Here is a 57,671-nt window from a genome sequence, read left to right as displayed (position 1 = left end):
AACCGGCGAGCCGAACACCACGTCCTGATGGCCGCAACAGCTGGCCAGCTGCAGCGCCCAAATGCCCTGCATCACGGTATTGAGCGTCAACCCGCGTTCGCGGCACAGGGTCAGCAAGCGCCTTTCCTCGGCCGGCGGCAGCGTCATTTCCAACTCCTGCACGCGATCGTCCTGCGCTTCACCGAACAGCAACGTCGGGCGCACATCCTGCAGCGTCTCACGCCAGAGGCGGCGCGAAGCTTCAGCATCCCGCGCGGTCAGGCGGCGCACGATATCGGCGTAGTTCGAACGCAGCGGCGGCAATGCCTGCTCGCCTTCACGCAATGCCAGCATCAGATCGTTGAGCACCACCGGCGTCGACCAGCCGTCGACGATCAGGTGGTGCGCGTTAAGGAACAGCGTGTAGCGTTCGCTATCGCCGTGTTTGATCCCCAGCGCATGCAGCATCGCGCCCGGCTGATTAAACAGATCGCGCTGCAGCTCTTTCTGCTCCAGCTCATTCAGCGCCTGCATTTCTTGCTCTTCGGACAGCGGCGGCAGCCTGTGGCTGTCCAGCGGCCAATGGCTTTCCTGCGGTATCAGCTGCAGCGGTTCGCCCTCGCGGTTGAATCGGGCGGCCAGCTGCGGATGGCGGCGGATCACCGCATTCAGCGCCTGCTGGAGTTGATGTTCGTCCAGTTCGCCGCAGAGGCTCAGGCGCGTCAGCGAGTTATAGCTGCCGCCCTGCTGCGCCGTCTGCGCATGGAACAGCAGGCCGTGCTGCAACGGCAACAGCGGCAGCGCCGCGGCCAACGGCCCGCACTCCCGCTCCCAGGCGCGCACCGCCTCATCGTCGGCGCCCGGCTGGGCGATCTCGGCCGCGACCAACGTCGCCGCCGCGCGATCGGGATGCCGTTCGGCAAATTCGCACAGCGAACGCACCGCTTGTTCGATGCCGCTGTGCAACTGCGCAATGTCGCTCTCGCTGAAAATCCCCTCCAGCCAGCTCCAGTTGATCGCCAGACACGCGCCGTCGCGCCGCTCTTCGACAAAGATATTCACTTCCAGGCCATACGACAGCGCCTGCTGCGCATCCTGCGCCACGGCGAAGGCGTCGCGGAAGCGGGTTTGGCTGCGTTGCGGCGTCCATTGGCCCTCATCCTGGCCGAAACGTCCGAGGTAGTTGAACAAGATCTCCGGCGCATTGCGCTGCGCCAGCGCCGCCAGTTCGTCGCACTGTGGATGCAGATAACGCAGCTGGCCATAACCGACGCCGCGATCGGTCACCGCTCGCGTCGCCCGTTTCACCGCGCGCACGGCCTCATTGTGCTCAGCGTCATGCAGTTCGATGCGCAGCGGATACTCCGCCGTCAGCCAGCCGACGGTGCGGGCAAGATCGAGGCCGTCGTCCAGTTCGGCGCGGCCGTGCGACTCCAGAGAGAAACGCAGCGAAGCGGCCTGGAAACGCTGGCGGCAAGCCTGAGCCAGCGCGCACAGCATGATCTCTTCAACCTGGGCGCGGTATCCCTGCGGCAATGCGCCGAGCAGCGCGGCGGTCAGCCGGCTGTCGAGCAGCGTGCGTTTTTCCGATACGTCGCCCGTGCGATCGTTCAGCGGATCCAACGCTCGCCGCCCCAAACGCGGTGCGCCGTCCGCCAGCATCCGCCGCCAGAACGGCAGCTCGGTTTCCCGGCGTTCAGCGTCGGCTCGTAGGCGTGCAGACCACTCATAGAGCGAGGTTTCTTCCGGCGGCAATGTGATCGGCTGCCCCTGCATGGCGCTGTCGGCCCCCTGCCGCAGTTCGTCGAGCAGGATGCGCCATGAAACGCCGTCGACCACCAGGTGATGGATCGCCAGCACCAGCCCCAGGCTCTGCCCGTCGCGCTGCAACAGGATCGCCTGCATCATGGCACCGGCTGCCGGATCGAGATGGTCAAGCGCAGCATCAAACGCCTGTTCCGCCGCTGATTCCAGCTCACCGGACACGGTATCAACCTGCATCAGCTCACCGGCGGCGGCGGTTTCAACCACCAACTGACCGTCGCGGATCCGCGCGCCCAGCGCCGGGTGCGCCGCACGCAACTGCTCCAAGGCATAACGCAGCTGTTCCGGCTGCAGTTCGGCAGGCACGCGCAGGAAAACGCCGTGCGCGAAGCGACGATGCATATCGCCCGTCTCGGCAAACCAGTGCAGGATCGGCAGCCCGTCGATCGGGCCTTGCTGTACGCTGCGTGCGACCTGAGAGCCAACTACCAGCGGCTGCATCGCCTGCGCCATGCGCGCGGGGGTGTGCAGCGCGAAGATCTCGCGCGGCCGCAGCAGATACCCTTTGCGCCGCAGGGCGGTACCCAGCCCCATCGCCGAGATGCTGTCGCCGCCGAGCGCGAAGAAATCGTCGTCGGCGCCGACGCGATCCATCCCCAGCAGCTGCGCCATGGCGCCGCAAATCAGCCTTTCCTGCTCGGTGGCCGGTTCACGAATGCTTTGCGCCAGCGTCTCCTGCGGTTTGGGCAACGCCTGGCGGTCAATCTTGCCATTCACGTTGAGCGGCAGCTCCGGCATCACCACCAGGATCGCCGGCACCATATAATCCGGCAAACGCTGCGCCAATTGCCCCAGCAGCTCGCTTTGCAGCGTGGGTGAGGCGCGCCGCGCGTCATTCTGCACCGAGCAATAACCGATCAGGCGATAGGTGGCGCCGATCGGCTCGGCGATCACTACCGCCCGCCCCACGTCCGGCAAGGCGGCCAAGGCGCTTTCCACCTCACCCAGCTCGACGCGGAAGCCGCGCACCTTGATTTGGTGATCGGTCCGGCCAATGAACACCAGCTGGCCCTCCGCGCTCCAGCGCATCAGATCGCCGCTGCGGTACATCACCTCGCCCTCGACAAACGGATTGGCGACAAAACGCGCCGCCGTCAGATCCGGGCGCCGCAGGTAACCGCGCGCGATGCCTTTGCCGGAAATGTACAGCTCGCCCGCCGCGCCGATCGGCACCGGCTGCAGGCGGCCGTCGAGCAGCCAGACTTCGGTATTGGCGAGAGGACGGCCAATCACCGGCTGTTCGGCGGCCGTGACCGGCGCGCCGAGGGTATCGACGGTGTATTCGGACGGGCCGTAATAGTTGTGGATCTCCACCTCCGGATGTTGCTGCATCAGGTTCCACAGCGTCGGCGTCGCCGCCTCGCCGCCGATCATCACGAACGCCGGCAGCGGGAACTGCCCTTTCAGCAGGCCGCAGTCCACCAGTTGCGAGAAGAACGACGGCGTGATGTCCAGCAGATCGATCGGCGTCTGCTGGGTTTGTTCCAGCAGCGCCCAGGGGTCGCGGCGCAGCTCCTCATCGAAGATAACCAGTTCGCTGCCCATCATCATGCAGAACAGCGGTTCCCAAGAGGAGTCGAAAGAAAACGAGGCGGTATGGCCGGCGCGTAGGCGGCGTGCGTGGCGAGCCTGGAATTTTTCGATCGCCGGGCCGAACAGAGAGGCCTGGTGCGACAGGAACAGGTTCAGTAGCCCGCGATGCGTGGACATCACACCCTTGGGTTTACCGGTCGAGCCGGAGGTGTAAATCATATAGGCCAGATGCGCTTCGTTCAGCGGCACACGCCGTTCATCGTCCGTTATCGGCGCGGCCTCGGCGGCCGCCCAGCGCGCCAGGCACGCTGCGTCGTCCAGGCACAATACCTGCGGCAGATCCGGCATATTGACCTGCGTCGCGCGGTGGGTCAGCAGCATCGCCGGCCGCGCGTCGTCGCACATCAGCGTCAGGCGTTCACGCGGGTAATCCAGATCGAGCGGCATATAGGCCGCGCCGCTGGCCAACACGCCGAACAGCGCGACCAGCGTGTCCACCGAGCGCGGAATGCCGATGGCCACCACGTCTTCGGCGCCGATGCCGCTTTCGATCAGCACTCGCCCCAGCTGCATCACCCGTTCGGAGAGCTGACGGTAGCTGAGGCGCTCGTCGCCGCAGGCCACCGCCAACGCCTCGGGCTGCCGCTCAACCTGGCGCTGGAACGCATCCATGATTGACACCATGCCCGCCGGCGGCGTCAGATCGGCGCCGCGCCCCCAGGCCGCGAGTTGCCTTAGCTCCCCTTCGCTGATCAACGCCAGTTGACCGTTCGGCTGGTGCGGCTGCCGCGCCAACTGCTGCAGCCAATGGCCGATGCGCTCCGCGTGGTGATGCAAGGTGCGCGGCGAGTATTTGGCCGGGTTGGCGACCAACGACAGCGTCAGCACGCCGTTGCGAAAGCCGATCTCAAACTCCAGGTCATCGACCGGCCCCATCGCCAGCGTATGGGTAACGGCCGCCTGGCCGTCGAAGGACAAGGCGCTGTGGTAGACCTTGACGTTGATCACCGGGCCGTACAGTTCCTGATGGCCGCCGACCAGGCCGAGATCGCGTTTGATCTGCTCCGCTTCATAGCGTTGATGGCGGCGCGCCTGTTTGATTTGCGCCACGGTCGCCTGGCAGACGTCCGCCAGCGACATCTCCGGCGTCACGTTCAGCAGCAGCGGCAGCACGTTAACCACCGGGCCGACCGCCGCCAGCGCCTGGGAGCCCATACGGCGCATGAAAGGAAAGCCGAGTGAAAAACGGGTTTCGCCGCTCATGCGCGCCAGATACATCGCCAACGCCGCCGTGACGATATCGGCCGGTTGCAGCGACTGCAGCGCCGCATCGCGCAGCGCTTCGTCAAACAGCGATTCCGGCAACACCAGCGCCTGTTTGAGCGGCCGGGCACCCGGTTCAACCTCCCGACTCTCCGTCGATAATGACAGCGGCGACGGCAAATCGCGCAGATGCTGTTGCCAGAATTCGGCCGCCCGCCGGCGCGCCGGCGACGTTTGCCATTGCTGAAACTCTTCCACCACCTTGCCGAACGGGGTAAACGGCGAGGCCGCCGGAGACAGCCCGTGGCGCAGCGCGCGATAGATATCGGCGATCCGGCGGGTGATGGCTTCGAAACTGAAGCCGTCCAGGGTCAGATGATGAAAGCGCTGGTACCAGAACCAGCGATCGGCGCTGACGCGGATCACCGCATGGCGATAGAGCGGCCGCTTGCCGTCCGCAGGCAGATCCTGCGCCAAATCGTCGTTCATCAGTGCCAGCGCCGCTTGCTCGGCGTCCGGCCGCGCGCTGAAATCGAACCACTCCGGCGCCAGCACGCGCGCAGGATCGGCTATCAGCGGTAAACGCTGCACCGGCTGGCCGTCCTGCGCCTCAAAGAACCGCGCCTGAACCGTATCCGCTTCGGCCAGCCCCTGACGGATCGCGCGCTCCAGCGCCGAACGATCGATAGCGCCGTGCAGTTCGGTGTAGTGCGCCACGGCGAAGCTGTTGCGGCGCAGCGCGATTTGGTCGGCGATCCAGATCCCCGGTTGCGCAGCAACCAGCGGATAATCCCGATACTCGACCTGAGTATCCGGTAAAGAAAGCGTTTCTGACATGGTGTCTGTCCTTTCCCTCAAACGGAATATATCGATTGTGCCTGGCGCTTAACGCGCCGCATCCGCCGCTTTCAGCGCCGCCGGCCGCATGTCCTGCCAGTGCGTTTCGATGTAGTCGATGCACTCGCCGCGCGACGCCGGCCCCATCAGCACGCGCCACCCCTGCGGCGTATCGGCAAACTGCGGCCACAGCGAATACTGCTGCTGCGCGTTGACCAGCACGGAGAAACGGAGGCTTTCGTCATCGAACGGGTTTTGTTGTTCCTGAGTCATTTTCATTACCTGTCTGTCAAAATGTGGGATTACTTCATTGCGGAAAGCAGCCGGCGCACGCCGTCCACCAGGCCGCCGCGCCAGCAGAGCGCGTCATGTCCGCCGGAATACACGCGGTAGTCGGCGCGGTGCCCGGCCGCCGTCAGCGCCTGGTGCATCTGGCGATTGACGAATTCGATGTCCGCCTCCCGATCGCCGGCCTGTTGGATCACGGTGAGCTTGGGTGCCGCCGCGTTGCGCTGCCGAACCTGGCGTATCAGCCAGCCTTCCTCCAGTTCGTGGCGTTTTTCGAACTGGGTCACAAATTGCACCGTAGGCCACCAGAAGGAGCCGGACTGGCTCAGCACGTGGCCAAAGCGCTCTGGCCAGTGCAAACCGGCGTATAACGCCGCCAGCCCGCCGTAGCTCTGGCCGGCGACCACGGTGCGCGCCCCAGTCTCGCTGAACGCTTCGCGGCGCTGCGCCTGCGGCAGCAGTTCGTCGATCACCGCCTGCCAGAAGACGGCGTTGCAGGGCAGCTCGTTTTCCCGGTGTTCGCCATCGATCGCATCGATCAGCAACCAGCACGCGGGCGGCAACTGCCCTTTTGCGGTTTCGTTCTCGATCACCGGCAGCAGCGCATGCCTTTCGATCCAGTTTTGGCCGTCGAGCAGCAGCACCAGCGGGCGGTTCGCTTTCACCGCCGCCTCGCCGCTGGCATACAGCCAAACGCGCCGCTGGTTACCCAGCCGTGCGCTGTGCCACTGAAAAAGCTGTAGCCGCGCCTCATCCAGCGGCCGATCGGCGGCCTGCCAGGCACGTTGATCGTCGGCATCCGGCCCTTGCGCCAGGGATACGGGCCGCGGGCGATGAGACGGCCCCAGAGAGAGGCGATTCAGCGGATCGGCGATCGCCAACGGGAACAGCGATACCCACCAGGCACGCTGCTGGCGGTCGCGTAACGTTTCGTCGTCGCTGAAGACGGGGGGGAGGTCTCGCTCGGTAATGGGGATCAGGCTGTAGCTGCCGCGCCAGCGGCGATCGATAACGGCCGAGCCGTACCAAACGTCGGTGCCGGGGAGCCTGGCCAGGCTGCTGGGGGACGTGCTGTGGTGATCGGTAATGCCGTTGATATCGGCGTAAACGCGGCATATCGGCGAGTGCCGTTCATCGCCAGCGGGATCGCGCCATAGCCAGGTCATTTTAACGTGCTGTTCATCGTGCGCTTCGACGATGGGCGTGCCGTGAGCGGCAATCTTCTGCCACCACGCGGATTGCCCTACCGCCTCTTCACGCAGCCATTGCGCCGCCAATCCCTCAAGGTCGTTTCCTGGCCTCTTTTCCGGCAAAAACTCCATAGCGCCCCTTACATAACACGAGTGATTTTTACAAAACCTGACAATCGTATTGATACTCATTATCATTTTCAATACTATTTGTCGGATTTTTACCGTCGTGCAAACACGACGTCTCCACGTCGACGGAAGAAGACCGCTTGTCGGCATTTCGGGGTTTATCAGGGTGGCATGACACACAAAAGCAGGTATTCAGGAGAGATAATGAAGATTAAAAACAAAGGGATAGAAAACGCGAACGCGGAGGCGATGTCCGCCAAGCGTCTGTTGCTGGGATCGGCGCTGGCGTTATTGCCCTTGGCGCCACACGCGTCTGCGGCAGCGGACGAAACGATTTTGGTGACCGCCGACGCGCAAAACAGCGTGACCGCGCCGGTCAAAGGGATCGTCGCCAAAGAGAGCGCCGCCGGCACCAAGACCGCTGCCCCTCTGCGCAAGACGCCGCAGTCCATCTCGGTGGTCACGCGCGAGCAGATGAATGACCAGGAGCCGGCGTCGGTCGCCGACGCGCTGAACTACACCAGCGGGGTGATCACCACCTACCGCGGCAACTCCAACCGTAATGACGAAGTGATCAGCCGCGGCTTCCGCTATGCGCCCAAGCTGCTCGACGGTCTGCACTTTGGCCTTTCGAGCCAAAACGGCGGCGCCGGGCAGATCGATCCCTGGCTGCTGGAGCGCGTGGAGATGGTGCACGGCCCGGCCGGCGTGCTGTACGGCCAGGTCAGCCCCGGCGGCGTGGTGGTGATGACCAGCAAGCGCCCTACCGCCCAGAGCATTCACGAAGTCAAATTCAGCACCGGCAACCGCCATCTGGCGGAAACGGCGTTCGATTTCGGCGGCAAGCTCAACGACGACAACACCCTGTTCTACCGCCTGAACGGTATCGCCCGAACCGAACACGAGTTTGTCAAAGACAGCAAGCAGCAACGGGTAGCCATCGCCCCGGCCTTCACCTGGCTGCCGAACGAAGACACCAGCTTTACGCTGCTGACCAGCTACCAGAACGATCCGAAAGCCGGGTCGCGCAACTTCCTGCCGCGCGCCGGCACGTTGTTCCCGACCAGCGCGGGCTATGTGCCCTATGACTTTAACATCAGTGAACCCAGCTTCAACAAGTCTCGGCGCGAGCAGGCGTCGATCGGCTACAGCTTCGAACATAACTTCAGCGATGCGCTGTCGTTTACCCAGAACCTGCGCTTCACCCACCGCGATGAAGACTATAAGTATCTGGTTTATAACGTAAACTCGAAGGTCAACGACCACACCGTCACCCGCATGGCGCAGCATGAAACGCAGATGACCAACGAGTTTGGCGTGGATAACCAGCTGAAGGGCCTGTTCGATACCGGCGAAGTGAAACACACCGTGCTGGGCGGGCTGGATTACCGCTACAGCCATAGCGATTATAAAATGTATCGCGATCGCGGCAACGATTACCCGATCGACTGGGCCAACCCGGTTCGCCCCAGCATCGATGGCAGCACGCTGGCGCTGGCTTCCAGCGACTTGAAGACGCTGAATCAGATCGGGGTGTATCTGCAGGACCAACTGGAGTGGAATAACTGGAACCTGCTGCTGTCCGGCCGTCAGGACTGGTCACAGGTCAACACCCGCGATCGCACCAGCGGCGGAAAGGAACAGACCTACAACGATGCCCAGTTCACCGGCCGCGCGGGCCTGCTCTACGCTTTCGACAACGGCATTTCGCCGTATGTCAGCTACAGCACCTCGTTCGATCCTAACCTGTACCCAAGCGCGCCGGGCGCCGATCCGCTCAAGCCGACCACCGGCAAACAAACCGAGGTGGGCGTGAAGTACCAGATCCCGGGCGGCAATACCCTGCTGACCCTCTCCTGGTTCGACATTACCCAGCGCAATGTGGCGTCTTACAACCGTCTCACCTCCGCCTATGAGCAGATCGGGGAGGTGAAATCCAAAGGGATTGAGGCGGAAGTGCACGCCCAACCAACGCCGGAGATCAAGCTGACCGCCGCCTATACCTACACCGACGTAGTGACCAAAGACTCCAACTCGGCGGACGAAATCGGCCACAGCCCGGCGGGCATCCCGCGCCACGCGGCATCCGCCTGGGGCAGCTACAGCTTCCTGAGCGGCGCGCTGAACGGCCTGACCGTCGGCAGCGGCGTGCGTTACATCGGCGATGCGCCGGCCGACGCCACCGGCCAGTACGACGTGCCGCACTACACGCTGTACGACGCCATGGTGAAATATGACCTCGGCCAGGCTTCGTCGGCGCTGCGCGGCGCGGCGCTCCAGCTCAACGTGCAGAATCTGACGGACAAGAAATACGTTTCATCCTGCAGCGGCGAGTACGCCTGCTTCTACGGCAGCGGCCGCAGCATTATCGCTTCGGTCAACTACCGCTGGTAACGAAAAGGGGCGGCCAGCGCCGTAATGCTTGTCAGTTAGCGTTTTTCTGAAGGTATTGGTGACGTATTTCGGTCGATAAATGTGAGATGCACCATGAAACTCATGCGCCTCGACCGAGCAAGGGACCGTAGGCGCGGTCCCTTGCAACCCGCGCCTTGCCCTATCAGACGGTTGGCTTTGCCAACTGCCCTCTCTCCGCCATACCGCATTGAGGCCGGCTGCGACAGGCGTCCCTGCCTGTCTCACCTGAAACCGCCGTCCATGGCGGTTTCGCCTAATGCGCTATGCCTACGTTCGGCGTCTTCAAGGGCGCCCAACATCGCGCTCATCTCCAACTTCTCTACCACAACCTCATAAGCGACAGATTTCCCGGTAGCTGCCAGCTCATGTGTTGACCTTGGCCGCGCCTTCGGCCCCTCCAATTGCCGTTCATTGTGGTAACAGAGAAATTCGGGGTATTTACGGCAATTTTTCCTGCACGGCGCTGACAGAGACCGGATAAAAAATGCCAGTCAGGTTTACGGCCAGCGCCGCCCCTTTCTTCCGCCTTTCCCGCCGCCTTTACTCCTGTTTCAATTCCCGCAAGTGCTTGTACACCGTGGCGCGCCCCATCGACAGCACGTTGGCGATGTAGTCCGCGGCGCTTTTGGCCTTGAACGCGCCCTGATGATAGAGATCGCTGACCAGCCGCCGTTTCTGTTCGCGGCTCAGCGCGCCGAGCGCGGCGTTTTCGCGCCGCAGCCAGTCATGCAGAAAGGTATTGATCTTCTCTTGCCAGTCGTCTTTGAACAGCTCTTGTGGCTGTGGTTGCAGCCGCGTGACCGACAGGAACATGTCCAGCGCGTTGCGGGCGTCCTCGAACATCGCGGTGCTCAGGTTGATGCACAGCAGATAGCTGGGCTTGCCCTGCTCGTCGCGTGCGGCAATGCTCACCGAACGCATCTTTTTGCCGTCCCAGTTCAGCTTCTCATAGGGGCCGGTCACGCCGGCGCCGCCATCGAGCTCGAAGTCTTCCAGCCCGGCGTCGTCGCCCGGTTTACGCTTTGACAGGTTGTTCGCCAGATAGGCAATCTTGTTGGTGGCCAGATCGTGGATCACCACTTCCGCATTCGGGAAAAACAGCGCCGCGATGCCGTCAGCGACCGAGCGCAAAAGTTCGAGTTGAGAAGAAGAGTTCGGCACGCTGGGGTATCTCCGTATGGCCCGGTTTGGTTGGCTGTTCAGCTGCTTAGCATACCGCAGTTGCCGCCGCTTGCCGAGTGGAGCGGCGGCAAGCGGCGCATCCTTCGCCGGTTATTCCGCCTCGGCGCCACGCCGATAAAACACGTAGCTCTCGCGCGCCACGCTGTCGCGGACCCGATAACGCCAGATCAGGCCGAGCGTGGTAAACCACAGCGGCATGCTGCACAGCGCGATCAGCGTATCGCTATCGAACACCATCAGCACCAGCGTAAAGGCGAAGAATGCCAGCGTCAGCCAGGCCATCGCTACCCCGCCCGGCATTTTGAAGTGCGAAGCGGCGTGCAGATCCGGCCGCTTCTGGCGATACACCAGGTAGGCGACCAAAATCATGCCCCAGCTGTAAACCACCAGGATCGCCGCCACGGTAGAGACGATGGTGAACAGCGTCATGACGTTCGGCACCAGTACCAGCAGCAAGGTGCCGGCCACCATGCAGAAGCAGGAAAACAGCAGGCTGCGGATCGGAATGGCCGTGGTGCGAGACAGAATGCGGAACTGACCGTGGGCATGCTTTTCCATCGACAGGCTGTACAGCATGCGGGTGCTGGAATACACCCCGCTGTTAGCCGAGGACATCGCCGAAGTCAGCACCACGAAGTTGATCACCGCGGCGGCGGCCGGCAGTCCCGCCCGATCGAACAGCATCACGAACGGGCTGCTGTCCGGCGAAATGTGGCTCCATGAGGTGACGGCGATAATGGTCAGCATCGAGCACACGTAGAAGACGATGATGCGCGCCGGGATCGCGTTGATCGCCTTCGGCAGCACCTTCTCGGGATTTTTGGTCTCCGCCGACATCGTGCCCAGCAGCTCGATGCCGGTGCAGGAGAAAATGGCGATCTGGAAACCGGCGAAAAAGCCGAAGATGCCGTGCGGCATGAAAATGGCGGGATCGGTGACGTTATGCAGCGAAGCGGTCACGCCGTCCGGCGAAGTCCAGCCGCTGAACACCATCCAGGCGCCGGTGGCGATCAACGCGACGATCGCCACCACCTTGATCATCGCGAACCAGAATTCAGCCTCGCCGAACATCTTGACCGACAGCATGTTGAACAGACACAGAAACCCCAGCGTCAGCAGCGCCGGCAACCAGGGCGAGACGTCTGGCAGCCAATATTGCACGTAGCCGCCGCACACCACCACGTCGGCAATGCAGGTCACGACCCAGCTCAGCCAGTAGGACCAGCCGAGAAAAAAGCTGGCGCGCGGCCCCAGATATTCGGAGACAAAATCGGCGAATGAGCGGTAATCGAGCCGCGTGAGCAGCAGCTCCCCCATCGCCCTCATGACCATGAACATGAAAAAGCCGACGATGGCGTAAGTCAGTACGATGGAGGTGCCCGATAGCGCGAGGGTTTTCCCGGCGCCCATAAACAGCCCGGTGCCGATGGCGCCGCCGATCGAAATCAGTTGAATGTGGCGCGCGCTCAGCCCGCGCTGCAAAGTTTGGGCACAGTGAGGCCCCTCGGCTGAACCTGGGCTCAGCCGATCGCAGTGGTTTTTTGTCATGGTGTTACCTGTCCGTCGTTAAGGCGATTAAGCAACCGATGCGCGGTTGCAGCAGGAATGAAACGCCCGCGGGCGCTCTAACCGGCAAAAAATTGAGACCAAACGCTGCCCGCCCCGTTGTGACAGGGAGGTAATAATAATGGGTACCAAGAAAATGCTCTCGTGAGCCGTCGTATCGCCCACGGTTGGCGTACAAAGCCTGAGCGTGGTGGGTAAACACTACAATATCAAATGGTTATACTTTCCCTTGTGCAACAAAAAAACGACGCCGGAGCCGTTTTAACATTAATTTAACTCTGGCGAGGGGAAATGCCATTGTCAACATGGCAGTTAAATAAAATGAAACTTTTTGATCACATTCAAGCTTCTGAAAAATAGATAAAAAGGGTTTTTATGCGCTTTATATGCATAAATTATGCATGTGATCGCTCACCGTCGACAAAAAGTAATTAACTATTCATTTACCGCTCTGCAGGCGGCGAAAAACCGTCCGCTGGCCCGATGAGAGGGGGGCTAACAACCGGCATAATTAGTGGTAAATTTAGCGTCGCAAAGTGTTATGCGCTTGCTAATCCACGGTTAAACGAAATAAATACCTCTAATATATAAAGGTTGGTTATGGAAAAGCTATCCTACGCTTCAGACAGCAGCACCACCGCTTGGGCTACATATCTGCAACAAATCGATCGCGTCGCCCCTTACCTCGGCGACCTGTCACGCTGGGTTGATACGCTGCGTCACCCTAAGCGCGCTTTGATTGTCGATATCCCGCTGCAGATGGACGATGGCACCATCCGTCACTTCGAAGGTTTCCGCGTACAACACAACCTGTCGCGTGGGCCGGGCAAAGGCGGCATCCGCTTCCACCCTGACGTCGATCTGAACGAAGTGATGGCCCTGTCCGCCTGGATGACCATCAAGTGTGCCGCGGTCAACCTGCCGTACGGCGGCGCCAAGGGCGGCATCCGCGTCGACCCGTTCAAACTGTCTGAAGGTGAACTGGAGCGACTGACCCGCCGCTACACCAGTGAAATCGGCTTCATCATCGGGCCACAGAAAGACATTCCTGCGCCGGACGTCGGCACCAACGCCAAAGTGATGGCCTGGATGATGGACACCTACTCCATGAACCACGGCACCACCATCACCGGCGTGGTCACCGGCAAACCCATCCACCTCGGCGGCTCCCTGGGCCGTGAGAAAGCGACCGGCCGCGGCGTGTTCGTCACCGGCAGCGAAGTGGCCAAGCGTCTGGGCGTGCAGATCGAAGGCGCCAAAGTGGCGGTACAAGGCTTCGGTAACGTGGGCAGCGAAGCGGCCCGTCTGTTCGTCGGCGTCGGCGCGCGCGTCGTCACCATCCAGGACCACTCCGCTACCCTGTTCAACGCCGACGGCATTGACCTGGTGGCGCTGACCGAATACCAGGCCAAGCACAAGCAGATCGCCGGCTTCCCTGGCGCCAGCGAGATCGAGAGCGAAGCGTTCTGGTCGGTCGACATGGACATCCTGATCCCTGCGGCGCTGGAAGGCCAGATCACCCGTCAGCGCGCTGAAATCCTCAGCGCCAAACTGGTGCTGGAAGGGGCTAACGGCCCAACCTTCCCGGAAGCGGACGACATTCTGCGTTCCCGTAACATCACCGTGGTTCCGGACGTTATCTGTAACGCCGGCGGCGTAACGGTCAGTTACTTCGAGTGGGTGCAGGACATGGCGAGCTACTTCTGGAGCGAGTCCGAGATCAACGAGCGTATGGACAAGATCATGACCGACGCGATGGTCCACGTCTGGAACAAGGCGGCCGAGAAAGAGTGCAGCCTGCGCACCGCCGCTTACATCGTGGCCTGTGAGCGCATCCTGACCGCACGTAAAGAGCGCGGCATCTACCCAGGTTGATACCGGCTTATTTGGCCTGCGAGCGGGCCATTTTATCAGGGGGCGAAAGCCCCCTTTTTCGTTTTCACCTATTTTTGAAACAAGGCCACGATTTCCGGCGAATACAGGTCGGGATATTTTTCTGCCGCCCCGAGTATATTCTGACGAACCGTTTTACCTTTTACGCTTGGATCTGCTGCCACATACTCTGCCGGGAAAGCCAGCGCATCTTTATCGGCACCCGCAGCCAACAACGCCTTGACGCAGTCAGGATTATTGCTGGTCAGGCTTTCCAGCAGCGGTGTGCCAACAGGCCAGGCCTGTTGCTGGGGCGGTTGAGCATCGATAGAGGTTCCGGGTTTATGCAACAAGGCGATACGCTGCGCCGCTTGCGGGTCCGGCTGGCCGTCCTGGGAAGCATCCCGCGTGCAAACAAAGTGCAAAGGCGTTGATCCTACCTTGCTGACGCCATAAGGATCTGTACCGGCGGCTACCAGCAGTTTGATGACCTCCAGATTAGCCGCCCCTTCCCCCATGATCGGTGAGAATCCTTGCGGGGTAACCTGCTTGGCATCCGCACCAAATTGCAGCAACAGTTTCACCAACGCGGGCGCGGCTCCTTGGCTTTGGGCGGCGGCAATAAGCGGTGTATTAGTCCCGCCTTGCGCAATGACATTGGTATTGGCGCCCGCTTTTAGCAAGCTCTGTAAAATGTGAAGGTCATCATCGGATAATTCAGACTTGTCGGTATTTCCCAACGCTGACAACAATACGGTTTCTCCATTGTCACTGATGGCTTGATTCACATTCACCGACATATCAAGAAAACGATCGAGCAGCGCCGGCTGTTTGTAATAGGCGGCATACCATAACGTTTGAATAGTAGGGTGAGCGCCATTTTTTATCAGTTCATTAATGGTGTCCATATCGCTACTACTCTTAGAGTAAGCATACGTCATTACCGACTCATCGAGTTTTTGGGTAAGTTCCTCTTGTTCCCCAGCGTGTGCTGCAACCGAGCTCCCCAGCAGGCTCAGCGCCAGTGCGCAGGCTGTGGCACAGCGATTTAAAATAGGCATTTTTTTGTTCCTTCAAAATAATAAAAAAATTAAACAAGTGCTTTCCATTATTACGCAATGGTCATAATCACAGAACTCTGAAGTATTCGTATGAAGCGTGCTAACAGATTTCTCTTCCATTTTAGTGGGGAGCCGTTTTTCTACCATAGGAAACAAACGAAAATCAAATTCATTACTGATGAGAACGCCTGGATAATTATGGCCTTTATTCTCGCCAAGAAAGTCAACTCAATTTTTACGCTTTTTTATCGTGTATTCCACCGCACTTTGCGGTTCGCATTCCCGGGGGGGCTGGGCTATACCTTAGGCATTCCCCTTTCTGCAGGAGTTGTGATCATGAGCAAGAAAAAGATCCTGATGCTGGTCGGCGACTACGCCGAAGATTACGAAACCATGGTGCCGTTTCAGGCATTGCAGATGATCGGCCATTGGGTGGACGCCGTATGCCCCGGCAAAGCCGTCGGCGACTACATCCAGACCGCGATCCACGATTTTGACGGCGCGCAGACCTACAGCGAGAAACCCGGCCACCGTTTCACCCTGAACGCCGACTTCGCCGCCGCCAAAGAAGAGCACTATGATGCGCTCTTGATCCCTGGCGGTCGGGCGCCGGAATACCTGCGCCTGAATCCCGACGTGATCGCGCTGGTGCAGGCGTTTGACGCCGCGAAAAAACCGATCGCCGCCGTTTGCCACGGCCCGCAACTGCTGGCAGCGGCCGGGGTGTTGAAAGGCCGCACCTGCAGCGCCTACCCTGCCTGCGCGCCGGAGGTGCGGCTGGGCGGCGGCCATTATGCGGAGATCGGCATCGATCAGGCGCACGTCGATGGCAATCTGGTCACCGCCCCGGCCTGGCCGGCGCATCCGCAATGGCTGGCTAAGTTCGCCGAGGTATTGGAGCAGTAACGCGCGCTAACGGAGCTGCTCGATCAGGAAATGGATGTCGTACAGCCAGCGTTTGGCGCGCGCCGAGCGCACCAGCATCGACACGCACAGCGGCCGGGGGTGTTCTTTACAGGCGGAGGGGGAAAACCAGCGCCCGGTATTGCTCGGCGGCTGGAAATATAGCTCGTGGTTATAGTTGCCGCTGTCGACGCCGAAGGTGTCGAAGTAGCGGCGCATCAACGTGTTGGAGTCGCTGAACGACAGATTGAGCGCGGTGTTGATCTCGGTTTCCGGGGTGATGGCCACGCCCTTCTGCAGCCGGCCTGATGCGTTGAAGGCGGCGATAAGCGCGATGACCTGTTGCTGAATGTCTTCTGCCATGACGACCTCGAGCAGATATGAAGAAAAGGTGAATGCAATTATCTGTCTGACTCTGCCCGCCGCGGCGAGTTCGGGCCACCGGCCGGGTTTTCCGTTTCTTTACACTTTCCATAAAAACCGCGCACAGCCAAACGCCCGGCGCGCGCGGTCGACGGTTAGCGGCTGAGCGTCGTCTTGTCGGCGATGACGCCGTCCCCCTGCCGCTCGGCGGCAACCCCGCCGCCCAACACTTTATACAGGGTCGCCTGATTGTCGTACGCGGTCTGCTGCGCGGCGATCAGCGACTGCTGCGCCGTGTACAGCGTGCGCTGCGCGTCCAGCACGGTCAGATAGCTGTCCACGCCCTGGCGGTAGCGCAGTTCGGCCAGACGATAATATTGCCGCGCCGCCGCCACATAGCCGGTTTGCGCCGCCAGCTGTTCCTGCAGCGTGGCTTTGCGCGCCAGCGCGTCGGCGGTTTCCTGAAATGCCGTCTGCACCGCTTTCTCATAGGTGGCGACATACAGATCTCTCTGCGCTTTGCTGTAGTTCAGTTGCGACGTGTTATAGCCGCCGCTGAAAATCGGCAGGCTGATGCTCGGGGCGAACGACCAAACGCCCGCGCCGTGGCTGAACAGCGACGAGAGTTCACCGCTGCCCACCCCGCCGCTGGCGGTCAGGCTGATCGACGGGAAGAACGCCGCCCGCGCCGAGCCGATATTGGCGTTGGCGGATTTCAGATTATGCTCGGCCTGCAGCACGTCCGGCCGCGTCAGCAGCATCTGCGAAGACACCCCGGCCGGCAGGTCGCGCATGATCCCGCCCAGTGCGTCGATGCCGCCGGGCAGCAGGTTTTCCGGCACGCTTTGCCCCACCGCCAAATCCAGCGCGTTTTTCGCCTGCGCGGCGCTGGTCGCATAGCTGGCGGCGTCCGATCGCGCCTGTTGATAAACGGTCTCCGCCGACGCCACGTCAACCAACGATGAAATCCCGTGCTGCTGGTTCTTGCGCGTCACCTCCAGCGACCGTTTGGCGCTTTCCATCGTCTGCTGCGCCACCGCCAGATTGCTGCGCTCGGCCGCCACCGCCACCCAGTCGGTGACGATATCGGCGATCAGCGTCAGGCGGGTGCTTTTCGCCGCCTCCGAGTTCGCCAGGTAAGTTTCGAACGCCGCCCGCGACAGGCTGGCGTTTTTGCCGAACAGATCCAGCTCAAAGGCGCTGACGCCGGCCTGCGCTTCGTAACTCTGGCTGATGGCGGTGGCATTGCCGTTGCCGGTCAGCGAACGCCCGCGACTGCCGTCGGCGGTGGCGTTGATCGTCGGCAACAGCGCCGCGCGTTGCTCACCGTACAGCGCGCGCGCCGACGCGATATTGGCGATCGCCTCGCGCAGATCGCGGCTGCTGCTCAGCCCCATCGCCACCACCTGGCGCAACCTGGCGTCCTGCACATAGTCGCGCCAGGCGATGTCCGGGTAGCTCAACGCCTGCTTGCCGGCGGCCTCGCCCTGCGGCAGCGTTGCCGCTATCGGCGCCGTCGGCCGCTGATAATCAGGATCCAGCGAAATACAGCCAGCCAACAGCAGCGGCAAAGTTAACATCATGACTCGTTGCAACACGTTATTCTCCTGCCTGTGGCGGCCGGCTGGCGGAGCGGCGGCTAAACACGCGGCGCACCAGCACATAAAACAGCGGGACGAAAAAGATGGCCAATGCGGTGGCGGTAAGGGTGCCGCCGATAATGCCGGTACCGATGGCGATGCGGCTGTTGGCGCCGGCGCCGCTGGATACCGCCAGCGGCAGAACCCCGGCAGTGAACGCCAGTGAGGTCATCAGGATCGGCCGCAGGCGCATGCGCGCCGCGTGAACCGCCGCGCCAATCAGCGTTTCACCGCGCTGATGCATTTCCTCGGCGAACTCGACGATCAGAATGGCGTTTTTCGCCGACAAACCGACGATGGTGAGCAGCGCCACCTGGAAGTAGATATCGTTCTCCAGCCCGCGCAGCGTGATTGCCAACAGCGAACCCACGATGCCCATCGGCACCACCAACATCACCGCAAACGGAATCGACCAGCTCTCATACAGCGCCGCCAGGCACAGGAACACCACGATGAGCGAAATGGCGTACAGCGACGACGCCTGGCCGCTGGTCAGCCGCTCCTGATAGGAGAGCCCGCTCCAGGAATAGCTGCTGCCGGCGGAGAATTTCGCCGCCAGTTTCTCCATCTCGCTCATCGCCGTGCCGGAACTGACGCCGGCGGCGCCCTGCCCGGTGATCTCGAACGACGACAGCCCGTTATAGCGCGACAGGTTTTCCGGGCCGTAGATCCAGTGTGAGGAAGCAAAAGCGGAGAACGGCGTCATGCTGCTGTCGCCCGCCGCGTTGGTGCCGCGCACAAACCATTTGTCGAGATCTTCCGGCTTGGCGCGATACGCTACGTCGCCCTGCATATAGACTTTTTTCACCCGGTTGCGATCGATAAAGTCGTTGACGTAGGTGCTGCCGAACGCGCTGCTGAGCGTGCTGTTGACGTCGCCGGCGCTCAGGCCGAGCGCCTGCAGTTTGCCGCTGTCGATCTCCACCTGCAGCTGCGGCGTGTCCGGCAAGGTGTTGGCGCGTACCGCCAACAGCGATGGATTGCCGGCGGCGGCGGCGACGATCTGATCGCGCATCGCCTGCAGCTCGGCGCGGGTGGTCGCCCCTTTGGCCTGCAGTTCGAAGGTGAAGCCGTCGGACTGGCCGAAGCCGTCGATCGCCGGCGGGCTCATGGAGAACACCTGGGCGTCACGCAGCGAGGCGAAGTGCGCCATGGCGCGTTTGGCGATGGCGTCGGCGGTGTTTTCGCTGCCGCCACGTTGGCTCCAGTCTTTGAGGCTGACGAACGCCATGCCGGCGTTTTGCCCGCTGCCGCTGAAACCGAAGCCGTTGATGGTGAAAATGGTGCTGACGTTGGCCTTTTCCTGCTCAAGGAAATAGGCGGTGACCGCCTCGCTCACCGCCGAGGTGCGGGCGTTGGTGGCGCCGGCCGGCAAGGTGTACTGCACCATCACCGAACCCTGATCCTCATTGGGCAGGAAACCGGTCGGCAAACGCAGATACATCACGGCGGTGGCGATCAGCAGCAGGCCGTACAGCAGCAGATAGCGCGTCGGCCGGTGGATCACCCCGCCGACCTTGTCGGCGTACTTCTCCTGCAGCCGGTTATAACCGCGGTTGAATTTACCCAGCAGCCCTTTGTCGGTCTGTTCTTCATGCGTCGATTTCAGCAACGTGGCGCACAGCGCCGGCGCCAGCGTCAACGCCAGCACGACCGACAGCACCATCGAGGAGACGACGGTGATCGAAAACTGACGGTAGATCACCCCGGTGGAACCGCCGAAGAACGCCATCGGCAGAAACACCGCCGACAGCACCAGCGCGATGCCGACCAACGCGCCGGTGATCTCGCGCATCGATTTCTCCGTCGCCTCGCGCGGCGGCAGTTTATCTTCACGCATCACGCGTTCGACGTTTTCCACCACCACGATGGCGTCGTCCACCAACAGCCCGATCGCCAACACCATGCCGAACAGCGTCAGGGTATTGATCGAGTAGCCGAACGCCGCCAGCACGCCGAAGGTGCCCAGCAACACCACCGGCACGGTGATGGTCGGGATCAGCGTGGTGCGCAGGTTTTGCAGGAACACGAACATCACCACCACCACCAGGACCACCGCTTCGAACAGCGTTTTCACCACCTCCTCGATCGAGATGTTGATGAAGTCGGTGCTGTCTTTCGGGTAAGCCACCTTATAACCCTGCGGCATCGCGCTTTGGTATTCCGCCACCTTGGCCTTCACCAGCTTGGCGGTGTTGAGGGCGTTGGCCCCCGCCGCCAGCTTGACCGCGATCCCCGCCGCCGGGTGGCCGTTGAGGTGCGCGCTGGCGGAGTAATCTTCGTTGCCCAGCTCAACCCGCGCCACGTCGCCCAGCCGTACCAGCGCGCCGCTGCTGTCGCTTTTCAGGATGATATTGCGAAACTGTTCCGGCGTTTGCAGCCGCGACTGCGCCTTCACCGTGGCGGTCAGCTGCTGATCGGCGGCGGCCGGCAGATCGCCTACCTTGCCGGCGGACACCTGGGTGTTTTGCGCCTCGATCGCCGTCTGCACGTCGGAAGGCATCAGCGCATAGCTCGCCAGCCTGGTCGGATCCAGCCAGATGCGCATCGCGTATTCCGAGCCGAACACCTGCACGTCCCCCACGCCCTCGATGCGCGACAGCGGATCCTGCAGGTTGCTGACCAGATAGTCGGAAATATCGGCCATCGTCGCCTTGTCGTTCTCGTCATACAGCCCGACGATCAGCAGAAAGCTGCTCTGGGATTTCTTGACCGTCACGCCTTGGGCGGTGACCGCGCTCGGCAAGCGGCTTTCCGCCTGCTGAACTTTGTTTTGCACCTGCACCTGCGCGATATCCGGATCGGTGCCCTGATCAAAGGTGACGTCGATGCTGACCGAGCCGCTGGAGCTGCTGGTCGAAGAGAAATACAGCAGGCCATCCAGACCGGTGAGCTGCTGTTCAATCACTTGGGTGACGCTGTTTTCCAGCGTTTCCGCGTCCGCGCCCGGATAAGTGGCGGAGATGGAAATCTGCGGCGGTGACACGTCCGGGTACTGCGAGATGGGCAACGAATTGATCGACATCAGGCCGCACAGCATGATGATGATGGCGATCACCCAGGCGAACACCGGGCGGCGGATAAAGAACTGCGCCATATCACTGCTCCCCGCGTTGGGCTTTGTCGAGCGAGACGGCGACCGGCTTCACCGCCGCGCCGATCGTCACCTTGCTGGTGCCTTCGACGATCAGGCGATCGCCCTCGTTCAGCCCGCTGCCGATCAGCCAGTTGCTGCCCACCACCCGTTCGGCGGTGACGGTGCGCTGCGCCACTTTATTTTGCTCGTCCACCACCAACGCGGTGGCTTCCCCTTTGGCATTGCGGGTGATGCCCTGCTGCGGCGCCAGAATGGCTTTAGAATCGACGCCGTTATCCACCGTGGCGTGGACATACATGCCGGGCAACAGTTCATGTTCGGGGTTGGGGAACACCGCGCGCAGCGTGACCGAACCGGTGGCCTCATCCACCGCCACCTCGGTCAACTCCAGCTTGCCGGCGTGGGCATAAGACGTGCCGTCTTCCAGCTTGATGGCGACCGGCGTGACCGCGCCGCGCTGTAACGCCGCCTGCTGGCGTCGCAGCTTAAGCATCTGGGCGCTGGACTGGGTCAGATCGACATAGATCGGATCCAACGCGCGGATGGTGGCCAACGCATCGGTCTGGCTGGCGGTGACCAGCGCGCCCGGCGTCACGGATGAGATGCCGATACGCCCGGCGATAGGCGCACGCACCTGGGTATAACCGAGATTGATGCGCGCCGTCTCCAGCGCCGCCTGATACTGCGCCACCGACGCCACGGCCTGCAGATACGCGGCTTTGGCGTCGTCTGCGTCCTGTTTGGAAACGCCGTTTTCTTTCACCAGCGCCGCATAGCGCTGCGATTTGAGCCGGGTGGATTGCACCGTGGCCTGGGCGTTTTTCAACTGGGCGGCGGCCTGATCGTAGCTGGCCTGATAGCTGGCGGGATCAATTTGATACAATACCTGCCCGGCTTTCACCTCGGCCCCTTCGGTAAACAGCCGCTGCTTGATGATGCCATCGACCTGCGGTCGCACGTCGGAGGTCATGGTGGCGTTGACCCGGCCGGTCAGCTCGCTGCTCAGGGTCACCGACTGGCCGCGCAGCGTGACCACGCCGACCTCCCGTTCACCGCCTGCGCCCGTCGGCGCGCCGGCGTTTTGCCCATCGCAGGCGGCCAGCGACAGCGACAGCCCCAGCGCTAAAAGCGTTTTCCTCTGCATTGCAATACGATCCTATTGAGAATAACTATTCTCAATATATCGAATGCCGCGATGCGCTTCTGAAAGGGTTGCGTAAGGATTCGGTAAAAGTCCGTCGGGCTGAGCCGGCCGGTATCGCGATTATTTGTGCCGCAGCGGCACGTCTTTCAAGAGCTAGGTCAGCGCAAAAGCCAGCGCCATCACCCCGGCGGCAATTTGATACACCGAATGGATCGCCCCGCCGAAAGCCTGCAGGTAATCCTGCTGCAGCGCCGTCGGCAAATGGTGCACCGCTTCTGCGCCGAGCGAGCGCGGCAGCTGCGCGCCTTCCGGCAACAGCGCCGCCAAACGGGTGTGCAACACCTGCGTGAAAATCGCCCCGAACACCGCCACGCCTATCGAACCGCCGATAGAGCGGAACAGCGTGGCGCTGGACGTCGCGACCCCGATATGTCGGGGCTCCACGCTGTTTTGCGCCGCCAAAATCATCACTTGCATCACCATGCCCAGCCCCAATCCCAGCAGGCAAAGATACAGATACAGTTGCTGCACCGGCGTGTTATTGGTCAGAGTGCCGAGCAGCGTCATGGCCCCCAGCGCGCACAGGGTACCGACGATCGGGAACAGGCGATATTTACCGCGTTTGCTGATGATCCGCCCGCTGATGATCGAGCTGGCCATAATGCCGCCCATCAACGGCAGCAGCTGCATCCCGGCCTGCGATGGCGTCGAGCCTTTCACCACCTGCAGATACAGCGGCAGGAAAGTCACGGAGCCGAACAGCGACATGCCGACGATAAAGCCGATCAGGCCGCACAGCACGAAGGTGCGGTTGCTAAACAGCCCGAGGGGAATGATCGGTTCAGCGGCCAGCCGTTCCTCATAGATAAAGCCGCCCAGCGACACCAGGCCAAAGGCCAGAATGCACCACAGCTGGCCGTCCGACCAGGCCATTACCGTGCCCCCCTGGCTGGTGAACAGGATGATGCAGGTGAGCGCCATCGCCAGGTAACCGGCGCCCAGGACGTCGATTTCATGCCGCACTCGATTAACCTGCGACTGAAACACTGCGCCAATCACCAGCAGGGCGAACAGGCCCAGCGGCAGATTGATGTAGAAAATCCAGCGCCAGGAAAAATGCTGCACCAACAGGCCGCCGATCAGCGGCCCCACCACCGTGGCCAGGCCGAATACCCCGCCGAACAGCCCCTGATAACGGCCGCGTTCCGCCGGCGGGATCACGTCGCCGACCACCGCCAGGGTGACCACCAACAGCCCACCGCCGCCCAACCCTTGCAGCGCGCGCATCATAATCAGCTGCGTCATATTTTGCGCCAGCCCACACAGTATCGACCCAAGCAAAAACAGCAAAATAGCGATTTGCAGCACAATCTTGCGGCCGAAAAGATCGCCGAATTTGCCGTACAGCGGCACCACGATAGTGGAAGACAGCAGATAGGCCGTCACCACCCAGGACAGTTTCTCAAGCCCACCAAACTCGCCGACGATGGTCGGCAGCGCGGTGGAGACAATGGTTTGATCCAGCGCCGCCAGCAGCATCACCAGCAGCAACGCGGAAAACAGCAACGGGAGCGAAGGCGCCTTGGCTGGCGCCCCGCCCTGATCGGGCCGGATTGTCGGGTTTTCTATCTCCATCGGAGTCAGTTCACTTGTAATTAATTAATCACATAATTAATATATGAGTCATCCTTTTCTCCGGTCAATGGATCTCACCGCGATGACAGCACGAAACGTTCAAACTCCCGCCAAGCCTCGCCGCCCCGGCCGGCCGAGCGGCGGTGCCAAAGGGGCTGACAAACGCGAGCATTTGCTTGATACCGCACTGAACCTGTTTGCCCGCCAGGGGATCGTAGACACCTCGTTGAACGCCATTGCGCGCGAGGCAAACGTCACCCCGGCCATGCTGCACTACTACTTTCATAACCGCGATCAGCTGCTGGACGTGCTGATCGAGGAGCGCTTTCTGCCAGTGCGCAAGATGGCCGGCGAAGTATTCGACGCCAACGCGGACGATCCCGTCACCGCCTTCACCCTGCTGGCGCAACGTTTTATCGACATCGCGTTGGAACACCCCTGGTTCGCCCCGCTGTGGCTGCGGGAGGTTATGAGTGAAAGCGGCGTGCTGAAACAGCGCATGGATGAACGCTTCGGTAATGAACGCCATCAGATCGCGCTGCAAGCCATCGCGCGCTGGCAGGCGCAGGGTAAACTTAATCCCGATCTCGAGCCTGCCCTGCTGTTCTTCACCCTGTTCGGCATCACGCTGCTGCCGCTGGCCACCGCGCCCAAATGGCGGCGCGAACGGGATAAAGGCCAGCTAAACGCCGAAGATATCGCCCGCCACGCCGTCGCCCTGCTGCGCTACGGCATCGGCCCGGCGCGTTAACTCACTGGCTCTGGGGATTTAACCAGCCGAAACACCGTTTTGGTGTGCCAATAGTAGTCGATCGCCGCCGCGATATTCGGCATCCAACCGTCCGGCTCATAGGGCACGAAGCCGGAAAAACCCAGCCTGCGGGCAAAGACCTGGAACCCCGCGGCGGAGAAAATACGCGCATAATCGTCCAGAGAACGATCCTGCACCACGGTATGCGTCTGTTCAGCCACCCTTTCGCGCCATTGCGGCCACAGCGGGTTGTCGGTGTGGCAACCGGTCACCGCATAGTAAACGCCGCCCGGCTTCAGCGCCCGCAGCATATCGGCGGCATGCTGCGCGATATCTTCGATCAGGTAGATGACTTCATGGCTGAAGGCGATATCGAAATGGTCATCCCAGCCCGTCAGCCGCGTGTCGGTTTGATAACCGATCGGCAGGTTTCCTTTCAGGCGGTTGGCGTGTTCGACGGACTGGCGGGCGATATCGACGCCGAGCCCTTCACGAAATGGCCGGATTTGGTGCAACAGACGCAGAAAACCGCCCTGATTGCAGCCGAAGTCCAGCACCCTGACGCCGGACAGTTCGTGTTCCGGCACCAGAGTTAGCAGATGCCGCCAGATAGGCGCATGGCCTTCCGCCATGGCCTGCTCTGCGTGCGGATCGCGATACCAGGTGGGGATGCTCAAGGGGGAGTCGTTCATTATGGCCTCCTTATGTTTCCACTCAGCCAACCACAGCCTAGGGCGACAAACAACCGCGTGCGCATTTTTTGAACATTCACTGCTCTGGCTTGCCATGCACCGGCAGCTGGCTGGTCACGCAGTGAATGCCGCCGCCGCCGGCCGCGATGGCGTCGATCTCCAACTGTACCACCTTGCGCTGCGGATAGAGCGCCGACAGCAGCGTAAACGCCGCCTTATCCGCCTGCGGATCGCCAAACTCAGGGGCGATCACCGCGCCGTTGATCACGAAGTAGTTGATGTAGCCCGCCGCGAAATCGGGATTGCGGCGGCTGAATCGGCTGTCGCGCGGCGCCAGCGGCGGCGAAAGCGTATGCACCTGCAACGTGCGGCCATCTGCGTCGGTCGCTGTCTTGAGGATCGCCAGATGTGCCTGGGTAACCGCATGATCATAAGAGGCCGGATCGGTATCCAGGTTGGCCACCACCACGCCCGGCCGCACGAAACGGGCGTAAAAATCGACGTGGGCATCGGTGATATCCCGGCCTTTAATGCCCGGCAGCCAGATAATTTTGCGCAGGCCGAGCATCGCTTTCAGCTCCCGCTCAACCCGCTCCCGGCTCCAGCCCGGGTTGCGGTTCGCATTCACCCAGCAGCTCTCGGTCATGATGCCGGTGCCGTGCCCATCCACTTCGATGCCGCCGCCTTCGCCTACCAGCGCGCTGCGGCGCGGTTGAGCGACGCCGTATTTTTTGGCGGCGAACGCCGCCAGACGCGCATCCTTGGCATGTCGCTGTTTATTGCCCCAGCCGTTGAAGTTGAAATCCACCGCGCCCAGCGCACCGGCGTCGTTGACGACGAAATTGGCGCCGATGTCGCGCACCCAGATGTCATCCAACTCGGTGACGACATAGCTGACGTTATGGCTGCCGCAGATCGCTTCCGCCAGTTGCCGTTCGTGCGCGCGGCAAAATACCGTCAGCGGCTGAAACTCGGCGATGGCGCGGGCGATGCGCCCCTGCGCGGCCTGCACGTCCGCCGTGAACCCGCCCCAAATCGCACGCTGCGCGCCGAATGCGAGAAACGCCCGCTGCTGCGGTTCCCCTTCATCGGGGAGTCGCCAGACCGGGTTAAGCGCAGCTTTCGCGTGACCGTGTAACGAAATGCCCAGCGATGCCGCCAAACCCACGCCGGCCACTGCCGAAAGCTGCTTGATAAAGGTGCGACGCGTTGCCATAAACGGCCTCTTTAAATTAATTTAAATTCAAATGGTTAGCCGGTTTCTTTACGCTCCGGCGCTTGAATCCCATGCTAGTCTTCCCCTGCCACCGCGACAAACGATATATTTAGTGGATATCTGATTAGACAGGCTTATCGATAATGTTAAAACACTGGCCTCCTTTGAGCGCCCTGCGCGGTTTCGAAGCGGCGGCGCGCCTGGGCAGTTTTCATCAGGCCGCCGAAGAATTGCACCTGACCCAATCGGCCATCAGCCAGCAGATCCGCAGCCTCGAGGCGTTTCTGGAACAGCCGCTGTTCTTCCGCACCGGCCGCAGCGTAACGCTGACCGACGCCGGCCACGATCTGTTCAGCACCGCACAGGTGATGCTGCAACAGCTGGCCGTCGGCATTCGCCGTTTGGATCAGTACCGCAAACCCAACCAGTTGATCGTCAACACCACCCCGGCCTTTGCCCGCCACTGGCTGACGCCGCGGCTGGGCGATTTCAACCGGCGACATCCGCAGATCGATCTGTGGCTGTTCACCAGCTTTGAACCGCCGGATATGGCGGCGGACAGCATCGATCTGGCGATCCGCGACGATCTCAGCGCGCAGGCGGACTGCACCTTCAAGGTTCTCTGTACCGACCGGCTCTACCCCGCCTGCCACCCCAGCCTGCTGGCGTTGACGCCGGAGCAGCGCGTGACCTTGCACGGCGAACGTGAGATGGACTGGAGCCACTGGGCGGTGGCGGGCGGCGCGCACGTCGGCCAACGCGACAGCGGGCTGAACTTCTCCGATCCTGGTCTGCTGCTGGACGCCGCCTGCAATGGCCTCGGCATCGCGTTGGTCAGCCAACTGCTGGCGCAACACGCGCGCGACGTCGGGCTGCTGCAACCGCTAACCGAGCAACGCGTGCGCGGCGCCAACTGGGCGTGGCTGCTGCACCGCGACAGCGAACACAATCCGCTCGCCCGGCACTTCTGCCAATGGCTCCAGTCGGCGCTGTCCGCCGGCGCATAACGCGCCACGTCACGATTTGCTACTCTGGTCAGGCGGCCCCGCCTGACCGCTGCTACCTTCAATAAAGCGTCGCAACAACCCGAAGAAAACGCGCTAACCTGCTGTTTCAAAATAATTAGTTGAATTCACCTGATAACTGAACATCGCTAAAAGGATCTTCTATGTCTGCCGGTTTATTGAAAACGATAGCTCTGAGCGTGGCCCTTGCCTGCACCGTTCCCGCCGCCTTTGCCGCCGATCTGACCGCCGGCGCGGTCGCCGCCCCGGATCAGTATGGCGCCAAGGTCGCCGCGCACATTCTGCAGGCCGGCGGCAACGCGGTCGACGCGGCGGTCGCCACCGCCTTTACCCTGGCCGTTACCTACCCTGAAGCCGGCAATATCGGCGGCGGCGGCTTTATGACGTTGTACGTCGACGGCAAACCCTATTTCCTCGACTACCGCGAAGTGGCGCCCAAGGCCGCCGGCAAAACCATGTATCTGAACGAGAAAGGCGAAGTGATCGAGAATCTCAGCCTGGTGGGCAGCCGCGCCGCCGGTGTGCCGGGCACCGTGCTGGGGTTGTGGGAAGCCCATAAGCGTTTCGGCAAGCTGCCGTGGGCCGAACTGCTGACGCCGGCGATAGGTTACGCCCGGCAAGGTTTCACCGTGGCGGACCAGCAGTATCAATACCGTGAAGACGCCAACAAACTGTTCGCCGGTAAAACCAACTTCGGCGACTATTTCGGCGCCATGAAGCCCGGCACGGTGTTCAAACAGCCGGAGCTGGCCGCCACCCTTGAGCGCATCGCCAAATCGGGCGCCGACGATTTTTATCACGGCGAAACCGCCCGCCTGCTGGTGGCGCAAATGCAGCGCGACAACGGGCTGATCGGTGCGGCGGATTTGGCCGACTATCGGGTGAAATGGCGTGAACCGATGCGCATCAGCTGGCGCGGCAACACCGTGTATACCGCCCCGCTGCCCAGCTCCGGCGGCATTGCGCTGGCGCAGCTGCTGGGGATAAAAGAAGATCGCGCCGCCGACTTCAAGGGCGTGCCGCTCAACTCGGCGCGCTATATCCACCTGATGGCGGAAATCGAAAAACGCGTGTTCGCCGATCGCGCCGACTACCTCGGCGACCCGGATTTCACTAACGTGCCGGAAGCGCAGCTGATCGCCCCCGACTACCTGCAAAAACGCGCCGCCGAGATCAACCCGACGGCGATCTCGCCGACCAAAAAGGTGCGGCCGGGGCTGGAAAGCCACCAAACCACCCACTTCTCGATCGTCGATGCCGCCGGCAACGCGGTCAGCAACACCTATACGCTCAACTGGGACTTCGGCAGCGGCGTGGTGGTCAAAGGCGCCGGCTTCCTGCTTAACGACGAGATGGACGACTTCAGCGCCAAACCCGGCGTCGCCAACGCCTTCGGCGTGGTGGGCAGCGACGCCAACGCCATCGAGCCGGGCAAACGCATGCTCTCCTCGATGAGCCCGACCATCATCACCCGCGACGGCGACGTCACCCTGGTGATCGGCACCCCGGGCGGTTCACGCATCTTCACCTCGATCTTCCAGGTGATCAACAACCTCTACGATTACCACCTGCCGCTGGCGCAGGCGGTGGCCGCCCAGCGCGTGCACCATCAGCTGTTGCCGAAGGACACCGTCTACTATGACAGCTTTGCGCCGCTGACCGGCAAACCGGCGGACGAGCTGAAGGCCATGGGTTACACCCTCGAAGACCAGGGCTGGAATATGGGGGATATTCAGGTCATCCACATCGATGGCCGCACGCCGGAAACCGCGTCCGATCCGCGTGGCCGCGGCGTGGGCCTGGTGGTGAAAAAGTAACGCCCCGGCGGCCCGCCTTCGATTAGACGGGCCGCTACTTCCCCGCATTGACTGCCGCTGCGCCCTTTCTTACTCATCTATACTGAAGCGACAGGCGCGCGTTTGACGACGGCGGCGTCTGCCTTCCTTCTTAGACGATAACGAAAATATTATTTTAAAATCAATCACCTGCATTTATCGTAAGCGGTGTCGGAGGCAATCAACAATGGCGAAAAGACGAGCAGTACCCGGTGTCCATCCCTACGATGGGCCCGCCGGCGGTTGGGGCGCGCTGAAAGCGACGGCCATCGCCGTGCGCACGCAGATGGATACCTTAGAAGCGCCGGTGACGCTGATGCGCACCAACCAGCCCGACGGGTTTGACTGCCCGGGATGCGCATGGCCGGATAAAGAGCATCGCTCCACCTTTCAGTTTTGCGAAAACGGCGCCAAAGCGGTGACCTGGGAAGCGACCAGCAAGCGCGTGACACCCGAATTCCTGGCGCAAAATACCGTGACCTCACTGCTGCAAAAAACCGATTATCAGTTGGAAGACTATGGCCGCCTGACCACGCCCCTGTTTTATGACGCCGGGACGGACACCCTGCGCCCGCTGGCGTGGGACGAGGCGTTCCAACGCATCGCCGCCGTCTTGCAGACGCTGCCGCCGGAACAGGTGGAATTTTATACCTCCGGCCGGGCGTCCAATGAGGCGGCCTACCTGTTCCAGCTGTTTGCGCGTGAATTTGGCAGCAATAACTTTCCCGACTGCTCCAACATGTGCCATGAGCCGACCAGCGTTGGCCTGCCGCAATCGATCGGCATCGGTAAAGGCACCGTCTCGCTGGACGACTTTGACAGCGCGGAGCTGGTTATCTCCATCGGGCACAATCCGGGCACCAACCACCCGCGCATGATGGGCACGCTGCATGAGCTGGCGCGCAAAAAAGTGCCGATCATTGTCTTTAACCCGCTGCGCGAGCGGGCGCTCGAACGTTTCACCGATCCGCAAAACGTCATCGAAATGGCGACCTACAGTTCGACCCCGATCGCTTCAACCTACTATCAGGTCAAAGCCGGCGGTGACGCCGCGGCGCTCAAAGGCATCGCCAAAGCGTTGCTGCAGTTGGATGATGAGCATGGCAATGCGCTGGATCACGCCTTTATTGCCGAGCACACTGAAGGGTTTACGGCTTTCGCCGCCGACCTGAAGGCCACCGGTTGGGATGCGATTGAGGCGGAGAGCGGCCTGGCGCGCCGGGATCTGGAACAGGTCGCCGCCGCTTACGCGAAATCCAATGCCACCATCGTGACCTATGGCATGGGCATTACGCAGCACAATAAAGGGACGGCCAACGTGCGCCTGATCGCTGACCTGCTGCTGCTGCGCGGCAACATCGGCAAACCGGGCGCCGGCATTTGCCCGCTGCGCGGCCACTCTAACGTGCAGGGCAATCGCACCGTCGGCATCACCGAAAAACCCTCGGCCGAATTTTTGGCGAAGTTGGAAACGGTGTTTGGCTTCACGCCGCCCAAGGCCCACGGTCACGATGCCGTGAAATGCATGCAGGCGATGATCGACGGCGCCTCGAAGGCGTTGATCTGCCTGGGCGGAAACTTCGCCGTGGCGCTGCCGGACCCCGATCAGAGCTTCCCGGCGATGAAAGCGCTGGAGTTAAGCGTGCATATCGGCACCAAACTCAACCGCAGCCATCTGTTGGTGGCGAAAGAAACCCTCATTCTGCCCTGCCTGGGCCGCACCGAACTGGACATGCAGGCCGGCGGGCGACAATCGGTGACGGTGGAGGATTCGATGTCGATGGTGCATGCCTCGTCCGGCAAATTAAAACCGGCGTCGGAGCTGTTGCGTTCGGAACCCGCCATTGTGGCCGGCATGGCCAAAGCGGTGATGCCCGCCAGCAAGGTGCCCTGGGATGAACTGATCGAAGATTACGACGTGATCCGCGATCTGATCGAAAAAACCATTCCGGGCTTCGACGATTACAACGCGCGCATTCGCCAACCCGGCGGTTTCCGCATGCCGCTGCCGCCGACCGAGCGCCAGTGGCCGACGGCGACGGGCAAAGCGATGTTTTCGGTGTTCAGCGGGTTACATGAAGACCAGATTGCGGCGGAACAAAATACGCTGCGGCTGATCACCCTGCGCAGCCACGATCAGTACAACACCACCATTTATGCCTTGGATGACCGCTATCGCGGGGTTTTCGGCCGGCGCGACGTGCTGTTTATGAATGACAGCGATCTGCAACGTTTGGGGCTGGAGCATGGCGACGTGGTCGATCTGGAAACGGCGCTGCCCGGCAGCACCCAGCGCCTGGAAGGCATCACGGTGATCGCCTACAACATCTCAGCCGGATCGGTCGGCGCCTACTACCCGGAAGCCAACGTGCTGGTGCCGCTGCATTACATCGATGAGGAGAGCGGCACGCCGTCGTACAAATCGGTGCCAATCCGCGTGAAGTTGAGATCCAAAGAGGTGCGTGCGGTTAAGATCGCTTAGTGGGAACGCTACGGCCCCCACTGGCATCTGAGTGGGGGCCATTTTTATCCGACTACGGGGCAGCGGCTTATTTGCCGTTGGCCAATTCGCCGTACACCACCTGGCCGCGGAAACCGCGCCGCACCTGCTGGAACAGCTCGCGGAACGCCGGGTAATCCTGCGCCTGGCACAGCGCTTCCTTGCCGCGAATGGCGTTCACCTGCAGGCGGTGATTGACGGTCACCTGCTGCCCGTCGCGCCGCCACGCCACGCGATAGTCGCCCGCCGCATTGCGGAACTGCCTGTCTTGCGGAATGGCGATAATCGGCACGTTGGCCGGCAGCTGCAGACGGTAGGTTTCGTCGTAGCGCTGCGCGGTGCAGTAGAACGGGGTTTCGTTGCCCGGCGCCGCCGTGGTGGTATACAGCGTGCGGAACGATTTGCCGCCGGGCGGGTTGGGCAACGTCATGCCGCCCACCACGCCGAAATCGACGTAGTCGTCCGCCTTGAAGCGGAAGCGGTAACCGAACTGCTTTTTGAGATCCAGCGGATCGCTGTTCATCGCCACCTCACCGCTGCCGTCGATGCCGGAGGCGGACATGATCGTCGCTTCGGCCTGCGCCCGGTTCTGGCGGTTGATCTGCGAGAAGTAGCCCCGCAGGTCAATTTCTTCCACTTCGCTCAGCCGGCGCTCGGTTTGACCATGCAGATTGCCCGCCTTGTCGAACACAAAATCGACGCTCAGCGCGCTGTTGACCGGCTGCTCGTCGCTGCCCGGCGTGCGCGCCAGTTTGGCGTCGCGCGTGAGCAGCACCGGCGCCCCCAGATCGCCCTCCGGCAGTTGGCCGAACCGCGCCCAGGGATTGGTGGAGTCCAGGTACAAATTGAACTCCGGCACGTAGGTGATGGCGTGATTAAAGCGGCCGAGCAGCGGCACGTTAGGCAGTATCGGGCCTTCATCCATGCCGATCAGCACCGGCGAGCTTTCAATGCCCTTGGCGGCGAGCAGCGCCTCCAGGATCACCACGTGATCCTTACAGTCGCCATAGTGATTATCGAGAATGCTCTGCGCCGAATTCGGCTCCAGCCCGCCGTTGCCCAGGTACACCGCCACGTAGCGAATGTTTTGCGCCACCCAGCGATAGAGGGCCTCCGCCTGCTCGCGCCGATCGCTGATGCCGGCGGTGATGTTGTCCGCCAGCGCCTGAATGCCCGGCGTCACCTTCGCCGCCGCGCCGGCCTTCAGCTGGTAGGCCTTGGCCAACTGCGGCCACTCGCGGTAGGTGCTGGCCATGATGGTCGGGCTGAAGGTCCAGCTGTCCGCCGCCCAGTTTTGCGCCTTCATCGGCGCGCTGCGCGAATAATGCCAGCGCCAGTGCGCTTGGCCGTTGCGGATCTGCGGTTGGTCCCCGCCCTCGACGCCGCGCGTGAAGATATGCATCGGCAGCTTGGCCGGCGCCTGCAGGGTCACTTCGGCGTCGTCGAACTGATCGAAAACGCTGAAGGTCTCCCACAGGCCAAAATAGTCAGGGAAATACGGGGTGTTCTGCGTGCGGCGCAGTTCGTACACCACGCGCGAGCCCGGCGCCAGGTTGGAGAACACGATGACGCGCACTTTGCGGTCGGCATACAGCGGCGCCGTGGCGCTGGAGTAGCTCTCCTGGGTGTAGATGCGATCGGGCGCCACATCGTGGCGCTGGCCGTCGGCAGTCAGCGTATAGGCGGCGACCACCTCCAGCGTTTCCATTTTCTCGCTGTAGCTCAGGCGGATTTGGCTGAATTTTTCGACCGCCGCCTTGGTTTTCAGCAGCACTTCGTAGCTTTCCGTCTTCACGTTGGTGGCGTTGGCGTTAACGCGATAATCCGCACGATAGCGCACGAAGCTGAAATCGTTGTTGGCCGTATCGTTCTGGCCCTGATCCGCCGCGGCGGGCGGTGCAGCGGCCAACACGGTGGCCGGGTGCGTCGCCGTCAAACCGGCGAGTAACAGTATGGAAGGAATAGCGATTTTCATCTTCGGTCCTTGAAGGGCGTTAAGCAGCGACACCGGGCCATACGCCCGTCCCGGCGTCAAAACAGGCGGGCACACTAATATAATTGAGAATCATTTTCAATAAACGAACCATCAACGCCGCGCTAGCCCTGCTCGATCAACATGACGGCGGTGGTCTCCGGCTCCAGCGCTTCGAAAATATGCTCGCGATCGGCGGAGTAACTGATGTAATCCCCGGCGCTCAGCACCTGCGGCTGATCCGCCGGGCCAAGGCGCGCCCGTCCACTGCTGATGATCACGTGCTCGACGGTGCCCGGCGGATGCGGCCGCGAGCATTTCGTTTCACCGGGTTGCACCCGCAGCCGGTAAATGTCGCGCTGCGCGCCCGGCGGGCAGGTGGCCAGCAGCGTGGCGGCGTAGTTGCCCTGCTCCGACAGCGCCGGCGTTCCTTCATGGGCGCGGATCACTTGCACCGGCCTGCTCGGCTGTGAAATCAGCCGGCTGACCGGCACATCCAGCGCCATCGCCAACGCCCACAGCGTTTCCAGGCTGGGATTGCCGCTGCCGGCCTCGAGCTGCGACAGCGTGGATTTGGCGATGCCTGCGCGCTTCGCCAACTCGGTCACCGACAGATTCAATCGCTCCCGCTCGCGGCGGATTGCCGCCGACAAGAGGCCGATCGGCGTGATGTTCTGCATCAGGTTATCGCTCATTGTTCATTATACCGTTCAATTGTTCGACTTGACGAACACCGTCAACCATGTTCATCATAATGTCCGATTGTTCATTTTAATGACTAAGCGGCTTCATCACAAGCACGGCCAGGCAACGAGGAAAATGAAATGAAAACGAAAACGCGCGGCGCAGTGCAAATGATCCTCGCCATGACGATCTCCGGCACCGTCGGTTGGCCGGTACTCGTTTTAGGGCAGCCGCCCGCCACGGTGGTGTTTTGGCGCTGCGCGTTCGGCGCGCTGGCGATGCTGGCGACCTGCGCCGCGCTTGGGCAGTTGAAACCCGGCGCGATCAACCGGCGGCAGCTGGCTGTCGCCATCCTCGGGGGTATCGCACTGGTGCTCAACTGGACGCTATTGTTTGCTGCCTATCAGCATGCTTCGATCGCTGTCGCCACCGTGACCTACCACGTTCAGCCGTTTATGTTGGTGGCGCTGGGGGCGCTGCTGTTCGGCGAAAAACTGACGGCTAACCGGCTGGGCTGGCTTCTGCTGGCGTTCGCCGGGATGCTGTTGATCGTCACCGGCCGGCAGAGCGGTGGCGGCGAAGGCGACTATCTGCTCGGCGTGGCGCTGGCGCTGGGCGCGGCCCTGATGTACGCCCTGGCGGCGGCGATCGTCAAACAGCTGGCCGCGTTGCCGCCGCAGCTCATCGTGTTGATTCAACTGACCGTCGGCGCGCTGGCGATGGCGCCGTTCGCCGCTCTGGCCCACCTTCCCGCGAAACCGACCGACTGGCTGCTGCTGGCGACCCTCGGCCTGGTGCATACCGGGTTGATGTCCACGTTGCTCTATGGTGCGATCCAGAAAATCCCCACCGCTCTGGTCGGCGCGCTGTCGTTCATCTACCCGGCGGTGGCGATCGTGGTGGACTGGGCAGTGTTCGGGCACCGTCTCAGCCTGCTGCAGTTGCTGGGCACGCTGGCCATTCTCGGCGCGGCGGCGGGCATGAACTTCGGCTGGCGATGGGCGCCCGCCGCGCACCGGGCCGGTAAAATCAGTTAATCCCGCCCGATGGGCAAGCTATGCACAATAAGGCATTCGCCTTGTGTCCGGCGCGGTGCTATTTATTTAAACCGTGTAGGGTAGAAGGAGTTTTTCTATGTGGCATCACCGCCTGCAACGGCGCATCCGTTTCAGCTACTGGAACGAACTGTGCGTCACAAAAAAATAAGGGAAGGCGCAAGCCTTCCCTTTTGTCATTCACCGTTCAGCTCAGAAGCGATCGGTTTTCACCACCTCGTCGAACGGCAGTTTGCCGATGCGCGGATAAGGCTGCCCCGCCGCCTTGCCGATGGCGACCATCAGCGCGATCTGATAGTGAGCCGGTTTGTTGATAATCTCGCCCACCGCGTCGAAATCAAACCCGTCCATCGGGCAAGAGTCGTAACCCTGCGCCTTGGCCGCCAGCATCAGCGTCTGGGCGAAGATGCCGCTGCTGCGCATCACCTCGTCGCGCTGCACCTGCGGCTTACCGCGATAATACTGATCGACGGCCGGGATCATGAACTGCTGTACCGGCTCCGCCGCCTCGGCCCAAACGGTTTTTACCTGTGACTCCCAGCTCGACAGATCGCCGCACAGCACGACCAGCATCGATGCGTCGGTCACCTGCGCCTGCCCCCACGCCGCTTCGCGAATTTTCTCGCGTTGTGCGCGATCTTCGATCAGCAGCGGACGCCAGTGCTGCAGGTTAAATGCGCTGGGTGCGCCCTGCAGCGCAATGTTCAACAGCGCTTTTTTCTCTTCGAGCGTCATCACGTGCTGCGTATCAAACTGCTTGGTAGCGCGGCGCTGACGGATTGCGTCTAACGTATTCATTTTACTGCCTCTGTCCATGTGAAAAACACTATTGTCGCCAACACGGCGCGGCTGTCCAGCCCCCGGCGGCTATTTCTGCGCGGTTTCGGCGCGCAAGCGGCCGACCTGCGCCGTCAAATCGGGCCACGGTGCCTGACCGGCGTAATGCTGCCGCAGGTAGTTGAGCAGGATGGCGATCTGCGCGTCATTCAGGTTATGGCGGAAGCCCGGCATATAGCCCAGCTCGGCGTTCGCCGGCCGCTGTATGCCATCGAGCACCACGCGAATGGCGTTGTCCGGCGCCTCGGCGAACAGGTTGGTGTTCAGCGCCAATGACGGCCGCACTCCCGCCATCTGCGCGCCTTTTTCCTGCGCATGGCACGCCATGCAGGCGCCGGAAAACAGCCGCGCCCCTTCCGAACTCAGAGGCTCCACCTGCCGTTCCGCCTGAGCGTTTAACGTTGCCGCCGTAGCACCCGCCGCCGTTTCAGGATGATAGCTGCGCAAGTAGACGGCGATCGCCTGCAGATCGGCCTGCGGCAAGCGCGACAGCCCTTCTTCGATCACCGGCGCCATCGGGCCAGCGGCGACGCCGTGGTTGGCCGAGTAGCCGGTGCGCATGAAATCGACCAGATCCTGCTGCGTCCAATCGAGCGGCGCGGGCGAGTGGCCGGTCAACGCGGGCGCCGTCCAGCCTTCCGCCACGCCGCCGTCCAGATGGTCGTCACCGGTTTTCTCGCCGAACAGCACGTTGCGCGGCGAATGGCAGGCGCTGCAGTGCCCCAGCCCTTCGACCAGGTACGCGCCGCGGTTCCAGTCGGCGCTCTGGGCCGCCTCGTCCTGCATCGCGCCCGGCGTCAGGAACAGCAGGTTCCAGGCAAAGATGCCCTGGCGAATATTGAACGGAAAGTGCAAATCGGTGGCCGGTGGCCGGTATTTGACCGCCGGCTGTGACATCAGGTAGGCGTACAGCGCCTGCAGATCGTCGTCGCGGGTGCGGGTAAAGGCGGTATAGGGAAACGCCGGGTAGAGATAGCGGCCCTGGCGATCGACGCCGTGGCGCATGGCGCGCTCGAACGCCGCGTAACTCCAGCTGCCGATGCCGGTTTCCACGTCCGGCGTGATGTTGGTGGTGTAAATGGTGCCGAAGGGGATCTCCATCGCCAGCCCGCCGGTGTTGCGCTCACCGCCCGCACGGGTGTGGCACACGGCGCAGTCGCCGAGATCGGCCAGGGTTTTGCCGCGCGCGATCTGCGCCTCGCTGAAACTGTGGGTCTCATCGGCGGCGAGCGGCGCGATTTCCGGCTGCCAACTGGCGACCACGCCGGCGACCACAACGGCGATCACCGTGACGCCGCCCCACCCGACGATTTTTTTCATCTTACTCATCTTTGCTGTCCTTGTTCGTTACGGGGGGTTAATGGCCGGCCTGAGCGCGCAGCGCGGCGAGCACCCGCGCCGGTGTGAACGGCACCTCCCGCAGGCGCACGCCGAGGGCGTCAAACAGCGCGTTGCCGATCGCCGCCGCACTCGGCACCGAGGCGGACTCTCCGGCGCCCATCGGCGCTTCGTCCGGGCGGTCGATCAGCTGGATATCGATCTGCGGCAATTCGTCGAAGCGCAAGATCGGATAGCCGCCCCAGTCCAATGACGTCACCCCCGTCTCGTTGAAGGTCACAAACTCTTTCAGTACCCGGCTGGCGGATTGGATAATGTTGCCGTGCACCTGATGGCGCACCCCGGCCGGGTTGATCATCCGGCCGCAGTCATGCGCCACGAAAATTTTATCGAGCGCGATCTTCCCGGAAAGGCGGTTGACGCTGAGATCGCACACCCAGGCCGCCCAGGCGGCGCCAAAGCCGGGGAATTTGCTGTGGAAATAGCGCGCATAGGCGAAGCCGCGGCCGCTCGCCACTTCGGCGCCGGCGGCGCGCGACCGGTGCGCCGGGCCGTCTTGCCAGTTCGCCTGGCGTTTCAGAGCCTCGATCAAGGCCACCGCGCGCGGATCGTTCAGGTAACGCAGGCGAAACGCGATCGGGTCCTCGCCGGCGCGCCAGGCCAGCTCGTCGATCCAGGACTCATGGGCGAACACGTTGGGCAGCGCCGAAACGCCGCGCATCCACGACGCCCGCACGATCGGCGCGGCGTCCTGGCAAATCACCCGCATGTGCGGATACGCGTATTGCGGAATGGCGGTGCGATCGCCCATCTGTTGCACGTCGGCCCGGTTGGCCATCTTGCCGGTCAACACCAGCGGCAAGGTCACCGCATTGTTGGACGGATAGCTGGTTTTCAACTCGTAGGCCGCCACTCGGTTTTGCGCGTCGAGGCCGCCGCGCACCCGGATCAGCTGACCGGTGCCCTTCGGCTCCCAGCCGGATTCCTGTTCACGCATCAGCTGCACCCGCACCGGGCGGCCGGTCGCCCGCGCCAACAGCGCCGCGTCCGCCGAGACGTCGTCGGCGCAGTTGCGGCCATAGCAGCCGGAGGCCTCCATGCGGGTGATGTGCACCTGCTCAGGCGGCAATTCCAGCAGCGTGGCGATGTCTTTGCGCAGATCGTGCGGGTTTTGCGTGCCGGACCACACCTGCGCCCGCCCGTCTTTAACCTCCGCCACCGCGCAGGAAGGGCCGATCGAGGCGTGCTGATGGTAGGGCCAGACATAATCAGCCCGCACTTCAGTATGCAGCGCCGCCAGCGCGGCATCCGTGCCCGCATCGTCGCGCAGCACGCGGTCGGTTTTCGGGTTGGCCTCCAGCGCGGCAGGCAGCGCTTCCGGCGACAGATCCGGCAAGCCGGCCCAGGGTTTCCATTCGGTTTTCAGCTGGCGCATGGCGGCGATCGCCTGCTCTTCGCGCTCGGCCACGATGCCGATGAAATCGTTGATCACCACCAGTTTCACAATGCCCGGCAGGTGCGCGATCGAACGTTCATCCACCGACAACAGGCCGCCGCCCAGCGGGGCGCTGCTGTCGGCGCCTACGTAAGGCGGGCGCACCACCCGGCCATGCAGCATGCCGGGCAAACGCAGATCGTGCACGTAGGTCAGTCCACCGCTCACTTTGGCCGGAATGTCGACTCGGGCAACGGCGCGGCCGACGTAGCGATTCTGCTGTTCACCGTTCAGCGGCACGTTTTTATCCAGCGCCACGTGCAGATTCTGCCCGCTCGCCAGCTGCGCATAGCTCAAGGAACGCCCCGGATTCTTGGTCACAAACACCTGCCCCGCGGCCGCCGTCAGCTGGTCGGCCGGCAGTTCGAAGGCTTTGGCCGCCAGCGCCGTCAGCATATGTCGCACCTGCGCCGCCGCCTGGCGCAGCGGCACCGACGTGACCTGGATGGTGGCGCTGGCGATGGTCGGCCCCTGATCCGGCGTGCGTTGCGTATCGCCCAGGATCATCGTGACGTGCTCGAACGGTGCGCAAATTTCGTCGGCGACGATCTGCGCCAGCGCGGTGCGAATGCCGGTGCCGAGATCGACGTGGCCATTGAAGGCCGTCACCCGGCCGTCGGCGGTGAGGCTGATAAAGCTGTCTACCCTGTCCAGCGGCAGATCGGCAGGCGCTACAACCGCCTCGGCGGCGAAGGCGTTAAACGGCGCGGGCAGCAGACTGCTGACCATCACCACACCCCCGGCCTGCAACAACTGTCGGCGGGTCAGTTCGAGGCGGCTCATGCTTGCCTCCGCGCAGCCAGCAGATCGCGGGCGCGCTCGGCGGCGCGCAAGATCTCAAGGTGGGTGCCGCAGCGGCACAGGTTGTAGGCCAGCTCTTTCTTGATTGTCTGTTCATCTGCATCCGGCTCGCGTTCGAACAACGCGACCAGCGTCATGATCATGCCGTTGGCGCAGTAACCGCACTGCGCCGCCTGCTCATCGATAAACCCTTGCTGCACCGGGTGCGGCGTTTCCGCTGTTCCCAGGCCTTCCAGCGTGGTGACGGACTTGCTTCCTACGGCGGCCAGCGGCATTGAGCAAGAACGCGCGGCGACGACGTCGATCAGCACCGTGCAGGCGCCGCACTCCCCCAGGCCGCAGCCATATTTGGGGCCATTCAAGTGCAGATCGTTGCGTAAAACGTACAGCAGCGGCGTGTCGGGCGCGAGATTGCCGAGTGGAACCACCCGGCCATTAACGTTGATTTCCATGGTGAAACTATCCCTTAAACAAACGGATTTAATCCGTAACATCACTGCGGCGAATAATTGAGCAGCATGCTAATAATTATCATCAAAAGACTTGATGATGTTAAGGGAATGTAGCCGCCATGGCTTTAACGAAAAGTGGGTATTTTCTATAAATTTCCGATAGATAAGCCCGGTTTTATGATTGCTTGCCGTGATTATTGTCGATCATCAATTCGGCCTCGGCGCCGTCAACCAACAGCCGCACACTGGCTTCGAACAGCGCGTCTGCCCCCTTATCCTGCAATGTTTCCCAGCCTTCGCACAGCAGCGGGTAACGCCGGCGATCGGCGTCATTCAGCGCATCGTCCGGCTGCATTTGTTGCTCTTCCAGCACCCAGCCCACCACGAAGCGCCCGACGGCGAACAGCAGATTAACGGCGCGTTCCGGCGTCAACCCCGCCCGACACAGCAGCGCCACCTTGGCCTCGATAATGGCGAATTGCGGCTCCTGCGGCCGGGTGCCGGCGTGCAGACGCGCGCCGTCGCGGTAAGCCAGCAGAGCCCGACGGAAGTTGCCGGCATTGGTGACAACCCAATCCTGCCAGGGCATGTCGGCGGGCACCTCTTCACGGTGATCCAGCATGATGGTTTCCGCCATCGCCTTCAGCAGCTCGGCCTTGTTCTTGAAATGCCAATAGAGCGTGGGAGATTGCACGCCCAAATGTTGCGCCAGGCGGCGGGTGCTCAGCGCATCGATGCCGATCTCATTCAGCAGCGCCAGCGCCCCGCGCAGGACGGTTTCACGCGTTAAACGCATCGCAGTATTTTTTTCGCTCATCTCTCTATCACTGATAGGGTAACTGTGGAATACTCAATACTCTATCATTGTTAGAGTCACAATTTTGAAAAAACCCATGCTGGTTATTTTGTTGACGGTGTTGCTGGATGCGGTGGGCATCGGTCTGATCATGCCGATTCTGCCGGCGTTGTTGCGCTCGCTGGGCGGTCTTGACGCCGGCAGCCTGCACTACGGCGCCCTGCTGGCGGCCTATGCGTTAATGCAATTTCTGTTCTCGCCGATCCTCGGCGCGCTGAGCGATCGTTTCGGCCGGCGGCCGGTGCTGCTCATCTCGCTCGCCGGCGCGGCGGCCGACTATCTGCTGATGGCGTTCGCACCGACGCTGGCCTGGCTCTATCTGGGCCGGTTGCTGGCGGGCATCACCGGCGCCAACATGGCGGTCGCCACCGCTTACGTTACCGATATTACTCCTGCCGGCCAGCGCGCGCGGCGTTTTGGCCTGGTGGGCGCGGTGTTCGGCGTCGGCTTTATCGTCGGCCCGCTGCTCGGTGGCTCGCTGGGCGAATGGCATCTGCATGCGCCCTTCCTGGCGGCGGCGGCGATGAATGCCCTCAACCTGATCATGGCGTTTTTCCTGCTGCCGGAATCGCGCAAACCCCGCGCCCGTGCCGCCGAGAAAATCCGCCTCAATCCCTTTTCGTCATTGCGACGGCTGCACGGCAAACCGGGCCTGTTGCCGCTGGCCGGCATTTACCTGATCATGGCGCTGGTTTCACAGGCGCCGGCCACGCTATGGATTTTATACGGTCAGGATCGTTTCGGCTGGAGCATGATGGTGGCGGGCCTGTCGCTGGCCGGTTACGGCGCCTGCCACGCGCTGTCGCAGGCCTTCGCCATCGGCCCGCTGGTCGCACGGCTCGGCGAACGCAAGGCGCTGCTGATCGGCCTGGCGGCCGACGCGCTGGGTCTGATGCTGTTATCGATCGCCACGCGCGGCTGGGCGCCCTTTGCGCTGCTGCCGTTCTTCGCGGCGGGCGGCATGGCGCTGCCGGCGCTGCAGGCGTTGATGGCGCACAAGGTGGACGACGACCATCAGGGCGAGCTGCAAGGGACGCTGGCCAGCATGGGCAGCCTGATCGGCGTCGCGGGGCCGCTGGTGGCGACGGCGCTGTATGCCGCCACGCGCGATGTCTGGCCCGGCCTGGTCTGGGCGTCGGCCGCCGCCCTGTATCTGCTGGTGCCGCTGTTGCTGGGGCGTTCGCGCGAGCGTGACGCGGCATAGCGTCATGCCCCCCTCTCCCGCTTAAGCTCATTTATGGCTAAACAAGGCATTATTCAGCATAAGCGGGCGCTTTACACGCCACTGCGCCGCTCATTATCATCGCCCTTATCCCGCCGCAGGAAAATTTAAATGCCGTTTCATGGCGTTACGCCCAGCGCGTCATCGCTATCGTTCACTTGCCTATCGGAAAATCAGGATGAGAAAACTCACAACGCCGCTGATCGCCGCCCTGCTGCTCGGCCTGTTTAGCCTGCCGGCCGGCGCGCAGGAGAAACCGCAGCAAATCACCATCGGTTACCAGAAAGCCAACATTTTTGCGCTGCTGAAATACCGCGGCACGCTGGAAAAAGCCCTTGAGCCGCAGGGCGTCAAGGTTCGCTGGATAGAATTCCCCGCCGGCCCGCAGATGCTGGAAGGGTTGAACGTCGGCAGCATCGATCTGGCGGCGACCGGCGACGCCCCGCCGGCCTTCGCGCAAGCCGCCAAGGCCGATCTGGTTTATTTGGCGCATTCGCCGCCCAGCCCGAAAACCGAAGCCATCGTGGTGCCGCAGGATTCGCCGATCCGCTCCGTGGCCGATCTGAAAGGCAAACGCGTGGCGTTGAACAAAGGATCTGACGTCAATTACCTGCTGGTGAGCGCGCTGGAACAGGCCGGCTTGAGCTACAAGGACATCACGCCGGTCTACCTGCCGCCGAGCGATGCCCGCGCCGCCTTCCAGCGCGGCAGCGTCGACGCCTGGGTGATTTGGGATCCCTACTACGCCGAGGTGGAAACCCGTGCCAACGCCCGCCTGCTGAAAGACGCGGAAGGCCTGGTGCCGCACTACACCTTCTATCTCGCCAGCCGCCGCTTTGCCGAAACGTACCCGGACAGCGCCAAACAGGTGATTCAACAGCTCGGCGCGCTGAGCGACTGGGCCAACGGGCATCCACAGGAGGCGGCGGCGATCCTCGCTCAGAGCACCGGCCTGGATCAGGCCATTTGGGCCAGAGCCATCGCTCGCATGCCGTTCGGCAGCCAGCGCATGTCGCCGGAGGTGTTCACGCAGCAACAACAGTTGGCGGATAAATTCACCGCCATCGGGCTGCTGCCGGTTAAGGTGGATGTCAACGCCGCCCGCTGGTCAGAAGATAAACCCGAGGCGCCATAGCTTTTGCCGCGCGTTGGCTTTAGAAAGCAGAAACCGGCATTTTGCCGCCGGCATCAGTTGGCCTATGCTAACTCTGTGTGATGAAACGCGTTTTCATGGCATGTCTTCCGGAACGTTTTTGCTTTAATTTGTTCGTCGTGAACCCTGGGCCGCCCCTGACTGGTGCGGCTTTTCTTTTTTGTTCGGCAGTGCCAGCAGCGGGGAATTTTGCTATGTTAACCCGCAGATACGCTTCCCGTTTTCAGCCGCCGGATCGACTCATGTTTACCCACAAAGCAATCGCCGCGCTCAACGCCCTGGAGCTGATGGTTTATAACTACGTCAGCAAACACAAGAATCAAGTGATGTACATGACCATCCGCGAACTGGCCGAGGCCGCCGGCGTGTCCACCACCACCGTGCTGCGATTTTGCAAAAAAATGGGGTGTGACGGCTATTCGGAATTTCGCATCCGTTTCAAACTGTACCTGGAGCAAACCGATGCGCCGCCGGTCGATTCCGGCATCGGCGAAATTCTCAGTTTTTTTAAAAGCGTCAGCAACGATGAATTTAATCAGCTGCTCGATGAAGCGGTGCGGCATATCGCCGCCGCCGAGCGGATTATTTTCGTCGGCATCAGCACCTCTGGCGCCTTGGGGAAATATGGCGCGCGTTTCTTTTCCAACGTCGGTAAATTCAGCACCCATATCGACGATCCTTATTATCCCGTCAACAGCGATATGTATAAAAACGCGGTGGCGATCATGTTGTCGGTCTCCGGCGAGACCGAAGAGATCCTGCGACTGGCGAGCCAGTTCAGCCTGCACCACTGCAAGATCATCAGCATCACCAACAACGAAACCTCTTCACTGGCGCGGCTGGCGGACTTTAATCTCTCCTACCACGTGCCGCAGCATTTGATCGGCGGGCATCACAATATCACCACGCAAATCCCCGTGCTTTACATTATTGAAACCATCGGCAAACGGCTTGGGCATATTAATTCGGAAAAATAAAACAGGCTGTTTTTTTATTGTGACAAATCACTTTGCACGGCGATTTGTTATATCGTGACATTTCTTTCGGTCTTGTTACTCTATTGGCAATGCAAACGTTATTATCCTTCATTAAATAAGATGAGACATTGACGATGAAACAGTTGCCGAAAGATTTTCTGTGGGGAGGCGCGGTCGCCGCGCACCAGGTTGAAGGCGGTTGGGATCGGGGCGGCAAAGGGCCAAGCATCGCCGACGTGCTGTCCGGCGGTTCGCACGGCGTCGATCGCGTGATGACCGACGGCGTGCTCGACGGCTACCGTTACCCCAACCATGAAGCGGTGGATTTCTACGGCCGCTACAAGCAGGACGTGGCGCTGTTCGCCGAGATGGGTTTCAAATGCTTCCGCACTTCGATCGCCTGGACGCGCATCTTCCCGAACGGCGACGAAGCAACGCCAAACGAGGCCGGCCTGCAGTTTTACGACGATCTGTTCGACGAGTTGCTGAAATACGGCATCCAGCCGGTGATCACCCTGTCGCACTTCGAAATGCCTTACCATTTGGTGAAAGCCTACGGCGGCTGGAAAAATCGCCGGGTGGTGGAGTTCTTCGTGCGCTTTAGCGAAGTGGTGATGCGCCGCTATCGCGAAAAAGTGAAGTACTGGATGACCTTCAACGAAATCAACAACCAGAGCAACTACCGCTACCCGCTGTTCGGCTACTGCTGTTCCGGCGTGGACTACACCCAGGAAGACAACCCCGAGCAGACGCTGTACCAGGTGTTGCACCACCAGTTCGTCGCCAGCGCGCAGGTGGTCAAACTCGGCCATCAGATCAACCCGGAATTCAAGATCGGCTGCATGCTGGCCTGCGTGCCGTTTTACCCATACTCCTGCAAGCCGGACGACGTGATGTACGCCGTGGAAGCGATGCACCAGCGCTATCTGTATACCGACGTGCAAATGCGCGGCTACTACCCCAGCTACCTGCTGCGTGACTGGGAACGCAAAGGGCTGAAGATCGAGATGCAGCCGCAGGACGCGCAGATCCTGCGCGAGGGCTGCACCGATTACATCGGCTTCAGCTATTACATGAGCAATGCGCTGCAGGCCAACGCGGTGGACGGCAGCGACGGCATGTTCGGCTTCCCGGGCAATGTGCCGAACCCGCACGTCAAAGCCTCCGACTGGGGGTGGCAGATCGATCCGGTCGGGCTGCGCTATTCGCTGAACGTGCTGTATGAACGTTACCAGAAGCCGCTGTTTATCGTGGAGAACGGCTTCGGCGCCTTCGATAAGGTGGATGCGGACGGCCAGATCAACGATGACTATCGCATCGACTATCTGCGCGCCCATATCGAAGAGATGAAGAAAGCGGTGATTGAAGACGGCGTAGATCTGATCGGCTACACGCCGTGGGGCTGCATCGACTGCGTGTCGTTCACCACCGGTGAGTATAGCAAACGCTACGGGTTCATCTACGTCGACAAACACGACGACGGCACCGGCACGCTCGAACGTTCGCGCAAGAAAAGCTTCGACTGGTATCGCCGGGTGATCGCCAGCAACGGCGAACAGCTGTAACCGCCGCAGCTCAGGGGCGGTGACGCCCCTTCTCGCCCATGCCGAACGGCATGGGCGTTTTCGCTTATATCGCCGGGAATGGCGCCCCGACATAATTTTCCGCCAGCATCGTCATGGCGCTGCGTGATTTCACCGTGTACTGCAGCTCTGAGAGTTGCAGCCGGTGTTCGAAAGGCGTGTCTTCCCGCCGGGTATGCAGCATGTGGGTCATCCACCAGGAAAAATGCTCGGCGCGCCAGACCCGCTGCAAGGCGGTGTCGCTGTAATCGTCCAGCCGTTGCCAGTCGCCTCGCCGGTAAAACGTCTCCAGCGCCTGGGACAACAGGCAAACATCGGCCATGGCCAGATTCAACCCTTTGGCGCCGGTCGGCGGCACGATATGCGCCGCGTCGCCCGCCAACAGCAGGCGCCGGTAGCGCATCGGTTCGGTAACGAAGCTGCGCATGCCCACCACGTTTTTCTGAAATATGCGGCCCTTTTTCAGCGTCCAGCCTTCATGGTTTTCCAGCCGCTGCTCCAACTCGCGCCAGATACGATCGTCCGACCATTGATCGACCTGTTCCGCAGGATCGCACTGAAAATACATGCGCTGCACGCCGGGCGAACGGGTGCTGATCAACGCAAAACCGCGCGGATGGCAGGCGTAGATCAGCTCTTTGCTGGACGGCGGCGCTTCGACCAGAATGCCGAACCAGCCGAACGGATAGGTGCGGGTGTAATCCTGCCGCAGCCCACCGGGCATCGCCGCGCGGCTGATGCCGTGGAATCCGTCGCATCCGATGACAAAGTCGCAGCGGAGCCGGCGCGGCTGGTCGCCATGACGGTAGTGAACCTCGGGCTGCGCGCTGTCCAGCGCCTTCAATTCAACCTGCTCCACCTCGAAAAATAGATGGCCCTGCGCCGCCAGACGCGCGGCGATCAGGTCTTTCAAAACTTCGTGCTGGGCATAAACGGTGACGGCGCGCTCGGTCAATCCGGCCAGATCGATGCGGTGCTGCCGGCCACCAAACGCCAAGCGGATCCCCTGATGCCGCGTCCCTTCCCGCCGCATCCGCTCCCCCAATCCGGTCTGCTCGAGCAGATCGACGGTCCCCTGTTCGAGCACCCCGGCGCGAATGGTCGATTCCACCGCCTCCCGGCTGCGCGTTTCCAACACCACCGATTCCACACCTTGCAGGTGCAGCAGATGGGACAACATCAAGCCGGCCGGACCGGCGCCGATGATCACAACCTGTGTGCGCATAGCATGACTCCCTCATAGCATTTTGTTGAGCGGCGCCGGCAGCGCCGGGTAGCCGCCGGAAAGGTGTTTGGCGAGCAGCGCCAGCGCCGCGAACAGCGCCGGGATGGCCAACAGCGTGAAAATGGTGCTGAACGACAGCTGCATCTGCATCAGCACGCCACCGCTCATCGCCCCCAGAATGCCGCCAAAACGCCCGAGACCGAGCATCCAGGCCACGCCGGTCGCCCGGCTCTGGGTGGGATAGAACCCGGCCGCCAGGGCCGGCATGGATGACTGGGCGCCGTTCATGCAGGTGCCGGCGATGAATACCGTGAGCGCCATCAGCAGCGGAGAGGTATAGACATAGCCGATGATGCCGACGAACAAACCGGTCAGCAAATAGCCGACGGCCACCACCTTGTGCGGGTTCATGCGATCCATCAACCAACCGATAATCAATACGCCGAGCCCCCCGCCGAGCGGAAACAGCGCGGTGATCAGCGACGCCTGCGTAACGGAGGCGCCGGTTTCACGGATCAGCAGCGGCAGCCAACTGGTCAGCAGATAGAAGATCATCAATCCCATGAAGTAAGTCAGACACAGCATCAACGTGCCCAGCAGATAGCGACGCGAAAAGATCATGCCCAGCGGCGACGCTGCCTTTATCAGCCCCTCTTCCTGCAACATGAAGCGCGGCAGCGGCGTCATTCGGATCGGCGCAATGCGCTTCAGCACCTTGGCGATGCGCTCTGCGGCATAGCCGCGCGCGACCATGAAGCGCACGGATTCAGGCAAGGCGGCGATCAGAACCAGCGCCAGCAACAACGGCATAACGCCGCCCAGCACCAGCACGCTCTGCCAGCCGAAATGCGGGATCAGCCAGGCGGAAGAAAAACCGCCCAGCGACGAACCGAGAGGGAAACCGCAAAACATCAGATTCACCATCAGGGCTCGGCAGCGCTGAGGGGCATATTCCGACATCAGCGTGGCGGCGTTCGGCATGGCCGCCCCCAGTCCCAGCCCGGTCAAAAAACGCAGCAGCGTCAGCGTCGAAAGCGAGCCGGCGAAGGCGGTCAGCAGGCTGAAGCCGCCAAACAGCAGCAGCGAAATCACCAGCACTTTCTTGCGGCCGATGCGATCCGCCAACGGGCCGGCGGCCAACGCGCCTACCGCCAGACCGACCAGCGCGGCGCTCATTACCGGCCCCAGCGCGGTTTTGTCTATTCCCCACTCCTGCACCAGCGACGTGGCGATGAAACCGATAATGGCGGTATCGAAACCATCCAGCGCGACCGCCAAAAAACACAAAGCCAGTATCAACCACTGGTAGCGAGAAAATGGCTGGTTATCGATAAACCCTCGAATTTCTACGTTGTTATCATGCGGCATGGCGTGCTCCTCAGAGAGTGCGGCGAACCTCACCGCACGGAACAGCCGGCTGCGAGCCGGCGAGAGGGTTAATTTGTGCGATTATCGGAATATAGTTCGTTAATCGACAATCAAATCAAACCACCCCACGGCGAATGCTTCAATATTGTTAAAAAAATAAGCGTGCGATAAACGAACATCAGAAAGCGGTAAATAAAATAATTTTATTTACTATTAATTGGATATGGAGATTTAAGCCGTGACTGCGGCGTGGGGAGTTGTGATTTTGTTAACATTTTAAAAACATCATGAGCGCCCGCTCTGACGTTGCCCCTGGACCGGAGGGAACCGGCGCTTGTCAAACCGCGCTCGCCGCCTAAAAACAGGAAGCGAGCGCAAGCCTCGGCGCTATTGGCTCACGGCGCCGTTTGCGCGGCGGCGAGGTATTTCGCCATTTCCGCCGTCGGCACCATGCCGCCGCCGGTCGCCCATACCAGATGCGTCGCCTGGGCCAGGTGCTCGGCGCTCACGCCCTGCTCGCTGAGCTCCCCCGCATGGGCCGCAACGCGCCACGGCCCGGCCATGCCGGCCAGGGCGGAGGGTTCCAGCTGGATATGCTCGTGCCTGTCCAACAACCCAAGCAACGCGAACATCTCTTCGTCGCTCAGGGTGTAAAACGCGCTCAGCAGGCGCTCCATCGCCCGGCCGACAAAACCGGAGGCGCGCCCCACCGCCAGTCCGTCCGCCGCCGTGCGATTGTCGATGCCGAGATCTTGCACCGCAATGCCGTCATGCACCCCGCTGTAGACGCCGAGCAGCATGCAAGGGGAATGGGTCGGTTCGGCGAAAATGCAGTGAACGTGATCGCCGAACGCCAGCTTGAGGCCAAAGGCGACTCCGCCCGGCCCGCCGCCGACGCCGCACGGCAGATAAACGAACAGCGGATGCTGCGCGTCCACCACGATGCCCTGTTCGGCAAACTGCCGCTTCAGGCGGCCGCCGGCCACCGCGTAGCCGAGGAACAGGGTTTGCGAGTTTTCATCGTCGATAAAGAAGCAACTCGGATCGTCCGCTGCCTGTTTGCGCCCTTGTTCGACCGCCACGCCGTAATCGTCGGCGTACTCCACCACCGTCACGCCATTGTCGCGCAGCTTTTGCTTTTTCCACGCCCGCGCATCCGCCGACATGTGCACGCTGACGTCAAACCCAAGCCGGGCGCTGATGATGCCGATGGATAATCCCAGATTGCCGGTCGAGCCGACGGCGATGCGGTACTGGCTGAAGAACTGACGAAACGCGTCGGAAAATAGCCGGGCGTAGTCGTCGCCGGTGTGCAGCAGCCCCGCCTCCAGCGCCAGCTTTTCCGCGTGCGTCAGCACCTCATAGATGCCGCCACGCGCCTTGATTGAGCCGGAAATCGGTAGATGGCTGTCCTTTTTCAACAGCAGGCGCCCGCCCAACGTCTGCCCATAGCGCCGATCCAACGCGAGCTGCATGGCCGGGATCGCCACCAGCTCGGATTCGATGATCCCCTTTGTCGGTTGGGTTTCCGGGAAGGCCGCGGCAAGATAAGGCGCGAAACGCGCCAGGCGCTGCTCCGCGTCGGCGACGTCGGCGGCGGTCAACCCGACGTGGGGCAACCCTGCGGCCAGCGTTGTCGCGCGTGGATTGAACCAGGTGATCGGCTCTAGCGCGACCATGCGTTGCAACAGCGGATGCTGGGCGACCCACGATAGGATCTGTGATTTCTGCATAAGTGTCCCTGACTGATGTTGGCGTTGCCGTCACCTTGCCGCGAACGCCGACGGCTGACAAATGATAAATTCTGAGCTTGAGGTGCAATAGATTGATGCAAGCGCGGCGTTAGCCGGCCGTCACGCCAAACAGCAGGCCAACGCCGGAAGAAACCGCCATCGCCAGTGCGCTCCAGATGAGAATGCGCGCCACGCCCGGCAAGATCGGCGCCCCGCCGGTTTTCGCGGCGATGCCGCCGAGAACGCCGAGGGAAATCAGCGCCGAGGCCACCAGCGCCGGCCGCGTCCAGGCGACCGGTGCCCACAGCGCCACCAGCAGCGGCAGCAGCGCGCCGAGGGAGAAACTCAAGGCCGACGCCAACGCGGCCTGCAGCGGCCGGGCGCGGGTAGCGGAGGAAATGCCCAGCTCGTCGCGCGCGTGCGCCTCCAGCGCATCATGCGCCATCAGCTTTTCCGCCACCTGCCGGGCCAGCGCCGGATCCAGACCGCGATGCACGTAGATTGACGTCAGTTCGCGAAACTCCCCCGGGTAGTCTTCAAGCAGCTCCGCCTGCTCTTCCGCCAGCGCGGCCTTTTCGGTATCCGCTTGCGACGAGACCGACACATACTCGCCGGTGGCCATCGACATTGCGCCGGCCACCCACCCGGCGACGCCGGCGATCATCAGCGCGGAATGCGAGGCGCTGGCCGCCGCGACGCCCAGCAGCAGGCTGGCCGTTGAAACGATGCCGTCGTTGGCGCCGAGCACCGCCGCCCGCAGCCAACCGATGCGTTCGATACTGTGCCGTTCTCGATGCATCCTTTCTCTCCCTCGTTCTCTTTCCGCTAGCCCCGCGCCGCCGCTTCCAACCCGGCGATGTCGATTTTGCCCATCAGCAGCATCGCTTCCGTGACCCGCCGCACACGAGCGGCGTCCGGATCGTTCATCAACTCCGTCAGGCGCCGCGGCACGATCTGCCAGCACAGCCCCCAGCGATCGCGCAGCCAGCCGCACTGCTCCGCCTCGCCGCCCTCGCTCAAGGCATCCCATAGCCGGTCGACCTCCGCCTGATCGTCACATTCCACCATCACGGAGAAGCTGTGGTTAAACGGATCCAGCGGCCCAGCTTCGATCGCCGCGTAGCGCTGGTCGCCCAGCGTGAAGGAAGCCAGCTTCACGCTGCCGGCCGGGCCGCTCGGCGTATCCGCCGGCAGGTCGGAAAACCAGTTCACGGACGAACCGGGGATCAGCGCGACATAGCAATTCAGCGCCGCTTCCATGTCTTTTTCAAACCACAGATGTTGCGTAATTCTGGCCATCTGCGCCTCCTTTACGCATCGAGGATCGGCGCGAAACCGCCAAAAATCATGCGTTTGCCGTCAAACGGCATCTCGCCCAGCGCTTTCATGCGCGGATCGTTCATCATTTTCTCATTGGCGGCGTCGCGCACCGCTTTGGAGGGGTACTCTATCCAGCTGAACACCACCACTTCGTCGTCCTGGGCTTTCACCGCGCCGCGAAAGTCGGTGAGCTTGCCGTCGGGTACGTCATCGCCCCAACACTCCACGATGCGCGTGGCGCCAAACTCTTTGAACAGCGGCGCCGCTGCGGCCGCCAACCGGTGATAGGCCTCCTTGTTGGCGGCCGGCACCGCCACCACAAAACCGTCTACGTATTTCATTCTGGCATCCTCTTGTCTGATTAAGGACAGTCGGTTCAGCGCGGGCGACGTTGCCCGCGCCCCCTACCAGTTTAGACGGCGGGCGCGCAACCCGGATCGGAAGTTCAGCGGTCAGGATCGTTCGGAGGGTAAAATTCCGGCGTGGCGACCCGGTTACGGCCGGCGTTTTTCGCTTTGTATACCGCCAGATCCGCCAGTTTGAGCAGGTCGGCCAGGCTGTGGCCGGAACCGCCCGGGCAGGTCACCATGCCAATGCTGACGGTGATCTGCAGCGGATGGCCGGCCGGCATGGTGATCGATTCCGCCTCAATGCGTTGCCGCAGCCGTTCGGCCAGCTGCAACCCCTGCTGTGGCTGGCCGAGCGTCGAAACGATAGCGAACTCTTCGCCGCCCATGCGGCCGAACAGGTCACCGACGCTCAGATCGGCGGCGATCGCGCGGGTAAAGGCCATCAGCGCCTGATCGCCGCCGGCATGGCCAAAACGGTCATTAATCGATTTGAAATAGTCGATATCGAGCATCATGACGCACACCAGCTCGCCCTTTTGGTCTATCAACCGTTCGCCGCGCTGCATAAACGCATTGCGCGTCAGCACGTGCGTTAACGCATCGTGATTCGCCACGTGCTCCAGCGTGCGCAGCAGCGCATTACGCGCATAGTTCATGCTGGCCACGGCGATGGGCCCCAGCGCCAACAGCGCGATGCCCAAACGCATCGATACCGCGTTTTGCAACACTTTCATGTCGAGCGTCGTGCTAAGCAATCCGAAATCGATCGCCAGATGGCACCACAGCACATAAATCAGCACCGCAATCATGGTGCAGAACAGTGAGAAAGACATCGCCAGCCACAGCAGCACCGGCATGGGAAAGATCACCGCCCCGGGGCCGCCGATCAGCACACTGCACACCGCCGCCAGCAACAGCAGCGCCAATACCGTGAGTTTTCGCCCCGCGCGCGGCCATTGGCTGCGCTGGGTGAACAGGGCTCCGGCCGCCGCAAGGCGACGTCGCCAATCGGCGGGAAACGCCAGAATAAACGGCATCAGCGTGACGTAGTTGGTGAATTCGGACGAGAACCACAGCGCCAGCGAGGTCAGATACGGTCTGCCGAACAGCCACTGCGAAGTTGCGGCGCCCACCGCGCCGGTCGCGGCGGCGGCGGCCAGGCAGATGCCGAACAGGTACATGCTGGAAGCGCCACGCTGCAACGTGCGCGCCGGCGGCGACAGCCGCATGAACAACAGATATCCCACCACGACGCCGGTCAGATTGGCGGCGTTCAGCAGCAGCGCCTTTTGCAGCGAACTGCCGGTCAGCAGGTCCGCCGCCAGATAGCCCAGCACCGCCATGCCCCAGCCGGCCCGCGTAGCCCACTGTGGCCGCCGCACCAGAACCGCCAGCAGTACGGCGTTCACCGGCCAGAATATTGCCAGAAAACTGCCGGGACGACTCACGATGCCCAACAGACACAGAGTGAACACCAGCAAAAAAATGATGAGCGCGGGCCAAATTTTCCGGGTATCGGACAACGAGGTGGTTTGCATCTTGGATCCAGAGACTTCCGCTAGCGTAAGGTGACAATCTGTTCGTGTCACAACCGTCGACGATGAGGAGAAGATAAGCGGCCGACCCGCCTATTATTGCCAGTTTTGCCGGCCCGGACATCTGTTTATTCATCTAGGAAAAATATATTTGTGTATCAATATATTGACAGTAATTACCTATCTGGCGAACAAACTGTCGTGACTCTCCCGTCACTACGATCGTTATTACCATCCAGCCGATTTTTTACCGGCAAAATCGCCGTCTTTTACTGTAAAGACAAAATTAAATCGTGCAGTGAAGGGATACAGGCATTGCCCACTATTCAAAATACATAAATGATAATTATAATGATAATCGTTACTATTTATTATTTTTCACGGAATTATATGCACCAGTCAGTTCTTCGCCCCCCCACTCAAAGAAATAAAAATCACGTTCTTCACGCGCTGCCCCTGTTTGCCGGTTTGTTCCCCGCGCTGGCGATCGCCGCCGCGCCCGGCGCAAAAACGGAGGAATCCATTACGGTGACCGCCGCGGCCCAGCCTTCCGGCAGCTATAGCGCCGACACTGCCTCGACCGCCGGCAAGACCGCCGCGCCGATCGCCGAGGTGCCGCAATCGGTCAGCGTCGTCACCTCTCAGGTCATTGACGACTTCCAGGTCAAAAGCGTCAATGACGCGATGAAGTTCGTCAGCGGCGTCACCCAGGGCAACACGCTCGGCGGCACGGAGGATGGCTTCGTCAAACGCGGGTTCGGGGTTAACTCCGACGGCTCGGTCTTCATCGATGGCGTGCGCAGCAACCAGGGACTGAGCATGGACGCCACCACCGATCGCGTCGAGGTCCTGAAAGGTTCCGCGTCGCTGCTGTATGGCATCCTCAGCCCCGGCGGCGTCATCAACCTGATCAGCAAAAAACCGCAGTATGACTGGAACACCCGCATCAGCGGCGCCACCAACAGTGTTGGCGGCGGCAGCGGCAGCGTCGATGTGACCGGCCCGCTGGGCGGCGGCTTCGCCTTTCGCCTGATCGCCGAACGCCAGCACGCAGATTACTGGCGCAATTTCGGCAGCGACGAACACACGCTGATCGCCCCCTCGCTCAGTTGGTTCGGCGACCAGGCTTCCTTTAACATCGCCTACAGCGAATACAAGTACGACATTCCTTACGATCGCGGCACCGCATTTATCGACGGCAAGCCGGTCGATGTGCCCTATAACCGCCGCTTGGATGACTACGCTAACCATGCCTGGGGCAAGAACAAACGTCTGAACGCCCATTATGAGTACGCGCTGGATCCGATCTGGACGACCCGCTTCAACTACGCCTGGCTGCAACGCCGTTACGACAGCAACGAAGTGCGCGCCACCGCGGTCGACACCACGACCGGCATCGTCTCGCGCCGCGCCGACGCCAACCGCGGTTTCAATCATCAAACCCACTATTACTCCTGGGATCTGACCGGCTCGCCGCAGCTGTTCGGCATGCAGCACGACCTGCTGCTGGGCGTGGACTACGAGAAGAATCAGACCTACAAAGCCTATTCCTATCGCGGCAAGGTCTCGAAGACCTTCAACATGTACGATCCGGTGTATGGCGAAACGCCGGCCACCGACAGCACCACTTACAGTGACGCGTCAAGCAACCTGCGCGCCACGCTGTTCAGCCGTTCCCTGTACGCCAAGGACAGCATTCATCTCACCGATCAATGGATCGCGGTGCTGGGCGCGCGCTATCAGTCGTATTATCAGAACAACAGCAACGGTTTCCAGAAACCGAAAAATACGCTCAATGACAAAGACGACCAGTTTTTGCCGCAGGCGGGGTTGGTGTTTAAGCTGACGCCGAGTCTGTCGCTGTACGGCAATTACAGCCGTTCGTTCACGCCGTCCACCGCTATCGACGACAATGGCGACGTCGCCACGCCGGAAACCGGCACTACCTATGAGGTGGGCGGAAAATGGCAGATCACCCCGGCGTTTGACGCCACGCTGGCGTTCTATCGCATCGATGAAAGCAACATGTCGATCTTTATCAACGGCGTGACCCGCAGCATCCCCAAAGCGCGTTCCACCGGCGTCGAACTGGAGTTGAACGGCGAAGTGGCGCGCAACTGGGATCTCACCGCCAACTACAGCTACGACAAGACCGATATTGTCGAAGACAACCTCAACCCGGACAACGTCGGCAATCGGCTGGTCAACGCCCCAACCAACATGGGCGGCCTGTACCTCAGCCACCGCATGACATTGCCGGTGGTGCCCGGCGAGGTGCGCATTGGCGGCGGCGCGCGCTACGTCGGCCGCCGCGCCGGCGATCCGGAGAACAGTTTCACCATGCCGGCCTATACCGTGGCGGATGCCTTTGTCGCCTGGGACAGCAAGCTGCTGGGGAAACATACTCAGCTGAAACTGAATGTGAAAAACCTGTTCAACCGCGAATACTATGCCTCCAGCGCCGGTAACTTACGCGTGATTGAGGGTGAACCGCGCAGCCTGAGCCTGCAGGCGACGGTCGATTTCTAACCTGTCACGCCTTGGGCGCCGTTTGGCGCCCGTTTTCTTTGCGCCGACCCTCAAAACGCCTTGCGACACATCACACCGGCGAGAAAATCCAACAGCGCGCGGTTGAACAATGCCGGCCGCTGCAGCGGCGCGAAGTGGCTGACACCCGGCAGCGTCACCAGACGGGCGCCGGGGATGCTGTCGCTCAGGTAGGCGGCATGTTCGGCGCGGATAAACTCATCGTGTTCGCTGTGAACAACCGTCACCGGCACGCGAATGGCCGCTAATTCCTGTGCGCGGTAGTCCGGCTGGCTGCTCATCATCAGGCTCACGGCGGCGACGAACGCATCGAAGTCATCCGGCGTCGGCGACAAGGCGGCATAGTCCTGCGCATGACGCGCAAAACAGCGCTCAACGATGGGGTTGGACGCGGGCGGTTTAACGCCGCTGGCGTCCATATTACAGCCGAAGAAAAAAACGCCGTCCACCCGCTGCGGCGCCCGGTGGGCGGCGATAAGCGCAACACAGGCGCCATCGCTCCAGCCCGCCAGCGCGGCGTGCGGGATCCGCAACGCGTCCATTACCGCCAACAGATCATCGGCCATGCGATCGTAACGGTATGGCCGGGCGTCGCTCGTGCTGCGCCCGTGCCCGCGGCTGTCGATGATCAGCACGCCATACCCGGCGGCCAGCAGCGCCGGCAGTTGATACCCCCAGTTGCCGCTGTGGCCCAGGCCGCCGTGCAGCAGGATCACCGTCGGGTCAGCGCCATAGGCCGCATACCAGATGTGTGCGCCGTCGTGTTCGACAAAACCCTGCCAGGAACCGGGCGGCAACGGCGGCGCGCCCTGCGCGGCAAAGCGGGTCAAATCGTCGTCGGTTTGCATCTTTCTCCCCTCATTCGCCGAGGTTGAGCATCGACACGGCATCAAGGGAGTATAGATCGCAGCGGCGAACGGTGCCGTTCGCTTTCCCTGCATATACTTAAAGGAGGAATCGCAATGGAGGACGGTGAGATGAAGAAGATAATTCTCGTGTTTTTGACGTTGATGCTGAACGGTTGTATCGGCGGCGGCGGCCCATCGAATGCGCCTTCGGCATCGCCGAATGAACCTTACACCTGCACCAAATCCAGCGCCAATAGCGACTGCTCGCAATCGGTGGAACCATCGATGTACTAGCCGCGCTCGGCGGGCCGTCGCTTAACGGCCCGCCGCCTCAGACCGGGGCTAGGAGGAGTGTTCCTCTTCGTTGGCCTGATATCGCG

General features: G+C 61.7%; 43 protein-coding genes (2 of these 43 only partly in view). 14 read left to right on the top strand and 29 right to left on the bottom strand.

What is annotated here, in order from left to right; all coding sequences use genetic code 11:
* The 3 genes in view from ACJ8PL_RS14680 to fes are tightly spaced (at most 48 nt apart) and all read right to left on the bottom strand, a layout consistent with a single transcriptional unit that may run on beyond the window.
* Positions 1 to 5,436, bottom strand: partial view of an amino acid adenylation domain-containing protein gene (locus ACJ8PL_RS14680; RefSeq protein ID WP_442531241.1) — the 5' portion only. Its footprint begins 3,075 nt before the window's first position; 5,436 of the gene's 8,511 nt are visible here — the first part of the coding sequence; the start codon lies at positions 5,434 to 5,436; its stop codon lies off the left edge, out of view.
* 48 nt (positions 5,437 to 5,484) lie between these two features.
* The gene (locus ACJ8PL_RS14675) at positions 5,485 to 5,709 is read right to left on the bottom strand and encodes an MbtH family protein (protein WP_004937955.1); all 225 of its coding nucleotides are present in this window, start codon (positions 5,707 to 5,709) and stop codon (positions 5,485 to 5,487) included.
* A gap of 29 nt (positions 5,710 to 5,738) precedes the next feature.
* Complete coding sequence (gene fes, locus ACJ8PL_RS14670; RefSeq protein ID WP_234212826.1) at positions 5,739 to 7,046, bottom strand: enterochelin esterase; 1,308 nt, start codon at positions 7,044 to 7,046, stop codon at positions 5,739 to 5,741.
* Positions 7,047 to 7,247: 201 nt separating this feature from the next.
* Here fes and ACJ8PL_RS14665 point away from each other — a divergent pair, with 201 nt between their 5' ends.
* On the top strand, positions 7,248 to 9,437 hold the full coding sequence (locus tag ACJ8PL_RS14665; protein ID WP_079449722.1) for a TonB-dependent siderophore receptor: 2,190 nt from the start codon (positions 7,248 to 7,250) through the stop codon (positions 9,435 to 9,437).
* A gap of 561 nt (positions 9,438 to 9,998) precedes the next feature.
* Here ACJ8PL_RS14665 and ACJ8PL_RS14660 read toward each other — a convergent pair.
* Together ACJ8PL_RS14660 and ACJ8PL_RS14655 are read right to left on the bottom strand one after the other, a co-directional pair.
* The gene (locus ACJ8PL_RS14660; protein ID WP_016927684.1) at positions 9,999 to 10,619 is read right to left on the bottom strand and encodes a helix-turn-helix transcriptional regulator; all 621 of its coding nucleotides are present in this window, start codon (positions 10,617 to 10,619) and stop codon (positions 9,999 to 10,001) included.
* Between the two features lie 111 nt (positions 10,620 to 10,730).
* Complete coding sequence (locus ACJ8PL_RS14655) at positions 10,731 to 12,188, bottom strand: amino acid permease (RefSeq protein WP_033640271.1); 1,458 nt, start codon at positions 12,186 to 12,188, stop codon at positions 10,731 to 10,733.
* Positions 12,189 to 12,806: 618 nt separating this feature from the next.
* Between ACJ8PL_RS14655 and ACJ8PL_RS14650 the strand changes: the two genes are divergently transcribed.
* Positions 12,807 to 14,081: a Glu/Leu/Phe/Val family dehydrogenase gene (locus ACJ8PL_RS14650; RefSeq protein WP_025302877.1), complete on the top strand. Its 1,275-nt coding sequence runs from the start codon at positions 12,807 to 12,809 to the stop codon at positions 14,079 to 14,081.
* A gap of 68 nt (positions 14,082 to 14,149) precedes the next feature.
* On the opposite strand, the gene ACJ8PL_RS14645 is transcribed toward ACJ8PL_RS14650, so the two are convergent.
* Positions 14,150 to 15,139, bottom strand: a complete 990-nt coding sequence (locus ACJ8PL_RS14645; RefSeq protein WP_123867573.1) for an ankyrin repeat domain-containing protein — start codon at positions 15,137 to 15,139, stop codon at positions 14,150 to 14,152.
* A 336-nt stretch (positions 15,140 to 15,475) separates the two neighbouring features.
* On the opposite strand from ACJ8PL_RS14645, the gene ACJ8PL_RS14640 reads away from it, so the two are divergent.
* Positions 15,476 to 16,045, top strand: coding sequence for a DJ-1/PfpI family protein (locus ACJ8PL_RS14640; RefSeq protein WP_004937978.1), 570 nt, complete (start codon positions 15,476 to 15,478; stop codon positions 16,043 to 16,045).
* A 6-nt stretch (positions 16,046 to 16,051) separates the two neighbouring features.
* On the opposite strand, the gene ACJ8PL_RS14635 is transcribed toward ACJ8PL_RS14640, so the two are convergent.
* The 5 genes from ACJ8PL_RS14635 to ACJ8PL_RS14615 form a co-directional block, all read right to left on the bottom strand.
* On the bottom strand, positions 16,052 to 16,405 hold the full coding sequence (locus ACJ8PL_RS14635) for a DUF1493 family protein (protein WP_016927680.1): 354 nt from the start codon (positions 16,403 to 16,405) through the stop codon (positions 16,052 to 16,054).
* A gap of 155 nt (positions 16,406 to 16,560) precedes the next feature.
* Positions 16,561 to 18,003 (bottom strand): efflux transporter outer membrane subunit, encoded by a 1,443-nt coding sequence (locus tag ACJ8PL_RS14630; RefSeq protein WP_275891552.1) that lies wholly within the window; start codon positions 18,001 to 18,003, stop codon positions 16,561 to 16,563.
* A gap of 1 nt (position 18,004) precedes the next feature.
* Positions 18,005 to 21,142 carry an efflux RND transporter permease subunit gene (locus ACJ8PL_RS14625; RefSeq protein WP_060445133.1) on the bottom strand — a complete coding sequence of 1,046 codons (3,138 nt, stop codon included), beginning with the start codon at positions 21,140 to 21,142 and terminating at the stop codon, positions 18,005 to 18,007.
* Between the two features lies 1 nt (position 21,143).
* Entirely contained in the window at positions 21,144 to 22,286 is a 1,143-nt protein-coding gene (locus ACJ8PL_RS14620) for an efflux RND transporter periplasmic adaptor subunit (protein WP_016927677.1), read from the bottom strand.
* Positions 22,287 to 22,439: 153 nt separating this feature from the next.
* Positions 22,440 to 23,921, bottom strand: coding sequence for an MDR family MFS transporter (locus tag ACJ8PL_RS14615; RefSeq protein ID WP_442531240.1), 1,482 nt, complete (start codon positions 23,919 to 23,921; stop codon positions 22,440 to 22,442).
* 82 nt (positions 23,922 to 24,003) lie between these two features.
* Here ACJ8PL_RS14615 and ACJ8PL_RS14610 point away from each other — a divergent pair, with 82 nt between their 5' ends.
* Positions 24,004 to 24,672, top strand: coding sequence for a TetR/AcrR family transcriptional regulator (locus tag ACJ8PL_RS14610; RefSeq protein WP_228009708.1), 669 nt, complete (start codon positions 24,004 to 24,006; stop codon positions 24,670 to 24,672).
* Here ACJ8PL_RS14610 and ACJ8PL_RS14605 read toward each other — a convergent pair.
* Positions 24,669 to 25,364: a class I SAM-dependent methyltransferase gene (locus ACJ8PL_RS14605; protein WP_240293558.1), complete on the bottom strand. Its 696-nt coding sequence runs from the start codon at positions 25,362 to 25,364 to the stop codon at positions 24,669 to 24,671. The two genes, ACJ8PL_RS14610 and ACJ8PL_RS14605, sit on opposite strands and share 4 nt — an antisense overlap.
* Before the next feature lie 76 nt (positions 25,365 to 25,440).
* Complete coding sequence (locus ACJ8PL_RS14600; protein ID WP_060445130.1) at positions 25,441 to 26,580, bottom strand: agmatine deiminase family protein; 1,140 nt, start codon at positions 26,578 to 26,580, stop codon at positions 25,441 to 25,443.
* Positions 26,581 to 26,723: 143 nt separating this feature from the next.
* Between ACJ8PL_RS14600 and ACJ8PL_RS14595 the strand changes: the two genes are divergently transcribed.
* From ACJ8PL_RS14595 to ACJ8PL_RS14585, 3 genes are all read left to right on the top strand, one after another.
* Complete coding sequence (locus ACJ8PL_RS14595) at positions 26,724 to 27,587, top strand: LysR substrate-binding domain-containing protein (protein WP_033640260.1); 864 nt, start codon at positions 26,724 to 26,726, stop codon at positions 27,585 to 27,587.
* A 161-nt stretch (positions 27,588 to 27,748) separates the two neighbouring features.
* A complete protein-coding gene (gene ggt, locus ACJ8PL_RS14590) occupies positions 27,749 to 29,422 on the top strand; it encodes a gamma-glutamyltransferase (RefSeq protein WP_240293559.1) in 1,674 nt (557 codons plus the stop codon).
* A 205-nt stretch (positions 29,423 to 29,627) separates the two neighbouring features.
* Positions 29,628 to 31,922 (top strand): FdhF/YdeP family oxidoreductase, encoded by a 2,295-nt coding sequence (locus tag ACJ8PL_RS14585; RefSeq protein ID WP_089184638.1) that lies wholly within the window; start codon positions 29,628 to 29,630, stop codon positions 31,920 to 31,922.
* 67 nt (positions 31,923 to 31,989) lie between these two features.
* Here ACJ8PL_RS14585 and ACJ8PL_RS14580 read toward each other — a convergent pair whose 3' ends face one another.
* Positions 31,990 to 33,915 carry a DUF3857 domain-containing protein gene (locus ACJ8PL_RS14580; RefSeq protein WP_033640243.1) on the bottom strand — a complete coding sequence of 642 codons (1,926 nt, stop codon included), beginning with the start codon at positions 33,913 to 33,915 and terminating at the stop codon, positions 31,990 to 31,992.
* Between the two features lie 122 nt (positions 33,916 to 34,037).
* The gene (locus ACJ8PL_RS14575) at positions 34,038 to 34,607 is read right to left on the bottom strand and encodes a helix-turn-helix domain-containing protein (RefSeq protein ID WP_016927668.1); all 570 of its coding nucleotides are present in this window, start codon (positions 34,605 to 34,607) and stop codon (positions 34,038 to 34,040) included.
* Between the two features lie 129 nt (positions 34,608 to 34,736).
* Between ACJ8PL_RS14575 and ACJ8PL_RS14570 the strand changes: the two genes are divergently transcribed.
* On the top strand, positions 34,737 to 35,633 hold the full coding sequence (locus ACJ8PL_RS14570; protein ID WP_240293560.1) for a DMT family transporter: 897 nt from the start codon (positions 34,737 to 34,739) through the stop codon (positions 35,631 to 35,633).
* A 210-nt stretch (positions 35,634 to 35,843) separates the two neighbouring features.
* Here the strand turns inward: ACJ8PL_RS14570 and ACJ8PL_RS14565 are convergent, their stop codons facing one another.
* From ACJ8PL_RS14565 to tetR, 5 genes are all read right to left on the bottom strand, one after another.
* Positions 35,844 to 36,449, bottom strand: coding sequence for a nitroreductase family protein (locus ACJ8PL_RS14565; protein ID WP_033640238.1), 606 nt, complete (start codon positions 36,447 to 36,449; stop codon positions 35,844 to 35,846).
* Positions 36,450 to 36,518: 69 nt separating this feature from the next.
* The gene (locus tag ACJ8PL_RS14560; RefSeq protein ID WP_079452109.1) at positions 36,519 to 37,817 is read right to left on the bottom strand and encodes a c-type cytochrome; all 1,299 of its coding nucleotides are present in this window, start codon (positions 37,815 to 37,817) and stop codon (positions 36,519 to 36,521) included.
* A 28-nt stretch (positions 37,818 to 37,845) separates the two neighbouring features.
* On the bottom strand, positions 37,846 to 40,104 hold the full coding sequence (locus ACJ8PL_RS14555) for a xanthine dehydrogenase family protein molybdopterin-binding subunit (RefSeq protein ID WP_079452108.1): 2,259 nt from the start codon (positions 40,102 to 40,104) through the stop codon (positions 37,846 to 37,848).
* A complete protein-coding gene (locus tag ACJ8PL_RS14550; RefSeq protein ID WP_442531239.1) occupies positions 40,101 to 40,574 on the bottom strand; it encodes a (2Fe-2S)-binding protein in 474 nt (157 codons plus the stop codon). Before ACJ8PL_RS14550 ends, ACJ8PL_RS14555 begins: the two co-directional genes overlap by 4 nt.
* A 175-nt stretch (positions 40,575 to 40,749) precedes the next feature.
* The gene (gene tetR / locus ACJ8PL_RS14545) at positions 40,750 to 41,391 is read right to left on the bottom strand and encodes a tetracycline resistance transcriptional repressor TetR (protein WP_016927662.1); all 642 of its coding nucleotides are present in this window, start codon (positions 41,389 to 41,391) and stop codon (positions 40,750 to 40,752) included.
* Positions 41,392 to 41,455: 64 nt separating this feature from the next.
* On the opposite strand from tetR, the gene tet(41) reads away from it, so the two are divergent.
* The 4 genes from tet(41) (at position 41,456) to ACJ8PL_RS14525 (ending at position 46,347) form a co-directional block, all read left to right on the top strand.
* Positions 41,456 to 42,634 (top strand): tetracycline efflux MFS transporter Tet(41), encoded by a 1,179-nt coding sequence (tet(41), locus tag ACJ8PL_RS14540; protein ID WP_071525934.1) that lies wholly within the window; start codon positions 41,456 to 41,458, stop codon positions 42,632 to 42,634.
* A gap of 196 nt (positions 42,635 to 42,830) precedes the next feature.
* Positions 42,831 to 43,787: a sulfonate ABC transporter substrate-binding protein gene (locus ACJ8PL_RS14535; RefSeq protein WP_079452106.1), complete on the top strand. Its 957-nt coding sequence runs from the start codon at positions 42,831 to 42,833 to the stop codon at positions 43,785 to 43,787.
* 260 nt (positions 43,788 to 44,047) lie between these two features.
* Positions 44,048 to 44,782, top strand: coding sequence for a MurR/RpiR family transcriptional regulator (locus ACJ8PL_RS14530; protein WP_240293561.1), 735 nt, complete (start codon positions 44,048 to 44,050; stop codon positions 44,780 to 44,782).
* Positions 44,783 to 44,910: 128 nt separating this feature from the next.
* Positions 44,911 to 46,347 carry a 6-phospho-beta-glucosidase gene (locus ACJ8PL_RS14525; RefSeq protein WP_097101991.1) on the top strand — a complete coding sequence of 479 codons (1,437 nt, stop codon included), beginning with the start codon at positions 44,911 to 44,913 and terminating at the stop codon, positions 46,345 to 46,347.
* Between the two features lie 64 nt (positions 46,348 to 46,411).
* Here ACJ8PL_RS14525 and ACJ8PL_RS14520 read toward each other — a convergent pair whose 3' ends face one another.
* From ACJ8PL_RS14520 to ACJ8PL_RS14490, 7 genes are all read right to left on the bottom strand, one after another.
* Positions 46,412 to 47,590, bottom strand: coding sequence for a 4-hydroxybenzoate 3-monooxygenase (locus ACJ8PL_RS14520; protein WP_442531238.1), 1,179 nt, complete (start codon positions 47,588 to 47,590; stop codon positions 46,412 to 46,414).
* Between the two features lie 12 nt (positions 47,591 to 47,602).
* Positions 47,603 to 48,958, bottom strand: a complete 1,356-nt coding sequence (locus ACJ8PL_RS14515) for an aromatic acid/H+ symport family MFS transporter (RefSeq protein ID WP_240293563.1) — start codon at positions 48,956 to 48,958, stop codon at positions 47,603 to 47,605.
* A gap of 395 nt (positions 48,959 to 49,353) precedes the next feature.
* A complete protein-coding gene (locus ACJ8PL_RS14510) occupies positions 49,354 to 50,691 on the bottom strand; it encodes a D-serine ammonia-lyase (protein WP_240293564.1) in 1,338 nt (445 codons plus the stop codon).
* A gap of 109 nt (positions 50,692 to 50,800) precedes the next feature.
* Positions 50,801 to 51,490 carry a VIT1/CCC1 transporter family protein gene (locus tag ACJ8PL_RS14505; RefSeq protein ID WP_033640227.1) on the bottom strand — a complete coding sequence of 230 codons (690 nt, stop codon included), beginning with the start codon at positions 51,488 to 51,490 and terminating at the stop codon, positions 50,801 to 50,803.
* A 26-nt stretch (positions 51,491 to 51,516) separates the two neighbouring features.
* Positions 51,517 to 51,990, bottom strand: coding sequence for a VOC family protein (locus ACJ8PL_RS14500; RefSeq protein ID WP_015377932.1), 474 nt, complete (start codon positions 51,988 to 51,990; stop codon positions 51,517 to 51,519).
* Positions 51,991 to 52,001: 11 nt separating this feature from the next.
* Complete coding sequence (locus tag ACJ8PL_RS14495; RefSeq protein ID WP_016927653.1) at positions 52,002 to 52,352, bottom strand: DUF1428 domain-containing protein; 351 nt, start codon at positions 52,350 to 52,352, stop codon at positions 52,002 to 52,004.
* Between the two features lie 104 nt (positions 52,353 to 52,456).
* Positions 52,457 to 53,899 (bottom strand): GGDEF domain-containing protein, encoded by a 1,443-nt coding sequence (locus ACJ8PL_RS14490; RefSeq protein WP_079449741.1) that lies wholly within the window; start codon positions 53,897 to 53,899, stop codon positions 52,457 to 52,459.
* Positions 53,900 to 54,364: 465 nt separating this feature from the next.
* On the opposite strand from ACJ8PL_RS14490, the gene ACJ8PL_RS14485 reads away from it, so the two are divergent.
* On the top strand, positions 54,365 to 56,425 hold the full coding sequence (locus ACJ8PL_RS14485) for a TonB-dependent siderophore receptor (protein WP_442531237.1): 2,061 nt from the start codon (positions 54,365 to 54,367) through the stop codon (positions 56,423 to 56,425).
* Positions 56,426 to 56,475: 50 nt separating this feature from the next.
* On the opposite strand, the gene ACJ8PL_RS14480 is transcribed toward ACJ8PL_RS14485, so the two are convergent.
* Positions 56,476 to 57,291, bottom strand: a complete 816-nt coding sequence (locus tag ACJ8PL_RS14480; protein ID WP_049299308.1) for an alpha/beta fold hydrolase — start codon at positions 57,289 to 57,291, stop codon at positions 56,476 to 56,478.
* Between the two features lie 129 nt (positions 57,292 to 57,420).
* Here ACJ8PL_RS14480 and ACJ8PL_RS14475 point away from each other — a divergent pair, with 129 nt between their 5' ends.
* The gene (locus ACJ8PL_RS14475) at positions 57,421 to 57,585 is read left to right on the top strand and encodes a hypothetical protein (RefSeq protein WP_240293566.1); all 165 of its coding nucleotides are present in this window, start codon (positions 57,421 to 57,423) and stop codon (positions 57,583 to 57,585) included.
* 48 nt (positions 57,586 to 57,633) lie between these two features.
* On the opposite strand, the gene ACJ8PL_RS14470 is transcribed toward ACJ8PL_RS14475, so the two are convergent.
* Positions 57,634 to 57,671 carry the 3' portion of a DUF3772 domain-containing protein gene (locus ACJ8PL_RS14470; protein ID WP_049299428.1) on the bottom strand. 2,392 nt of this gene lie beyond the right edge of the window, so 38 of the gene's 2,430 nt are visible here — the last part of the coding sequence; its start codon lies beyond the right edge, outside the window — the gene reads right to left on this strand; the stop codon is at positions 57,634 to 57,636.

The sequence above is a fragment of the Serratia sp. CY83965 genome (assembly GCF_052166375.1).
In the GTDB taxonomy this organism is placed as follows: domain Bacteria; phylum Pseudomonadota; class Gammaproteobacteria; order Enterobacterales; family Enterobacteriaceae; genus Serratia; species Serratia marcescens.
Note: the sequence above shows the minus strand (reverse complement) of the source record. Positions and strands in the feature narration are given on the sequence as shown.

Coding starts and splice junctions, on each gene's coding strand:
- ACJ8PL_RS14675 (WP_004937955.1), bottom strand. CDS start 5,709: ATGACTCAGGAACAACAAAACCCGTTCGATGACGAAAGCCTCCGTTTC.
- fes (WP_234212826.1), bottom strand. CDS start 7,046: ATGGAGTTTTTGCCGGAAAAGAGGCCAGGAAACGACCTTGAGGGATTG.
- ACJ8PL_RS14665 (WP_079449722.1), top strand. CDS start 7,248: ATGAAGATTAAAAACAAAGGGATAGAAAACGCGAACGCGGAGGCGATG.
- ACJ8PL_RS14655 (WP_033640271.1), bottom strand. CDS start 12,188: ATGACAAAAAACCACTGCGATCGGCTGAGCCCAGGTTCAGCCGAGGGG.
- ACJ8PL_RS14650 (WP_025302877.1), top strand. CDS start 12,807: ATGGAAAAGCTATCCTACGCTTCAGACAGCAGCACCACCGCTTGGGCT.
- ACJ8PL_RS14645 (WP_123867573.1), bottom strand. CDS start 15,139: ATGCCTATTTTAAATCGCTGTGCCACAGCCTGCGCACTGGCGCTGAGC.
- ACJ8PL_RS14640 (WP_004937978.1), top strand. CDS start 15,476: ATGAGCAAGAAAAAGATCCTGATGCTGGTCGGCGACTACGCCGAAGAT.
- ACJ8PL_RS14635 (WP_016927680.1), bottom strand. CDS start 16,405: ATGGCAGAAGACATTCAGCAACAGGTCATCGCGCTTATCGCCGCCTTC.
- ACJ8PL_RS14625 (WP_060445133.1), bottom strand. CDS start 21,142: ATGGCGCAGTTCTTTATCCGCCGCCCGGTGTTCGCCTGGGTGATCGCC.
- ACJ8PL_RS14620 (WP_016927677.1), bottom strand. CDS start 22,286: ATGCAGAGGAAAACGCTTTTAGCGCTGGGGCTGTCGCTGTCGCTGGCC.
- ACJ8PL_RS14615 (WP_442531240.1), bottom strand. CDS start 23,921: ATGGAGATAGAAAACCCGACAATCCGGCCCGATCAGGGCGGGGCGCCA.
- ACJ8PL_RS14610 (WP_228009708.1), top strand. CDS start 24,004: ATGACAGCACGAAACGTTCAAACTCCCGCCAAGCCTCGCCGCCCCGGC.
- ACJ8PL_RS14605 (WP_240293558.1), bottom strand. CDS start 25,364: ATGAACGACTCCCCCTTGAGCATCCCCACCTGGTATCGCGATCCGCAC.
- ACJ8PL_RS14600 (WP_060445130.1), bottom strand. CDS start 26,580: ATGGCAACGCGTCGCACCTTTATCAAGCAGCTTTCGGCAGTGGCCGGC.
- ACJ8PL_RS14595 (WP_033640260.1), top strand. CDS start 26,724: ATGTTAAAACACTGGCCTCCTTTGAGCGCCCTGCGCGGTTTCGAAGCG.
- ggt (WP_240293559.1), top strand. CDS start 27,749: ATGTCTGCCGGTTTATTGAAAACGATAGCTCTGAGCGTGGCCCTTGCC.
- ACJ8PL_RS14585 (WP_089184638.1), top strand. CDS start 29,628: ATGGCGAAAAGACGAGCAGTACCCGGTGTCCATCCCTACGATGGGCCC.
- ACJ8PL_RS14580 (WP_033640243.1), bottom strand. CDS start 33,915: ATGAAAATCGCTATTCCTTCCATACTGTTACTCGCCGGTTTGACGGCG.
- ACJ8PL_RS14575 (WP_016927668.1), bottom strand. CDS start 34,607: ATGAGCGATAACCTGATGCAGAACATCACGCCGATCGGCCTCTTGTCG.
- ACJ8PL_RS14570 (WP_240293560.1), top strand. CDS start 34,737: ATGAAAACGAAAACGCGCGGCGCAGTGCAAATGATCCTCGCCATGACG.
- ACJ8PL_RS14565 (WP_033640238.1), bottom strand. CDS start 36,449: ATGAATACGTTAGACGCAATCCGTCAGCGCCGCGCTACCAAGCAGTTT.
- ACJ8PL_RS14560 (WP_079452109.1), bottom strand. CDS start 37,817: ATGAGTAAGATGAAAAAAATCGTCGGGTGGGGCGGCGTCACGGTGATC.
- ACJ8PL_RS14555 (WP_079452108.1), bottom strand. CDS start 40,104: ATGAGCCGCCTCGAACTGACCCGCCGACAGTTGTTGCAGGCCGGGGGT.
- ACJ8PL_RS14550 (WP_442531239.1), bottom strand. CDS start 40,574: ATGGAAATCAACGTTAATGGCCGGGTGGTTCCACTCGGCAATCTCGCG.
- tetR (WP_016927662.1), bottom strand. CDS start 41,391: ATGAGCGAAAAAAATACTGCGATGCGTTTAACGCGTGAAACCGTCCTG.
- ACJ8PL_RS14535 (WP_079452106.1), top strand. CDS start 42,831: ATGAGAAAACTCACAACGCCGCTGATCGCCGCCCTGCTGCTCGGCCTG.
- ACJ8PL_RS14530 (WP_240293561.1), top strand. CDS start 44,048: ATGTTTACCCACAAAGCAATCGCCGCGCTCAACGCCCTGGAGCTGATG.
- ACJ8PL_RS14520 (WP_442531238.1), bottom strand. CDS start 47,590: ATGCGCACACAGGTTGTGATCATCGGCGCCGGTCCGGCCGGCTTGATG.
- ACJ8PL_RS14515 (WP_240293563.1), bottom strand. CDS start 48,958: ATGCCGCATGATAACAACGTAGAAATTCGAGGGTTTATCGATAACCAG.
- ACJ8PL_RS14510 (WP_240293564.1), bottom strand. CDS start 50,691: ATGCAGAAATCACAGATCCTATCGTGGGTCGCCCAGCATCCGCTGTTG.
- ACJ8PL_RS14505 (WP_033640227.1), bottom strand. CDS start 51,490: ATGCATCGAGAACGGCACAGTATCGAACGCATCGGTTGGCTGCGGGCG.
- ACJ8PL_RS14500 (WP_015377932.1), bottom strand. CDS start 51,990: ATGGCCAGAATTACGCAACATCTGTGGTTTGAAAAAGACATGGAAGCG.
- ACJ8PL_RS14495 (WP_016927653.1), bottom strand. CDS start 52,352: ATGAAATACGTAGACGGTTTTGTGGTGGCGGTGCCGGCCGCCAACAAG.
- ACJ8PL_RS14490 (WP_079449741.1), bottom strand. CDS start 53,899: ATGCAAACCACCTCGTTGTCCGATACCCGGAAAATTTGGCCCGCGCTC.
- ACJ8PL_RS14480 (WP_049299308.1), bottom strand. CDS start 57,291: ATGCAAACCGACGACGATTTGACCCGCTTTGCCGCGCAGGGCGCGCCG.
- ACJ8PL_RS14475 (WP_240293566.1), top strand. CDS start 57,421: ATGAAGAAGATAATTCTCGTGTTTTTGACGTTGATGCTGAACGGTTGT.